Raw genomic sequence first — 57,671 nt, 5'->3', positions numbered from 1 at the left:
TTTTCATAATTTTAAATAATTGCTTTACTTCATTTTCATCTAAACTTGAAGTTGGCTCATCAAGAATCAGTATTCCTTTTGACATATCTACAGCACGTGCAATAGCAACCATTTGTTGTATTGCTACAGAATAATTATTCAATGCCTTCTTAACATCTATATCTAAATTCAATCTCTCTTTCAAAAGTTTTTCTGAATCTTCATTCATCTTTTTCCAATCTATAAAACCACCTTTAACAGGCTCCCTGCCAATAAAAATATTTTCAGCAACTGTCAAATTAGGACATAAATTAACTTCTTGATATACAGTACTTATTCCGTGTCTCTGTGCTTCTTGAGTTGACGATATTTTTATTTCTTTTCCTCTTAAAAATATCTGTCCTCCATCTATTTCATAAACGCCTGTTAATACCTTAATAAGTGTAGACTTTCCTGCCCCATTTTCTCCCATTAACGTATGTATCTCACCACTCATTAATGTAAAATCTACATTTGATAAAGCTTTAACACCTGGAAAAATTTTAGTAATACCTTTCATTTCTAAAACTACTTTAGAATCATTCATATATATCTCCCTCCTACAACTTGTACGTACTACTATTTTTTATATAGGGGCTGGATGTAAATCCAGCCCCTATGCATTTATATTAATATTTTCTATTAGGTAATTCTTTTTCAGCATCAGCTTGTAAGAATGTACCTTCATTAGATTTTATAACTCTATCAGGTTCTTCACCATTTAATATTTTTTCTGAAACTTCTAATAATTGTGGTCCTAACAACGGATTACATTCTATTATAGCATTTGATTTGCCTTCTGCCATTAATTCGAACATATCTTTAATACCGTCACATGAAATAATGTAAATATCTTTTCCTGGTTCTAATCCATATTCTTCAATAGCTTGAATTGCTCCTATTGCCATGTCATCATTGTGAGACCATAAGACATCTATGTTATCACCATCAGATTTCAAGAAAGCTTCCATAACTTCTTTACCTTTAGCTCTTGTAAAATCACCTGTTTGTGATTTTATTATTTTATAATTAGGAGCTTTTTCTTCAATAACTGCATTAAAGCCTTTTTGTCTTCCAACCATAGCTGTTGAGCCAACTGTTCCTTGAAGTTCTGCAATATTTAATTGTGCATCTGCCCCAAACTGATCAATTACAATTTGAGCTGCTTTCTTTCCTTCCTCTTCCATATCTGAACCTAAGAAACATCTATAAAGTGAATCATCAGAAACTTGTACATTTCTATCGACTATTACTACTGGAATATTAGCATCTTTTGCTTCTTGTAATACTGTGTCCCATCCTGTTTCAACAACTGGATCTAATGCAATTAAATCTACCTTTTGTGCAATAAAGCTTCTAATAGCTTTTATTTGATTTTCTTGTTTTTGTTGACCATCAGAGAATTTTACTTCATAGTTTGAGTTTAATGTAGGTATTGATTTAATAGATTCTGATTCTGCAGTTCTCCATCCACTTTCTGCACCAACCTGTGCAAATCCGATTATTCTTTTTTCAGATCCACCAGAACTTGCTGAACTATCTCCTGATGCACCACTATTTGATGCTCCTCCACAACCTGCAAGCATTCCTACACATAATACTACCCCCGCTATTAATGATATCACCCTTTTTAATTTCATAACTTAACTCCTCCTAGTATTTGTATTTGTTTTCGTTTTCATGAGTTAATTATATAATTTTTTTTAGGTAATGTATTTATACAATTTGGATATTTTGTGCACTTTTGGGGTATTAATTTATTTTTAAATTCTAATTGTAGAATTACTCTTTTGTTATGATCTTCCATTTTAATATAACTTTTTTAGGAACCTCTTCTTTATTCAATATTTTTATAGCGTAGTCTATAGCTTCTTTTCCCCCAGTTGGACATGTAAAAGTTCCATACAAAATCCCTCTATTTACCAATTCAATTCCTCCATTATATCCAGGAAGACCATCAACTCCTATTATCTTCACATTATCTATTCCCAGTTTTTCTAGAGCATTATATGCACCCAATGCCATATAATCACTATGGGCAAAGATTACATCAATATCACGTTCCTCCTTTATGATATTTTCTATCTTATCTTGTGCAACATCTTTTTGCCATTCAGCTACAACAGTTCTTTCAATGTTTATATTTTTCTCATTCTCTATTACTTCCTTAAAGCCCTTACTGCGTTCTTCATCCGGATTAGAGTTTAGAAAGCCTTGTATTTCAACAACATTAGTTTTTTTACCTTTACATGCTTCCACTACTAATTCTCCTGCTTTTCTCCCTATAGCCTCATTATCAGATCCGATATATAATGTATAGTCATACCCTTCAACCGCTCTATCTAGCATGATAACTGGTACAGATTCATATGCTTTTTTAACAACAGATTCTAACTTTTCAGAATCATTTATGGATACAATTAATAAATCAGCACCAAAATCAATAAGATCCTCTATATCTTTTTTTTGCTTGTCCGTATCTCCACCAGCATCTTTGTATATAACTTTTATATTATCATACTTTTTTGCTGCTTCTTTTATCTCATTATACATGGATATTCTCCAAGGCTCATATAAATTTGCTTGAGACATTCCAATTACAAATACCTTATTAGAATCATTATCTTCTATAATATTTATTATGAATTTACTTGAAAAAATTATGATACATATTAAAAGTAAAATTGAAATTATCACTTTTTTTTTATTCATACACATCTAACTCCTCCTATATTCTGTTGGAGATATTCCTTTTATCTTTTTAAACGCTCTACAAAAATAATGTTGATTGCTATATCCAACTAACTCTGCAACATCATAAATTTTTATTGTGGTATCCATCATAAGAATTATAGATTTTTTTATTCTTATATCAGTTAAATATTCAACAAAGGATAATCCCGTTTCTTTTTTTAATAACTTACTTAAATATGATGGGGTAACTTCTAGGTTTTTAGCAATATCATTTATATTGATATCACTAAGATAATAATTCGTCTCTAAGTAATTGATTACATGCAAGACTAATTTGCTATATTTCTTTTTATTCTTTATACACTCTAAAATTTCATTATAGATAACTTTTGTTGACAATATTCCTTCATCTGTATTTTTTTGTTCAAGTATAACATCAAATTTTAAATATAAATTTATCTTCTTTTTTAATTCTCTTTTATAGGCGATCCATTCTGATACATCAGTTATTTCTAATATAATAATTATATTATCATTATCATCAATAGATATTATCTTATTAGAAATGTCTTTAAAATCTTCATTTACAATATTTTCAATTGCAAACTCTATCAATCTATCATTCCATTTTTTATTATATCTAGATTCTGAATTTTTGTTCATTGTACTTATTAAGATCATTCCAATATTATTATCAAATCGTTTTCCTAAAAAATTTAAATCCTCTAGCATTTCTTTGTCCGATAATTTATTTGATAACCATTTACTAAAAATAGTATTTTTAAAGTATTCTAAATTTGTATCTAGTTGCTTATTAGCCCATTCTAAATAATTTTTATCTTTCTGATCTTTTTCAATCTTATCTAACGCTTTTCTTATAACATTCTCAAGTTCATTCTTATTTACTGGCTTTAAGATATACTCCAAAACATTGTATTTTAATGCCTTTTGTGCATAAGAAAATTCATCATACCCACTTATAATTATAATACTTATTCTAGAGTCTATTTGTTGTATCTTCTCTAACAATTGAATTCCATTTAAAAAAGGCATATTAATATCTAATAGCATAATGTTAATATTATTATTTTGTATTATTTCTAATGCTTGTTCACCATCTTCTGCTTCTACTATGTCACATATTCCGTATTGTTCCCAATTAATAATTCTTCTTATTCCTTTTCGTATTTTAGGTTCATCATCAGCAATAAGTAACTTCCACATAAGTTTCCTCCTAAACTGTATCTTAAGTATAATAATATCATTCTTATAGTTTTTATGTAAATATTTTATAAATATTATATTTATTTCTTCAATAGTCAAATATAATATCAGCTCTATATGAAATATACACTTAAACTTACTTATATATAAAAATATTTTATATATAATAAAAAAGAGAACTGGTTATTTCATGAAGTTGCTGATAATCTCTTAAGCCAAGATTTCTCTTTAATTAATATTAATTACAATAATTTAATAAATTAAATTCTTTTTTATGACTTGGCTATATCATTAAATACATTTTTTCATTTAATTTACACATAAATTTAGAATTTGGCTTTATTGACGCTACATAATTATCGTGCTATAATCAAATAGTTATGAATTCGTGAAAGAGGTGAAAAATATGAGAGAAGGCATACATCCAGAATACCATCACGATGCAGTGGTTAAGTGCGCATGTGGAAACACTTTTACAACTGGTTCTGTTAAAGAAGAACTTAAAGTTGAAATATGCTCTAAATGCCACCCATTCTTCACTGGTAAGCAAAAAATCGTTGATGTTGGCGGTAGAGTTGACAAATTCAATAAGAGATTTGGTCTTAAATAAGACTTTTTTATTGAAAATAAAAAAGATTAATGATATAAAATCATTAATCTTTTTTGCTTTATCTCTTATTTTTATTTTTTAATAATGCTGATGTATCAAGTATTTCAGTTTTGTCTTTCTTATTTTTTTCAGCTCTCTTCTGATGTTTAACTTGAGTATTTTCTTTATTATCTGTTTTTATAGAATCTTGTTTCTCATTTATCTTAACATCTCTTTCTATTACAGCCCTTTTTACTTTCTTATTTGTATGATTCTTATTAATTTTGAGATTTATCTTATTAATATATGTCCATAAATCTAAATTTAATCTTCTATAAACTATATCCAATAAAAATAAAAATATTGCTAAAATTACTAACGGTATTGTTAAGTTAACTGGCTTAATTGATGATTTCATTTCTCCTAAAAACACTTCTTTAGGCTTATTAATAAATCTTCCATCAAGTTCATTTACCAATGTATTTAGTTTTTCTTTGTTATTATTAAATTTAAATTCATTAGAATATTGAAGTGAGAGAGCGCCATTATAATTATTTATCACTTGTCCATCACTTTCTTCTCTTACATTAAAGTTATAAAATCCAAGGTCTTTTAATTCAACTCTTCCAACATACTTTCCTGGTTCTTTTTGTATTAATTCAAACTTTCCACTTTGATTATTTTCACCATTATAAACCGCATTTACTTTGGATCCATTTTTAGCAGAATCGGTATAGAATTCTACAACTGCCTCATTTCCATCCTGAGTAATTGAAAGCTTTCCTTCATTGCTAAGATCTTCTATTGTCCAGTAAATTATATTCTTTATTAATTGAGCACCCTTATCCCATGTTAAAAAGTTTCCACTCCACTGACCATTAATATCAGAAGTCCAGCTTGCACTCTTGCCTATTCCATATTGCCACACTGCAAGTATAGGCTCATCATGACTTGAACATAGAACTTCTATGGCCTTATCTTTTTTAGATGTTCCTACATATCCAAGTAATGATGGAATATAATTTTCATCTAAAACTCCATTCATCACTTCATTGTTACTAACAAGCTTAGGCGTAAATTCTTCATTAATAATATAAGTTCCTGTAGATAATAGTACCTCTTTTGCAAATATTCTAGGTATATCAGTAAATCTATCTGTATGATAAGTTCTTCCATTTCCTTCAGCTGCTAACTCATCAAGAAGATTTGAATCTGCATCTTCTCCAACAGAAACTGTTGATAGTGTTATTCCAGCATTATTTATGTTATTGAGTAAATCTTCATAATTGCTTAATCCAAATCCATCTTGGCCATCAGTTAAAAGGATGATGTGTTTTATTTTAGCATTACTTTCAGATTGAATTGCATAAGCTTCATTTAAAGCTGGATATATAGATGTTCCCCCACCTTCACCAATTCCTGAGATAAGTTCTTTAATTCCTTCTTTATCATTAACATTTTGTCTATCAACAACTCTTTGATATTTATCATCAAATGCCACAACACTTATTTCATCAGTTGACCTTAAATTATCCAATGATTTCATTGCTGCTTCTTTAGCTAAAGTTAGTTTACTTACACTTCCATCACCAGAACTCATACTTCCTGATTTATCTATTACAAGGCTTATACTTATTTTAGGTATTTCATTTTTTCCCTTCTTATACATGTTTACAGGTAATACTTTTTCCAAATTTGTATCTTTATATCCACCCAATGCATAAGAATTTTCTCCACCAAATGTAACTAATCCTCCGCCATATTCTTTAACGTAATTTTCTATGTTATCTACAAAACCAATTCCTAAATCATCAATATGAACATCACAAAGAACAATGGTTTTATATTGGAGCATTTCATTTAAGGTCTTTGGTGTAGCCTCTCCAGATATTACTGTAAATTCACTATTGGCTGCTTTTAACGCTTCTACTACACCTAAAGCACTATTTTTAGTTCCTTCTATTACTAAAATATTCGGCTTTGAAATTACATTTGTAAAGCAGCTATATTCATTATTTCTGCTATTATTATCTTTTTCAGGTTCTATCAAAACCCTATATGATTTAAATCCACCTGAAGTCTGAACATCTTTAAAGACAAATGTGTTTTCACCTTTTTGTACTTCTACCTCTTGTTCACCTTTTTTATCTCTTCCTGAAAATAGTGTAAGCTTAACTTTTGTCTGAATATTGGATTGTATCTTAGTAATAACTGAAAATTCTTCACCTATTGAAATATTATCAGGTACACTTACGTTATCAATATAAACTTCATCACCTTTAAAATTATCAACATTGTATACCTTCAAATCTACATTTTCTTTCTTAAGTAAATTGACTGTCTTTAGCATATCACCTTTATTTTCTTCACCATCAGTTATAAGAATAAGTCTTTTTGATGATCTTTTATCAAACAAAGAAAAAGATGAGTTTATCGCTTCTTCAATATTAGTTGCTATAGTAATCGGTGATGATTTAAATTCTTCATAATTTTTAGAAGCGTCCATGTATTTATCCACAGATGCATTGTCTCCAAACAAAATTACTCCACATTTATTGTGATTAGGCTGCTCTTTTAGTGAATTATCTATAAATTTCAACCCTTCATCTTTAAATTCACTCATACTTTCTGAGACATCTAATAAAAATATAGTTTCAATATTCTTTCCTTTTAAATTTATGGTTATATCAGAAACTCCTAATATAATAAGAATTAAAATTAATATTCTGCTTATTAATACAAGTTTATCTTTTCTAACTACTCCATTCAATTTCTTCGAAATCAAATAAAAAATTAATAACATCACCGGTATTAATACTAATGCATATGCTCTTGTTATTTCTATTCCCATAAGCGACACCTAATTTCCTTTTAAGTACAATATATATTCAGTGATTAATCCTATTAAAGCGAATAATAAAAGTAGTGGCATCAAATTTAACCCTTTTCGTAAAGTTTTGCTCTCATTTTCTAAATTGCTTGTTTGGCTTACAGCCTCACTACTAACATTACTTTCACTTTCTGATGGAAAATTAATAGAAAATGCTTCTTTTAATTTTTCTTCGCCACTTTGCTTTTCTATTACTCTATATACTCCAATCTCATTTACGTTATTATAATTTGAGCCTGGCATTATTTCTTTTACTTTTTTACTTGGCGATGTTATCTCTAAACTTTCTGCTTGTGAAGTTCCTTTTACTATAATATCTTCTCCACATTTATAGTTGTGTTTATATAAAAGTCCGCCTTCAATCAATTGCTCTCCTAATTCATAAATAAAAATAGGAAATTCCTTTTTAAGTGCAACATCACTATTATGAATATCAAATCCTAATGCTGCTATTTTTCTTCCATTGTTTTCTCCTAAAAATCCAATAACATCATCATTGACATTTAATAAAGCCTTACCATAGTATGGTACTTTGATATTTTTATAACTTGAGACTGTAAATTTCATATTTGAAACATATTTAGATAATGTATCTTTTTGTCCAACTGCTTCTCCCACTTTATTTTTATCTTCAACGCTAAAAAATTCATTAGAATCAGGATTTACAAATAGCACATTTCCACTAGAAGGTATACTTTCTGGAGTAACATTATCAAATATATATAAATCATACTTTTCATCTGTTATATTTGAGATATCGTTTGTTTTATATAATTCAATATTTTCTATGGTATTTAATGCTTTTTCCAAAAATACATTCTTTTCTGTTACTAATAAAACTTTTTTACTTTTTTCATTTTCTATAACATCATAATAAACATTATCATCAATTATTAAGTCCTTTTTAGATAATTCACCCTTAATATAATCTCCATCATAATTATCCAAAGTATAATTTAAAGTTATACTTTCTCCTTTTGGCAGATCTAAAGAAGTTACTTCTAGTAGTTGTGAACCATTATATAGCGAAAAATCTCCATTATAATGCTCTTCACCAGTATTAGTTATAGTAGCTATAACTTGAATTTCTTTATCTACAACTTTATGAGATATATTGCTTATAGCAGCATTTTCTCCACTGTTAGCTAAAGAAATAGTTCTTCCGTTTATATCTCCCAAATTAATATTTTTATCACTTATAATTAAAACTTCGTATCCACCAAGACCTTCCCCCATTGAACGTATGTAAGGCAATATTTCATTAATATCACCAGTACCATATCCTTGTTGTATGTCATTAAGACTACTTACAGATTCATATTTAGAGTTTCCATCATACTTAATTATGAAGTTATTGGTATCATAATTTATTGATTTAATATATTCTCTTGAAAGTTCTTTAGCTTCGTTTAATCTGCTTTTATCATCTTCATATAAAGTACTCATGCTTGCCGTATTATCTATAACAACAATTAAATTTTTATATTCTTTTCCACCAAACTTTAAAAAGGGCTTCATCACTGAGAAAATTAATATTAAAAATATTGCTATTTGAATAATCATCATAATATTCACTTTTAATTTTTCCCAAGGAGTATTAGCTTGTGTATTTTTATATGCTTCCTTCCAAAGCAAAGAAGATGATATTTCCTTTTCCTTATATTTTCTTTTTAATATATAAAGTAAAATTACTACTGGAATTATACTAAGTAATCCTAAGGGCCACAGATTTGTAATCCCCAAACTTCATCCAATCCTTTCGCTCATTAATATATAATTTTTTTCTTTCCAAAATCATTTAATATTATTTCTTCTATACTTTTATTTGTGTTTACAGTAACTAAAATCCCACCATATTTCATTACTAATTTTTCTAATCGCTCATTATATTTTTTTAATTCATCCTTATAAGCTTGTATCATTTTATAATTAAGATTTAATTTAATCTTTTCTTTAGTTTCAGAATCAATTAATGTCACTTCTTCTTCTAATGAAGGATTTTCCTCCTCTTCACATAAAACTTGAATTAAGACTATCTGCTGTTTTTTATAAGCTAAATATTTTATACCTTCCTCTAACGATTCAACGCCTTCATTGTTAAAAAAATCTGAAACTACAATCGATACACCCTTATTGTTAATTTTTCTTTTACAAATCGCCTTTGAAAGTTCTGTTTTTCCGCTAAACTCAATTTTTTCGAGTTCTTTTAAAAGCATCTGAAATCCTTTTTTCCCATTTGAGCTTGGCAGTAATGATAAATTTTCTTCACTGGCTATATTAATATAAACTCTATCTAGATTATTCATTGCTATATAAGATAAAGCACCTAATACTTGAAGCGCAGTTTTCTTCTTACTTTTCTTTCCAAAATCCATAGATTTGCTTTTATCTAAAAATAAATTAAATATTCCTTCTCTTTCTTCCATGAATATTTTTATAAACAGCTTATCAAATCTTCCATAAGCATTCCAATCTATTCGCCTAAAATCATCTCCATATGTATACTCCCTAAAATCTGAGAACTCAACTGATGCTCCCTTTGCTTTAGATTTTCTTCCACCTTGCATTCCATTTGACAATCTTAGATTTATATTTAAATTTATTTTATTTAGCCTTGCAAAAAAATCTTCATCAAAAATTCTTTCTTCCATAATTGTTGAACCTAATTAGTCCTTTCCAATATTAATGTGACTTGCTTATAGAACTACTATCTATTCACATTTTTATTTTTTTACTTTATGAGCAGTAATAATTGTGTAACTATAAGCATTAACTGTTATTATGCAACTATCAATAACAGCATACCAATTCTTTCCCTTTCGCGATACAGAACAATTAGAATCCTTAATTTTAGTTTTACACCATTCAACAACATCATCTATATCTAAATTAAGATTCTCTTTTATTCTATCAATACCCATTTTAGTAGTATGCACTTTATGTAAATTTGAAAGTAATATTTCACTATTCTCCATAATTAAAACTCCTCTGAATATAATGCTTGGTGAGGTATGAGCCTAGCAGTATAGCCCATCTTCATCTACCGATGAAGATGTTTCCTTAAGCAGAGAGCCCAAATCTTGCATTTGGTGCGAATCGCTTACACCTACGAATGTATATGAGTAGGTGTTTCCTTTATAATAATTCCTTCTAATCCCCATAAAATAAGCAAATTCTTAAGAATATAAATTCTTAAATTCTTAAATTCTTAAATTCTTAAATTCTTAAATTCTTAAATTCTGGACATTTTACTTTATTCCAAAATATTATGCAATATTTTTAAGCATTATTTTTATTTCAATTTGCATCTATTATTTAAACTACAACTTTTTTAAATTTCACTTCTATATTTGTAAATCTTCTAAAATTTTATCAATTATAAATTCTTCATTTATTCCTTCAGTAATAGCTTCAAAATTTAATATTATCCTATGTCTTAATATTGGATAAGCAATTTCCTTAATATCATCAAAAGATACATTAAGTCTTCCCTTCATTATTGCTCTTACTTTTGCACCACTAAATAATCCTTGAGCTGCTCTTGGACTCACACCTGCTTCAACATATTTTTTTACAATTGGATGTCCTTCATCGACTTCTGGATGAGTTGCAAGTATTAATTTCAGAGCATATTCCTTTACTGGTTCTGCCATTGGAACTTGTGATATTATTTCTCTTATTTTTATGATTTCATCATCACTTAAAATTGAATTTATCTCTATAGATTCATTAGATAATGTTAAATCCATTATTTTTTTAAGCTCATCTAATTTAGGAAATTCTACTTTAACTTTAAATTGAAATCTATCAAGTTGTGCTTCTGGAAGTGGATATGTGCCTTCTTGTTCAATTGGATTTTGTGTTGCTAGAACCATAAACGGTTTTGGTAGCTCATATGTTTCTTTTCCAACTGTAACACATTTTTCTCCCATAGCCTCTAATAAAGCTGATTGAGTCTTTGGTGTTGCCCTGTTTATTTCATCTGCTAAGAGTAAATTAGTGAATACAGGACCCTTTTCAAATTTAAACTTAGTCATATCATTTTCTTTAACAATTAGATTTGTTCCAACAACATCCGCTGGCATTAAGTCAGGTGTAAATTGTATTCTTGAAAATTTTAAATTTAATACTTTTCCAATTGTTTTAACAAGCTGAGTTTTTCCAAGTCCAGGCATACCTTCTAATAAAACATTTCCGCCTGAAAAAATAGCAATTAATACTGTATTTACTATCTCTTCTTGTCCAATTATGCCTTTTGCAATTTCATTTCTGCATAGTTCAAGCTTTGAAGCCACTTCCTTAATCATTTCTTCATTTATGCTCATTATTTATTCTCCTTATCCTTACTCTAATTCACTAAAATAGTTCTTAACTACATCCTGTAAACTTGGTGGAATAGTTGATTTATCCATTGATTCTATTTCCTGCTTACTATAGTCTCCGATTATGCTATCATACTGAACCTTTTGCCCATCTAAGTTTAATCCACTTTGGGTTTCGATACTTTGTGTAGATCCGCCTTTATTTTTATCTCCAGTTAAATTTTCATCATTTCCATCTTTTCTTCCTGGAATAAAAACTTCTTCTCCACTATTAGGTACTTCCATATTCTCTACTCCATTTTTGCTTCCAGTATTCCATCCACCTCCATTACCAGATCCTGCACCAATTCCAGTCCCATTGCCATTACCAGATCCGCTACCTGCTCCTGAACCGCTTCCGCTACCTTTTCCATTACCTTGCCCTGATTCAGAGCCACTTCCATTATTGGAATTATTTGATGAACTACCATTAGCACTCACACTAGAAGAAGGATCTACTCCAGTTGCACTTTGTGATAGTTCTGCTAATGCACTAGCTAATTCTTCTGATGAATCTAATTGCCCATCTAAAATATTTTCTGCTGCTTGTTCAAGTAAGTTCTTTAAATCTTCATCTGTTAAATTTGATGCAGCTTCTAAAAGTGCGTTTGAAAGCTTACTTTTTTCAGAATCACTCAAGCTATTTAAAGAATCATTTAATTCCTTCAATTTTGTTTCCAATGCATTTTTATTTCCCGATTCCATTGCTTCTAATATTTCTTTTCCTTTGTCACTATTTTTTAAGCTTTTATTAATTTCATTTAGATTTTTTAGCGCCTCATTAGTTACTTTAGTTTTTTGCTCATTAATGATATTTTTCTTTATATCTTCTATTAATTTTTTCCCTTTTTCCGACTTTGCCGCATCTTTTAATCCCTCAATTTTTTTGTCCAACCTATTCATCAGTTTACTAAGGCTATCGCTCTTATTTAAATCTTTAATTTCTTTTTTGGTATCTTCTAACATCTTCTTTAATTTCTTTTTTTCTTCTTCAGTTAAATCATTAACCTTTAATGCTTTTTCCTCTTCCTTTTCTATTTTCTCTATTGTTTCATTTTTTATTTTTCTAAAGTTTCTTAACTTTGATGCTTCCTTTTTTGCATTTGTAGGAATCGCTATAACTATTAAGCATGCTATAATAAGACCTATAAACCTAAGCATCTCTTGCTTCCTAATTCTTATAGGCAGCTTTTCTTTTATATTAAAGTCTCTAATTTTATCTAAGGTATCTTTTTTCTGTGCTATCGCAATTTCACTCTCATCATTAATAAATTCTAGAGATGTTGTAACTCTTTCATCTAATCCTTTTGAATCAACTATTAATGATATCTGATTTTTATTGGGTCCTTTCATTATTCCGACAACTATGCTTATAGCAATTATTAATATTAGTGCTATAAATGATAACTCATAAGAATATTCAAAAGTTATTATTGATGATGCTATTAAAATGATTAAAATTAAAGCTAATGAGGCATTAAGCCCCATTAGTAATCTATCTAATAAAAAATTTAATTTTATCCTTCTAGAAACCTTATTTACAAAGTTTAAAATTTTATTATCTAAACTCTTCATAAAATACACCCTTATTTCTTTCTTTTATATCTTCCTTTATGAAGTGGATTTAATTTATAAGCTGAAATTAACACTAACAATACACTAATAACTATTTGTATTCCCATTGAGATTAAATACCCATATTCAAAACTTGATAGATTAGCATTATCAAGATAATAAATAGAATTCACTATCCCCTCAAATCCAAGCTGCTTTCCTAACAAACTTATAAATCCAAACGTCGGACTTATGTATGCCCAAATGGGAAAATTTATATTAGCAGAATAATTCGTTTTTTCTGAACTGTATATTATATATATAAATGTTCCTACAGTTATTCCAATAAATATTAATAAAACCGCTCCATATGATATTGCAGTGGCAGCTCTTGAAGTTTTTACAACTGTAGAAATAAATACTCCTACAGCACCAACAAATATTGTAACAACTATAAAAAACAAGCTTAATTCAACTACATTACCCAAGTTTATTCCACCAATTAAAAACGTAATTGAGTAAATTGGAATAGTACAGATTACCAACAATACTACTCTGCTTATTGATGAAAGTAACTTTCCAACTACTATTGATAAAGCACTCATCTTAGTTGACAGTAATACTTCCAAGGTCTGCTTCTCACGTTCTGCACATATTGCTGTTGATGTTAATGAAGGTACTATAAACATTAATAATATAGCTTGTATAATGGCCATTCCGATATAGAAATATACTATAGATTCAAGATACAATCCTTCAAAGTAATTATTTTTAATACAATTATAGAAAATCAATACTCCTGCTGCTGATAAAATTCCAACATAAAATAATATAACCAAAGTGAATTTAAAACTTCTGGCTGATAACTTAATTTCATTTTTTAAAACCGGATTAATCCTCATTACGACTCCTCCTTTAGCTCTTCTTTTTCAGTAATCTTAATAAATATATCTTCAAGACTACTTGCTTCTCTGTTAAAAGATACTATAGGTATGTTTTGAATAACTAACTTCTTTAGAAGCTCCGAACATTCATTATCATCACCATTAAATGCAGCTGTTATTTTATTTTCGTTTATATCTATCTTCCCCACATTAGTATTTTCTTTTAATATTTTTATAGCATCTTCTTGCTTATTTAATACAGTAATTGCAATTGGATGAGTTCCAGATATCCTATCCATTATTTCATCTACCGTACCTTGGCAAATCATTTGTCCATTTTCTACGATTCCTAAATTAGTACATATTTCACCAAGCTCAGATAATATATGAGAACTTACTAATATTGTTTTTCCCATATCCTTAAGATTCTTTAGAATATTTTTCATTTCAAATCTTGCTCTTGGGTCCATTCCAGAAGCTGGCTCATCTAAAATCAAGAGCTTTGGATTATGAATTAAACATCTAGCTAAGCATAATCTTTGTTTCATCCCTCTTGATAATCCATCTACATATGAATCATATTTATTTTCCAAATTAACTAACTCTAATAAATCCATTGATAATTTTTTAATATCTTTTCCGCTTATTCCATATATAGAAGCATAAAATTCTAAATATTCATATGATTTCAAGTTATCATAAACACCAAAAAAATCTGGCATATAGCCTATCTTTTCTTTTAGTTTTTTATTATTTTTTATAGCATCTATTTCATCAACATATACTTCACCACTATCAGGTAATAATAATCCTGATACTATTTTCATTGTAGTACTCTTTCCAGCTCCATTTGGTCCTATAAATCCAAATATCTCACCTTCATTTATTTCTAAATTTAAATTGTTAAGGGCTTTAAACTTTCCATATTTTTTTTCTAGCTCTTTAATTATCAACATTATTTAGCCCTCCCTTTTACAGATATTTGTGGTATTTGAGTATATCCATCTTCTTCAAGGGTTACTTGAACTTTTACAATTCCATCCTTAATGTAAGCTTTTGGATTAGTTAGGTCATTACCTTTAGCCTTAACATCTATAGTCTCATATTTTTCACTTTCATTGTTATAAATGAATATTTTTTGATTTCCACTAGATTGATATTGTTTATTTAAATTGCCAATTGTAATATTTAATATATCTAAATCGCTTCCGACCTCATACTTAAATGTTACATCTCCTTGCCCGTTTATTTCATTGTAATAATCATCTGCATATATATAAGCTGAGGAACTTAATACTACTGGTTTAAAATATCCCATAGGATAATTCAAAATTCCATCTTTATCTGTAAAATCAATATTCACTTTTTGAGTCATTACTGTAGTATCATATTTTGACACAGATCTATTATCAAAATTAAATCCATAATCTACAGGCATATTTGTTATAGCAATTATATATGTTGTCCCAAGACCATTACTCTCTATTTGTGCTAAAGATGATATTGCATTTTGTATTCTTATAATATCCTTATATTTTTCTTTATCACCTTTACTTTTATTATTCCTATATGAGTTATAATAATCATCCATTAATTTATTTGAATACTCACTAAGCCCTAAAGAACTAGTAGGTTTTATATCTATATTTTTTTCTTCACCTGCTTTAATTTTACCAATATCCCATACACTATTAGAAGATACAACTAATAATTTTTCTATATCATTTCCTAAAGTATTTTTTATGTTTCCATTTAATACATTAGACTCATATTTTAAATTAGTATCAAGACTAGGAACTATCTGTTCATGGTTAGATACAGTGAATTTTTTCATTTTTAAAGAAGATAAATTTTCAAATTCATAATATGAATTACTTTCTTTATAAACAGTTTTACTTCCTAATTTTTTGAATTCACTCTGAGAATTATTTCTGTAATAATTCTCTTCATTTAATATTTTTAAAAGCACATTATCAGGTTCTTTAACTATTAAGTTTCCCCTATTTTTTAATGCAACTCCAATATACCCTTTTACAGTACTTTCCTTAGATCCATCATTTAAAATAAAGTTTACTTGATTTAATGCTACATCTTTAATTCTAGTATTTGTTCCAATAGCAAATAACATTATTGAAAATAATATTGATATTATTGGAATTATACCCCATAGCAATTCTCTTTTTCCAAGTTTCTTCATAATAAAGTAAACTAATATTCCTGTAATTAAGCAGTAACAAACAAATATACCAACTATAGATCCTATATTGATTTCTTTATCAATTGGGATATTATTAAGTAGATTTGTAATTTCATATGGAGAATAATTAGAATTCGAATATCCATATAATCTGTCTACTTTATTAACAAAGTTCTTTCCTATATGCTCTTTCCAAAAGTATTCAATATAATCTTCATTCGATATATTTTGATTAGCTAAATCAAAAGCTGCAACATAAATATGTCCCTTTTCATTGTCTAATTCATAAATCAAATTTTCTCCATCTTTTTCTAGAGCAACAGTTGCATCCTTTATTTCCAAATTTGCTAATGTATATCCATTTAAATCTTTTGTGCCACTATATGATATACCAAGGTTATTCTCTTTTATTGTCTTTGCTGAATTTTCTCCAGTTCCGATAACTAGTATTCCTCCATTGCTTACCCATTCCATTAAATTCTTATAATGTTTATCAGTAAATTTTGAAAGATCATAATTATTAATAATAATCATATCCAAGGCAGAAATAGATTTATAGCTTTCTGAGAGCATGTCAATATTTAAACCTACATTTACACTTTTGACATCTCCTCCAAATCTTCTTCCATCTACATTAAAACTCAAAGTTCTTAAATTGATACCATTTATATCGTCTGTTAGTATTCCACTAAATAAACTATATTCATCTATTCTTCCACTACCTACAATGATGGTCTTTTCTTTAATAATATTATTCCCACTTTTTAATGCAACTGATATCTTTGAGCTGTTTTCATACAAATTTATAGGTATAGTTACCGTTTTCTTCTCATTAGAGTCAATATTAACATCACATACAAATGCATCATATGTATCATAAACATTAGTCTGAACACGCACTTCTACTTGTCCATTTATATTTTCACCTTTATTCTCTATCTCTACATTAACTGGTAATTCATAATTATTTTTATATTTTCCTTCAATTCCATATTTGACATTAATCGTTATACTATCCTTTTCATCTGCATAAACTAAAATTGAAGATAAGTTCATTATAACTACCATACAAATTATTATTACTTTTAATATTTTTAGTCTACTTTTTTTCACCCTACATCCCCCTTCTCAACGTTAAAACATGCTAAAATAAATTTATGTAAAATAGTTTTACTACATAAAATATAATAAAGGTGTACTACAGATAATAGTACACCTTTATTATATTTTATATAGCATTTTTTGTAAACATATCTTTCCTTTTAAAAATATTAAATTTATCTTAATTCTATGTAATAATATTATTTTATCTATTGAATATAAGTAAAGATTTAATTAATATAGTAAAAGTGATAAACTATATAGTATATTGTATTGGAGATGAATATATTTAGATGAAAAAAGTACTGATATTAACAACATCAACCGGGCAAGGCCATAACCAGGCGGCTTCTTCTGTTGAAGAATCTTTTAAAGCTTGTGGCTATGAAACTATGAAATATGATTTTTTAGCCAAAAATAGCACTTTACTTAATGATATTATTGTTCTAGGCTATGAGTTTTTGGCTGCCAAATTTCCAAAGCTATATGGTTTTTTTTATAAAATATCTAATCAAAAATTTACTAATAAGTTATTAAAAATTCCTTTCTACTTAAATAGTAAAAAAGTTGTTAAGGTTTTAAATGATATTCAGCCTGATTTAATAGTTGCAAGTCATGCTTTTAGTATAAACGTACTTGAAAACTGTAAAAAAAAGGGGCTAAAAGCACCTTATATCCTAATAGTTACAGATTTTAATGCTCATTATACATATGTAAGCAATTATGTAGATGCATATATTACAGGAAGTGAATTTACGAAGAAAACTTTAATTAATAAAGGAATATCTCCTGAAAGGATCTATCCTATAGGTATTCCTATAAGTCAAAAATTTTATACTGAAATAACTGAAGCTAATGAGCTTAAGGATGAATATTTTAATTTATTACTTATGAGCGGTAGCCTTGGGCTTAATTCTATTTCTATAGTTTTAAAAGAGCTTCTAAAGAATAAGAATAGACTTAGAATAACTGTAGTTTGTGGAAAAAACACAAAGCTTCGAGATAAATTACTTAATTATTGTAATGATAATAATTTTGAAAATAAAAAATTACACATTTTGGGATTTACTAAAGATGTTTCATACCTTATGGATTATTGCGATATTATAATTTCTAAGCCAGGTGGATTAACTGTAACTGAATCTATAGTTAAAAACACTCCATTAGTTATCCCTTTTGCAATACCTGGTCAAGAACAAGAAAATATAGATTTTCTTGTTAATGAAGGTTATTCAATTTTATTATCAGATATTAATGATATTAATGAAGTAGTTAATCGTCTAATAGACAATAAAGCTATTTTATTAGACATAAAATCAAAGCTCCAATCTCTGTCCTCAACATATTCTACAAAAAAGATAGTTGAAATAGGTGAAAACCTTATTAATGAATTATGATATCTTATTTATTTCAGTACATTTCATTAATAAAAATGCAGTATACTAATTTTAGAAATTCTAGTATACTGCATTTTATTAATATTTTACTTAATATTATTTTTTTGAAAAAGTATTTATAAATTCACTATTATTCTTTGTTTTAGAAAGCATGTTTATAAGATTTTCTGTTATATCATCTACGTTTCCATCATTATACATGTTTCTTCTTATAGCAAATGACACTTCTTGTTCTTCTTTAGATAATATTAAATCTTCTTTTCTTGTACCAGATTTATAAATATCAATTGCTGGGAATATTCTTCTTTCTTGAAGTCTTCTATCTAAATGAACTTCCATATTACCAGTTCCTTTAAACTCTTCAAAAATCATATCATCCATTCTTGAACCTGTTTCCACAAGTGCAGTTGCAAGAATTGTTAAGCTTCCGCCTTCTTCAATGTTTCTTGCTGCACCGAAGAATTTCTTTGGCATTATTAATGCACCAGGATCTAAACCACCAGATAATGTTCTACCAGTTGGAGTTATTGTTAAATTGTAAGCTCTAGATAATCTAGTTATACTATCCATAAGTATAACTACATCTTTTCCTTGCTCAACCATTCTTTTAGCTCTTTCTAATACCATTCTAGATACTTTAGCATGATTTTGAGGTTCTTCATCAAAAGTTGAATATACCACATCTCCATTTATAGATCTCATCATATCAGTTACTTCTTCAGGCCTTTCATCAATAAGTAACACTATTAATTTTATATCTGGATAATTCTTAGATATGTTTTGAGCAATCTTTTTTAACAATGTAGTCTTTCCTGCTTTAGGTGGAGCCACTATTAAGCCTCTTTGCCCCTTACCTATTGGGCATATTATATCCATTAATCTTGAAGATAAATCATTACTATTTGAAGTTTCTAATCTTAATCTTTCTTTAGGATATATAGGTATTAAAGTTTCAAAATTCTTTCTTCCTATGGCTTTTTCTGGATTTTCTCCATTTACACTTTCTACATATAAAAGTGCCTTAAATTTTTCACCTTCCTTAGCTTCTCTAACTTTTCCTTGAACTTCATCACCAGTTCTTAAGTTAAATCTTCTTATTTGAGATGGTGAAACGTAAACATCTTCACTGCTTGTTAAATAATTCTTGCAGCGTAAAAATCCGAAATTATTATTTTCTTGTATTTCTAATATGCCGGATACAACACTAGCTTCATTAATTCTTTCCTTTACTCTCTCTTTCTTCTCTTCTTGGTCAGAATCTCTCTTTATATCTTCTCTGCTATTTTTTATATTTTCTACTATTCTTTTTTCCTTGTTGTATGAATTAGAACTATTTTTAATCTCTACATTTTCCGTACTTATCGTAGTAGGTTTAGGTGATATACTCTCTCTCAAGACAACACCTTCTTTTTCAATAGAATTAGGTGAAACTTTTAATATTTCTTCTATTAAATCGTCTTTTTTAAATTTTGATATATTTTTTATACCAATTTCCTTTGCTACTTCTTTTAACTTTGTTAAAGTCATCTTTTCATAATCTTGTTTGGTCAAAATTGCACCTCCAAATTTATAGAATTTTCTACAAAATCTATTTAGATAATATATTTATAAAAATTATAACTATATTATCTTTAATTATTATTTATTAAGTTTTTAAACTAAATCACATATTGATACTTGGAAACTAAGAGAATTAAAGAAATAATATTAGATATTAAAATGATATTTAAGATAATTATATATTTTAACCAGTAAAACATAAATGTCTTACCAGTTAAAATATAATTTTTTGTCTAATATCGATAGAATTTATTATATATTAAACTTTAAAAGAATACAATTTATTTTGACTTGTTTTCATTAACAGCTGCATTAATGAATCCAATAAATAATGGATGTGGTTTATTTGGTCTTGATTTTAATTCTGGATGGAATTGAGCAGCTACATACCATGGATGTTCTGGTACTTCAACAATTTCTACTAATCTGTTATCTGGACTAGTTCCAACGATTCTCATTCCTGCTTCTTCAATTTGTTTTCTATATTCATTATTAAATTCGTATCTATGTCTATGTCTTTCATTTATTTCGTCTTTTTTATAAACTTCATAAGAGTTACTATTTTCTACTAATTTACATGGATATTGACCTAATCTCATTGTTCCACCTAAATTTTCGATGTCTTTTTGGTCGTTCATAATATCAATTACAGGATATTTTGTATTTGGATTTATTTCTGAACTATTTGCATCTTCAAATCTTAATACATTTCTAGAATATTCTATGACTGCACACTGCATTCCTAAACATATTCCTAGAAATGGAATTTTATTTTCTCTTGCATATTTTATAGCTGAAATTTTTCCTTCTATTCCTCTGTCTCCGAATCCACCTGGAACTAAAATTCCGTCTACACCTTTAAGTAGTTCATTAACATCACCAGTTTCTACTTCTTCAGCATTAACCCATCTAATTTTAACTTTTGCATTATTAGCATATCCACCATGACTTAACGCTTCCACTACAGATAAATATGCATCATGTAACTCAACATATTTTCCTACTAAAGCTATTTCAACTTCATCTTTTAGATTCTTTATTTTATGTACCATTTTAACCCATTCTGAATTATCTATATCCTTACATCCTAAATGTAATTTTTCACATACTAGATTATCTAAGCCTTCATCATGTAACATTAATGGTACTTCATAAAGATGATCTGCATCAAGATTTTGAATTACTGATCTTCCTTCTATGTTACAGAATAAACCGATCTTGGCTTTAATATCATCGGATAATTCCTTTTCTGTTCTACATACAATTATATCTGGTTGAATACCGATTGTTCTTAATTCTTTTACTGAGTGTTGAGTTGGTTTAGTTTTTATTTCTCCACCTTTTCTAAGATAAGGAACTAAAGTAACATGAATATAACAAACATTTTCAGCTCCAACTTCACTCTTAATTTGTCTTATAGCTTCTAAGAATGGCTGTGATTCGATATCACCAACTGTTCCTCCTATTTCAGTGATAACTACATCAACGTCTATTTCTTTTGCTACTTGATATACTTTATCTTTTATTTCATTAGTTATATGAGGGATTACTTGTACTGTCCCTCCAAGGTATTCTCCTCTTCTTTCTTTTTCTATAACTGCACTATATATTCTACCTGTTGTAACATTTGAATTTCTGCTTAAGTTCTCATCAACAAATCTTTCATAATGTCCTAAGTCCAAATCAGTTTCTGCTCCATCATCAGTTACAAAAACTTCTCCATGTTGGTATGGACTCATTGTGCCTGGATCTACATTTAAATATGGATCAAATTTTTGAATTGAAATTTTCAAGCCTCTATTTTTCAATAATCTTCCAAGAGATGCTGCTGTTATTCCTTTACCTAGCCCCGATACAACGCCACCTGTAACAAAAACGTACTTCGTATTACTCATTTTGTCCTCCCATATTATATATTTTTTTATTTTAATCTTTACTTTCATAACTTTTAATGGTATAATACAAATTACCCCATAATATCTATGGGTTATTTGTGCTGTTTTATAACATAGGTAATATCTTATCACATTCTTGTCTTAATATCTAGTCTTTTTTATAAATTAATCATTTCATCATTATTTATATGATTTTCAAGAGCAAAATACTTTTCTCTAAAATTTCTATTAATTAATAATTTTTCCTCAGCTTGTTTTAAATTATTATTTACTGTTCGCGATGTTTTTAAATTAAAAAGTTCCTTTATTGTATTAATATCAAAACAATTATTATTTTTTAGCAGCAATAGTAAAAGATATTTATTTTCTTTACCCTTTAATAGATCTAGAAATTCTTTCTCTTCAATATCATAATACTTACATATCATTTGCAAAATTCTTAAATATCTCATATCTCTCATTATCCGATCAACTCCTACTTGGAATTGTGTCCATTAATCTCATTTTTAATCATATGATTCTTATATAAAAATTCGTTAATGCTACTTTATTACTACATATTCATAAAACATATATTCATCTACAATAAAATAAATTTTATAAAAAGTTTCCACATAGCCGTCTATTTTTCTCATCTGCCTTTTAGAGATTACATGAAAAAAACTTTGGCAGGCAAATAATTTTCTAAATAATAAAAAATAAAACTATAGAATATTATTAAAGTAACATCCTAATAGTTTTATTCCTAAAGTATGTACATTTTAATTGTTCTCAGCAACAATATTAACAAATAAATTTGTTTTTACGACTTGTTCTTCTTCTAGTATTAGTGTATAAGCAAGCTCTACAGTCCCACCGCATTCATTTACATCTATATATAATCCCTTAGTATATGTCTTAATATTCATAATACCATATGGAGTCTTATATAATACTATATTTTCTTTATTTTTCTTAAATTCCATTTTTGTTTCTGTAGTTCCTTCTCTTATCAAATCAAAGGAATCTTCCTTTATGATCATAGTTGTTTCTGTGCCATCCATTCCAGAAATTTCCGTTTCATCATATTTAACAACAAATCCATCATCAATTTTTTCAAACTCTCCAACACTTACAACTTCTACCAAATCATCATCATTTTCTAAAGTATTACTTTTTATCGTAATAACCGCCTTTTTCTTCATTTATTTCCTCCGTTTTATTATATCAATGTATACTACAAATTATTTGTATCTAGTTAATATTATATTTATCAAGTTCTTCTTGAGTTATGCAGTCTACTAATCTTTTATCAGAAAAGTTAGTAGATACTCGTCCAAATTTTACCTCTACGCTTTCCTCATCTTTTCCTTTACTATATCTAACTGCCATTCTACAAGCTATTATAATATCATTTTCTGTAGGATTATTCCCTTCTGGAATTATTACCATTGCTCCATTATATTTGCTAGTTAAAAACATAAGATCATTCTTATTTAATAAAACTTTTATGCTTTCACCTTCTTCAGCAGTTCTAGTAACTATTATTTTGGTTTTATCATCTGTTATGAAATGTCTTCCGTATTTCAATAAATGTATATCTTTTTCTGTAACATTTTCTTTTCTTTCCACTAATTCCTTTAATCGTATAGAGTAATTTGGATCCGTAAGTTTGCATCCACCAGCTGGTGAAGGATAATCTTTTATTCCCCACTTATCTGCTAGTTCCATTTGTACTTTTCTGCTTCTCCCTGAAATATCTAATAACATTTCTCTATCTACAAGTCCATTCACTTCCATAGGTGTTGGATCTAAATTCTTAGCACAAAGTGGTCTTAAAATCTTTTCACTAAATCCTGATTGTTTCTTTACAATATTTAATGCTGATTTATTTTGTGACATTGGTCTTTGATTCAATACTTCACCAGTAATTATAAAATCTGCATTAAATTTTTCTAATAATTCACCTGAATATCTCATCATCATAGAATGGCAATCTATGCATGGGTTCATATTTTTTCCCCATCCATGACTAGGATTCTTAACCATTTCAAAGTGTTCTTTTGAAAAGTCAACTACTTCCAACCTTATTCCAATTTGTTTTGTCATTCTTTTTGCATTTTCTTCATTAAAAAAGTATGATCTAAAACAAATACCTATTACTTCAATTCCTTGCTCTTTTATTAACCTTGCTGCTAATATACTATCCAGACCTCCAGATATCATAGCTAGTGCTCTTACCATACTAATCCCCCTATTATATTTTTATTATAAATATTCAAATATTATTTTGTTAAGCAGAGAGCCCAAATTTTATATTTGGTGCGAATCGCTTACACCTCCGAATAAATATGAGTAGGTGTTTCCTTGGCATATAATGCTTGGTGAGGTACGAGCCTAGCATTATAGCCCATCTTAATCTACTGATAAAGATGTTTCCTTAAATAATTCCATCTAGCTCCTATAAAACAAGTAAATTTGTAAGAATTTACATTCTAATATTTATAAATTTATGCTTTATTTTTAATTGTCAAAATATACTTTTCAATATTTCAACAATCTTAAACTTATATTTTATTTCTTGTTTGTCAGTCTCTATTTTATTATTCTCACTATCGCTCTTATCCTTTTTTTCAACTTTAGCTAAACTTTCTTCTGTTTTATCATACTGTACCTCCGCCTTAGATTCATCTACAAAGCATAATGGCGGAAACATAACACACCACCAATTTCTTCCTTGTCCACTTCCAATGATTATTCTAAAAGCCTCATAGTTTCCTTGCGGTAGTACTATATTACCATATGATTTTTCAGGAAAGTTTTCATGTGACAATTCTAATTTTACACCATAACTATAGTTGTTGTCTTTAATAACTTTTTGAGCAATTTGTTTAACCTTATCTTCATTATCTATAATTATTTTTCTTGATTCTTCTATAGATGAAGAGTTACTAAGATATGGATATAAATATTCTATCACTTTATTTTTTACCTTTATCTTTAATGCTTGATCTTCATCAGTATCACTATTTGCAATAACATGAAATCTAATTAACGAATCCTTTACGTCATTATAATTTAATACTCTTAGTTTTGTGCTGCTTTCTTGAACCGTTAAATTATTTTTATTACTTATAAAATTTACAGTACTAGCTTTATCTAAATTTATATCACAACTCATAAGTATATTTGTAATATAGCTCAAAATTAATATTAATAATAAATATTTACATTTCAATTTTTTCATAACTAAACCCCCTTGTAGTTGAAATTATTACCACTAGGAGGTGTTTTATACATCTAAGTATTAAATTGTTCTTGTTATAAATACATCTTTATATTTATCCTTCATATAATCATAGCATAACTGAGCCTTATACATATCATCAAAGAAAGCAAAAACAGTTGGCCCACTACCGCTCATCATTGTGCCTAAACATTCTTTCATTCTAGCGCCTTCTTTTATATTAGCTATAGTTTTATGTCTTCTTAAAGTAACATTCTCTAATAAATTTTTCATATTATTTGCAACAAATTCTAAATTATCTTCTTCCATATTTTTTATTAGCTCTTTAGTCTTAGGGTGAAGTATTACCTTAGATAAGTCAAATTCTTTATAAACATTTTTAGTAGATACTCCAAAAGGAGGTTTAATTAAAACTAAAATCTTATCTTTAAAAGGTTTTAATTGTGTAATTTGTTCACCAATTCCTTCACATAATGCTGTACCTCCATTAATGCAATACGGAACATCAGCTCCTAACTTAACAGCCATTTTTCTTAGTTCTTCATCTGACGCATTGATGTTAAATATCTTATTCATAAGTTTTAAAACTGCGGCCCCATCTGTGCTTCCACCTGCCAACCCGGCAGAGACTGGAATATTCTTCTTTATATTAATATAAACACCTTCATCTATTCCAAAATGCTCTTTAAAAATCATTGCTGCCTTATAAGCTATATTTCTTTCATCTGTAGGAACATAATATTTATCACATTCTAACTGTATGCCATTTTTCACCTTTTTTACTTCTACTATGTCATATAAATCTATTGTTTGCATTATCATTTCTAATAAATGATATCCATCTTCTCTTTTTCCAACAACATCTAAAGAAATATTTATCTTGGCATAAGCCTTAATTTTCATGTTAATACCCTTTCTTTACATTTTTTATATTATTGTATCATAGGTAAAAAATCCTGTCTAATTTAGTTGTTGGAATATTATTTTTATATATCACCATATTTTAAATCTGATTCATTATTTATTTCTTTATTATTGTTTATAAAATCTAAAAGTGGCCTAAGCTTTTCGTAGAATACAATAATTATATCCCCTCTTTTACTTATGTTTAATGCTTCTTTTAATGCTTTCACTTCATCTAAACAAATTCTTGGTTTAATTTCTTTATTTCTCTTTAATATAGATTGACTTAATAAGCCGGCTATTTCTCCTTCTTTTCTTCCACGCTTATCAATATCCTCTTTTATTACTATCTTATCTAAATTTTCTGAGCATAATGCTCCTATTTGGTCTATCATTTCATCTTGTCTATCTCCTGGAACTCCAATAACTCCTATTATATTATTTTTATTTTTGATTTTATTTAAAGAATTCAATACTGCATTATATCCTTCAAAGTTATGACCGTAATCTAAGATTATCTTTCTTTCATTATAATCATATACATTAAATCTTCCAGAATTCTCAGATCCATTTAGTTCAAAATTCATAAATGCCTTACTTATAACACAATAATCTATTTTTAATCCTACTAATGCTGCACATGCAGCCATGGCATTTTCAATATTATATTCAAGCATTCCATTGTATGATATGGGTAATTTATCATTTTCTATGATCTCATATTTCTTATTTTTATTTATAGCAACTATTTTATTATCTTCTACAAATATAGCTATTTTTCCATTAACTATATTTTCTTTAACAAGCTCATTATTTTTATTTTTAGAAAAATATATTTTTTCACTTTTTATTCTCGGAATTATTTTCCTACTGTATTCATCATCTGCATTTATAACTACATACCCATCTTCTTTAACAGCTTCTCCAACTAATGATTTTACAAAGCTTAAATCTTCAATGGAATTAATTCCATTGAGTCCAAGATGATCATTTGTTATATTAGTTATAATCGCTACGTCTGCTAGATTATAAGCCAACCCCTTTTTTATTATACCACCTCTTGCTGTCTCTAATACTGCAAAATCAACATCCTTGTTTAATAGCACAGCTTTAGCACTATCAAAGCCTGAATCATCACCATGATGTATGCATTTTTTATTAATATATATTCCCTCTGTACAAGTCATTCCAACATTATATCCTATCATACTTAATGTATGATTTATCAATCTAGATGTTGTAGTCTTTCCATTAGTACCAGTTATAGATATAACAGGTATATTTTTAGGATGTCCATTATACAACATTTCAACTATTGACTTTCCAACATCACGTTTTTTTCCTTCACATGGATATTCATGCATCCTTATTCCTGGAGCAGCATTAATCTCCATTATTATCCCATCATTAAAATCTATAGGTATACCTATATCTTTTGCACATATATCTATACCACAAATATCTAACCCTAATACTTTAGCTGCACGTATACAATAATCTATATTTTCCTCACATATATCATCAGTACAATCTATTGCAATGCCTCCAGTAGATATATTAGCATTTTCTCTTAAAATTATATTTTCATCCATCCTTGGTATGTAATCTAATGATAAATTTCTTTTTTTCAACGATAATAGTAATTCAGTATCAATCTTTATTTTGGTTAATTGTTTTTCATGATCTTCTCCTCTTCGGGGATCTTCATTTAACCTTTCTATTAAAGTCTTTATATTATCTTTTCCATTACCAATAACAGATGGTGACATTCTTAAAGAAACAGCTACTACTTTATAATTTACTAAACAAATTCTATAATCCTTCCCTACAAAAAATTTTTCTATTATTATATCTTTAATTTCTTTTTTTAATACTTCATATGATTTTAATAATTGCTTTTCATTTTGTATATTAAGTAATACATTTTTCCCCTTACTTCCAAATTGTGGTTTTAACACAACTGGATATCCTATTTCATCTGCCTTTTTTAATAAATCTACAATATTAAAAACCTTATAGCCTTGTGCCACTGGTATATTTTGAATTTCTAACAATTGTTTTGTTAATAATTTATCGCATGATATATCTGCTGATAAACAACTAGTCTTTTCTCCTATTGTAGCTTCAATAAGCCTTCCCATTTTTCCATATCCGATTTGATAAATACCACTATTAGCCAATTGAATCACTGGTAAATTATATTCTTTTGCAGCATTACATATAGCTTTTGTACTAGGACCTATTTCTTCTTTCAATAAAATACTTCTTACAAAAGAGAGTCTTTCTTCAAAATTTATTGCTTCTTGTTTTATTAACGAATTCATTAAATCAATCGCTAAATTGATAATTTCTAAAGTTGTTTTTTTATATTCATATTGTACAATAATATAATAGAAATCTCCCTCTATCTCACGTGCCTTTCCATATGCAACATCAATGCCTAATCTATTTTGCAATGCAATAATAGTATGTTCACATACATGTGCTAAATAAGTTCCTTCTTCAAGTCTTTTAACGAATCCACGATCTTCATCAATACCACATCTATGTTCATTTAATTCTGGAATAATTTTTAGCAGATTAAAATTAAAATTTGGTATCTTATTACTTGGAGTTTCACAATAACCTTCTAAATCTACATCTATCCTTATACATTTTTTATGAGAATATATATTTTTCCCTTCATATATTCTCTTTTGTATTATTTTCATAGCTAGTTTTTTCCTCCTCAAAAGGCATCTTTTTTATAAGATCAAATTTATTATTTTCTGTGAGTACATGTAATATAACATTATGCATGCTTAAAATTTCATCACTTTTTAGTTCTGAAACATTTGTATATGTAATCTTACTACCATCTACAAAATAGACAGCCCCTTCTCCAATAACTTCTATCATTCCATTCTTTTCAACTATTATTGCAGTATTTTCATCAATTCCTATTCCTAATACTTCTGGATTTTGTGCAATACCTGTTAATAACCTTCCTATTCTTCCCCTTTGGGCAAAATGCTGATCTATTATAACATCTTTAATTAACCCTAACCCTGGTGCCATTTTTAAAGTGCATTTTCTTGGCGAGTCTTCATCATCACCTTGAACAATCATAGTATCACTCATAACAGATGCTCCAGCTGATGTCCCCACTATATATGCACCTAGCTCACATGCATCTTTCAACGCATCATAAACAGAAGTTCCTCCAATTAAACTAGTTATTCTTAATTGGTCTCCTCCTGTAAAGAAAATTAGTGATGCTTCTTTTATCAAATTTTTATTTTCTTCTTCAAAAGCATCTCTTCTTTCACTAATATCTAATATTTTTATATTTTTTACTTCTAATTCTTCAAAAACTTTTCTATACTTATTGGCTGCTTCTTTGGGATATTCTGTCGCTATTGTTGCTACTAATAAAATATCTTTATCCTTATCAATGCAACTACAAACTTTTTTTAGTATCTCTTTTCTTCCTTCTTTATCTTCAGCTCCACCAATAATTATTAAATTTCCACTTAATAGTTCTTTCAATATTACTCACCTCATATCATGATGCATTTCATATTGTTTCCACTAACAAGATAATTATTCAAAAAAATAGATGTATACTAAAAGTAAACTGGTAGTCCAGTTATAAATTTTATAAAAGAAGAGTTATTAAATAATCTCCAAATTATTTAATAACTCTTCTTAAAATATTTTTCTAAAATTTTGCTCTTCCTGGTATTATTAATTTACTTCCTACCTCAATATAATCGATATTTTCTATTGAATTAATCTTAACTAGCTCATCAATTGTTGTATTATACTTCTTTGCTAATTTCCAAAGAGTATCTCCTTCTCCAACAACATAAATTGTTATACTAGCTTTCTTTTCTGGTTGTTCCCCCTCTTCTTCAGTTACATCAGAAATAAACTCCTTTTGAACTTCATAAAGCACTTTTGCTGATAATGCAACTGTTGCTTTTACTGATATGCTATTACTTTCCAAAAATGATTCAATATTTTCTAAGCTGCTTCTTACTATTGACTTCATTCCAGTATCTGACCCCAATATATCTATCATGGTTGTGAATGGAATTTCAGCCTTTATATCTGATAGATACTTATCTTCTTCTGTCGTTTTATATAATATATCTACTTTAATTATACCTTCAACTTCAACTCTGTCTTTCTTAACTTCTTTATCTGTTAAAATAACAGTAGCATTTGTGGATATAATTTGTTCTGGTCTCAAATCATTTTCTTTTAATTGAATACCATCTTTTACAATTGCTTCTGTAGTATTTGCACCTTGAAGCATTCCAACTTCATATTGATCTTTTCTAAGCCCCATTAAAAATTTTGGTGAATATGCATCTTTGATAGTATCAATGCTTTCCTTAGAAAATATCTTTACATTTGCTTTAACTAGAAAATCACAATTTATTATTCTAACTTCGCCTAAATCATCTTCTTCTAGTAAAATCTCATCATCGACTATATCAAAAAATATTGATGGTATCATGTCTGATGTTATGCCATCTATACTTTCTTCTTTTGATAAATAAACATCATCTTCTAAACAAATTATGTCTTTATATTCGTCTCCCTTATACAATATGTTTATTTTACAATAACATCCAATGTATATTTTATCCTCTACGATTTTAATTTCCTTTTTATGCAATAATAATGAACATTTTAAAATTTTATTTATTTGTGGTTTATCCATTCCCACTCTAATCATTGACTTTCCATCAAGCTCTATTTCTTCACTAGCACGTATTCTATTTATTGTCTCTGTTTTTTTAAGTACTTGAACCTCATCATTCCCCTCAATATCCTTTACAAATTCAAACCCTTTGCTCTTATAAAGCTCCCATTCAATTCCTAAGATTCCTTGAATAGATATCTTTCTCTCATTCATTATCATTGCTTCAATATGTTCTACCTTAGCCTCAACCTCACAAATAACTGTATGTTCACCTTGATTCAAATCAATATTATTTGTAAATTTTTGAGTATAGCTAACAGAATTAGCAACTAACCCATCTTCTCTAGCTAAATATATAGCGGTATATTCAACCTTTCCTTCTAGTACTATTTTATCTCCTACTAATTCTTTGCTTATAATAACTGGGCGTGACTCAATGCATAATATTTCTTGAACATCAGGATGAGTATCTGGAATTAAGTATTCATCCTTTAAGACTATGTTTGAACTATTTTCTCTAATCAATTGCTCGAATTGTACATTTTCCTTTATAACATCTATATCTGACATCTTTAAATACCTCCCATAAAACTACTACTATTCATTTATACATAAACTTTAATTGTTTTATGACAAGCACTATAATAAATTTAAAAATTTTTTTTTACAAAATACTCATCTTTTGAATATAATATGATACTTTATGTCCAATATATCTAAGTTTTGATGTTCTTCTATTTTTTTTCAAAAAATATTGACATTTTTTTTATAATAATATATCATTATAAGTGGTTATTGACCATATAACCTCTCATAAATTCTCAATACCCTTTTATACCATAGTTGAAAGATGGAAACCCACCATCTTTCTTTTTTTATGTTTTATTTTCTATAAAAAAATAAAACTCCGATATATATATCGAAGTTTATACACTACTTGGAAATACTAACTGCACCGTTTTTGTTAGTACATCTGAATAGCTGTAAGTCACTTTCCTTTGGGTGTCATCTTTTAATCTAATAACAAAAATGTTGTGATATACACTATCAATTACTCCATCATTAACTAATATCTTTTTTCTTCCTCCATTAGCTTTAAGAGTAACCTTTTGCCCTAAGTGTTTACTTATATCACTTTTTATGGTTGCAATGGTATTAGTGTTTTCCATATTAAACACCCTCTTTCCAATTTATATTATATCATAATATAAATATTTGTCAAATAAAATTTTAATTTTATCACCTATTATGGCACTTGTCAATAAATATTATAAATAAAATATTAAGATATTTTTAGTATCTGTTTATTTTATTATTTTTATTCGTATATTTTCTAGAATTTATCAATAAATTCTTTATATTTAACTATTCAGTTATACTTTTCTTTTTATTCTTTTTTTATATTTGATTTAAATATAAATAACACTTATAAAAAAAAGAATCTATATGAAATTTAATTAGTAATTTTGATATAGATTCTTTTGGGTTAAAAAATAAATTAGATATATGGCGATTTAGGATATCCTTCTCTATATTTGCCACGTGTTTGTAATCCACCTACACCTTTAATTCCTGTTATTGTATTTTCAATAACATCTGTTATAGATATTACCTTATCAATTCGTGTATATGCGATTTTTTCACACACAAATACTGGATCTAAACAGTGTATAAGTACTCTGCTAGGAGATGAAGCGAAATTTGCTCCAACATCCAATATTCTTTCATAGCAACTTTGGCAGGCTCCTGCAAAAATCACCAATTCATCATAGCTTGAATTATAATTTCTTAGATTCTCAACAGATTTCAAAAAATATTTTGAATTCCTATAATTATTTAAATCCAAATAATCTTTTGGTTCTTTAATTACACTGTCATGACCAGTAAGAACTACTATATCCGGCTTTACTTCCTTAACTAAATCTACTATAACATCAGGTTGTTCATTCTCTGGTATAGCTTTTCCTATAGCATCTAATGATAGTTGCTTATATACCTTTAAGCATGTCTCCATATATTCACTGTCTCCATCAACATGTAGGATTTTCCCTGGCCTCCCAAACATCAATTCATCTTTATTTTTTATTTTGGGGGCTTTTTCAACTTTGTCTCTAAGTTCTCCTCTAAAAACCATCGCTTTATTTATTGCTTCGCTTACTCTTGTATTTAAGATTTTATCCTTAGATCCAATATCATTCTTATTATCTTCTTTAATTTCTTCTAAATCCTCAATTGCAGAATCAGCTATTATTCTTATATTAATTCCCTTTAAGATAAAATTTTTCTCTCCATTTTTATATTTAATATCTATAATTTTAAACGTTACATCCTTACCATAAGAGCGTCTTACAACAATATCTCCTATATCCATTATATTACTCCTAAATATATTATTCATTTTATAATATGGAAATTATCATCAAAGGTTTCATAGTATATGCTTATAAATAACTTTCTCTGTAAAATATTATTTAAATAAATAATAATCCTTATAACTTACAATACAGTAAGTTAATAAGGATTATATCTTTATTACTATATGTTATACTCACTTTTAAACTTTTCTAGGAATTTTAAGAATAATTCCTGTTCTTCAACTATTCCATTTAGTTTACCTGCAAAAGTATTTTGTGCCCAATTAACCTCATTATAATAGTATCTATTAGCAAGCCTCCAATATCTTTGCGGAAATTGAAGATACGCAAATAAAACTTTATATTCATCTTTTGATAGTTTTGAGACAGAATTATATTCTTCAAGAATAGCGGCTGCGAAATCAAAATTCCAGTCAACTCTTTTTAAAACCTTTATCATGAAGTTGCTGATATCAAACATTCTAACTTCTCTTTTACAATAGTCGAAATCTATAACATATACATCCTTATTAGGACTCAAAATTATATTATGATAGGTATAATCATGGTGACAAAAGCTCTTATCTACTTCTGCTATTGCACATAATTCATAATATGCTGAACTTTTTAATGTATCTAACGCCTTTTTACCAATTTCCTTATAAAAGTCCATCGATTGTATATACGCTATATCAAAATCATTCTTTATATTCTTCTTTCTAACCATATCCCTCATCTTATCAAATGATTTTATTCTTTTTTCCATTAAGTGAGGCCATCTTCCAAGATCACTTTTAAGCTTAGAATTTTCAGGTGGGTCATACCCCTTTGAAGCCTCATGGAGCTCTGCTAATGTTTTAGCAGCCATCTTTACTTCCTCTATGTTGTGAAAGTCACACTCTTTCCCATCTAGCCATTCTGATAAAGTATATAAATCCTCGTTTACTAATGCATAAGGTTCATCATCTATATTCAAATAATATTTGTCCAAATTAGTAAAACCGTTTTTAGCAAGATGTTCTTTTGCCCCATAAACAAACAATAATTTTTGTGGTCCATAATTTATTTTCTTTAAACATCTCTCACCCTTATCAGTTTTGAGATAATAAACACCTTTATTGGCCTTAAGTTTTTCTATCTTTATATCAAACTGCCTCTCAATTTCAAATTCTCTCATCATACTCTCTCACCTCCTGTATATTTATATGTGAATTATTTTTCTTTTATTAACAATTTTTCTATTCTTTTAATATAATACATTAAGATAAATACTTTGAAAGGGTTTAGTGATGAAAATAGGAATAGATGGTAGGGCTGCTAAATGGTACAGAGGTACGGGCATTGGCACATACACTCATGAATTAATAAGAAGCCTTAATAACACTGACTCCATCAACGATTATTTAGTTTTTATGCCAGAATGTGATTCATTAAATAATCTAAATGAAAATTTTAGAATCCAGTCTGTTGAATCAGTATGTTCTGAAAACTTTTGGGAAAATGTAAAAGTCCCTAACATCTTAAATAGCATTGATATAGAGCTTTATCATATCCCTCAAAACGGAGTTGGACTTTCAGAAAACATTGAATGCAAAAAAGTTATTACATTACATGATATTATTCCACTCAGAATGCCTGAAACGGTTAGTGATAGATATCTTAAAATTTTTAACGAAGAACTTCCAAAAATAATTGACCTTTGTGATGGAATAATTACAGTATCAGAGTTTTCAAAAACTGACATTGCAAAAGAATTTAACTTTCCTTTAGAAAAAATATTCGTAACACCTTTGGCTGCTGAAAAAATTTATAAACCTTTGAGTAAATGTAGGAGCAAAACCTTTATAACAAATAAATATGGAATTGAAGAAGATTTTATACTTTATGTTGGAGGATTTAGTCCTAGAAAAAATATTCTTGGATTAATAGAAGCATACTCTAGGCTCCCCTCAAAGTTAACGGATAATTTTAAATTAGTTATAACAGGTAGAAAAGGTCCTGCATATGAAATGTATAAATCTAGAACTGAAGAACTTAAAATTGCTGATAAAGTTATATTTACAGACTTCATTCCATTGCAAGATATGCCTCTATTTTATAATGCAGCAGAAGTTTTAGTATATCCTTCTTTTTATGAAGGATTTGGACTACCTCCAATAGAAGCAATGGCCTGTGGAACACCAGTTATAGCTTCTAATGTAACATCCCTTCCTGAGGTATGTTATGAGTCTGCTTTATTAATCGATCCAAATGATATAGATCTATTGTCATACGATATAGAAAGAGTTCTAAGCAACAGCTTGCTAAAACTCACAATGGTTAAAAAAAGTTTGACTCGTAGTAATGATTTTTCCTGGGATAAAACAGCTACTAAAACAATAAACGCTTATAAATCAATAATAGAAGATGCTTCACCTAATAAATAAGTGACGTAGAATCAGAGTTTAGTGGATAACAACCGAAATTCAATATATGATAGGCTCGATTGTAGGGAAATTTCAGCTAAAAATTCTAATGGCAGAGGCTGCACCCAAAAATGTTTGCTCCAAAAAGCAAGTTTTGGGACAAACAATTTTGGAACAGCCTCTGCCAAAGAATTTAAAAGCCAAAATTTCCAATACAATACTACGCCTATTCATATATTGAATTTCTTTGTTTTTTTCTAAAATAATAGAAATCTAATTTATGTTTTGAGTATTATTCAATGCCTACAAATATATATGACTAGGTATTTCATTTATTTATGATATGCCATTTTTTAAGGATAAGATATTAACTTTTTAAATCTTTAACATCTATAAATAATTATTTTTGAATCTTAAATATGATTATATTTATAGCAGCATAACACCGGTACTATAATTTAGATGAAACAAAGAAAAGAAGCTCTCTTGTTGTGCGGAGAATTGCATTCAAAAAATGAGCTTTAGAATTCTTGCATGTAGACTTGTTCCACAATTGTTTGTCCAATTTTACATTGGAGCAAACAGTTGTGGATGCAAGTCTGCATGTTTGAATTCTTAGCTTATTTTTTGTAGCAATCGAGCATAACATGAGAGCTTCTTTTCGGGTATTATCATATAAACTTACTACGTCCCTTATTTATTTTGTGAGACATCTTTATTTAGCATTTTATTATAAGTTTCTAAAAATTCATATCTAAAGCTTTCATTATCTAGTTTTCCTAATAATCTATTTAAAAACACATCATAATCCCAAGACTTTCTTTTATTATAATAATCATCTACTATTGAATAAAAATCTCTTGGAAATTCTATTAGAATCCCCAAAACTTCTTTTTCTTCTAATGATAATTTATTAATCTTTTCATATGAATTTATTTCAAGAATCATCTTATTTATATCAAAGGCCACATTTTTTATTGATTTTAATATAAAATCTGCTATATCTATAACCCTCAGATCTATAGTCATAAAGTCAAAGTCTAATATATTGACATCTCTATCATTAATAAGAAAATTATGATATGCCAAATCATTATGACATATTGAAATCTTGTCTTCCATATTTCTCAAACTGATATAGGAGCTTTTCTCTAGCTTATTATTTACATTAACTATCTCATCCAAATATTTGTCCACATTTTCCATAAATAATGTGTCAAACTGATTTTTATATTTGTATTTACTAACCATTTCCTTCAAATTGCATAAATTATCGTATGACATTGTGAATTTATCTTTTAAAGAAATATCCATCATGTTTTTAGAGTATTTTTTTTCTAAATATTCCTTAAGGCCATTTGATGCATTATGGAGCATTGCAAGATTTTCTGCACAAAGTTCAATTTCGATAGGGTTAGAAAAAGTCGCTTCTCTTCCTTGTAATAAATCCATTACAACGTATAAATTACCTTTCCATTGTATATAATTTAAACTATTTTTTAATTTATCAAAAGCAATAACATTATTATATTTCTTTTTTATATAATCTAAAGAGTCACTTATTATATTAATCCTATCTATATCATAATTTACTTTTTTTAATATTTTATTTCCTTCATCTGTATATAATAAGAAAACTTTTCTAAGTGGAACAACATCATTTATCTTAATTCCTAATTCTTTAAAAAAGTCTAAACTCAAATCATATTCACATAAAGTATTTTTATGTGCATATTTTATTTTTTTCATTTACTCACTCCTAACAAACTAAATCTCTATTTTCGAATATTCCTAAATTCATATTTCATTATTTTTTCAAATTCAATAGAATATTCTTCATATGTTTTATTGCTTTTAGCTTGCCTGTAGCGTTCCCAATTTTTTAAGAAATCTCTAGGATATATACATAATCCTTTTAAATAATTAATACTGCCATATGCTAAATGTGATGCTCTCACAAACAAATCTATTACTTCATTTTCATCTATATATAAATTTTTCTTCTGTATCTTCTTTATATACTTATACAAATCTTCTTCAATTAAGTTATATGAAATCCCCTTTAATGAACCTATTTCTAATTGTTCATTTTCTTTTCTTAGATTTCCATCATCAACTCTTCCTAAGCATATTTCTTTTCTATTCATACTTCTATTTATGATGCTTAGATAATTATCATCATAAATCTTATCTAAAGCTACACTAGCTTGATTTATCATATTCTTTCCTTCAAATATTAAAAATTTATCTATATCATTTTTATTTGTTTTCATAATCAGTTCGTTATAATCACGCTTTATTCTTTTTAATTGAACCTTATATCCTTCAACTTCTCTTCCTATCTTGCTTTCTATCCTGCTTAATCCGTCAAATTCACATTTCATCAATATTTTATGAATATCTATAATTAAGTTAATTTGTCCCTTAATATCTTTTATATTAAAATCCTTTTTATGAGAAAAATATTTATTCGTAACATTTACATTTTCTTTATTTAGATTTTCAGTTATCATTATTACATCTATTTTAATCTCCTCCTTTAAAGTAAGTATCAATAAACTCTTCCCTGTCTTTAATATCATCTAAATATTTCTCAAGCTTATTAATAAAAAACTCCTCACCCCAAGGTTGCTGTTCCCAATATACTTGTATACCTAACTGCCAGAAACATTGTGGGAATCTAATAAATTCTCTAATTAAAGGCAATTCATAATTCTGTATATCATTTGCTTCTCTATATGATTCTAGTATTAAATCTGCTTTTTCTTTTTCCCACTTTCCATCTTTCATACTTCTGATCAATAGTGAAGATAAATCATGTAAATGTGAATCCAATATACAGTAATCGAAATCTATAACATTAAAATTCCCATCATCATCAACAAGTATATTGTGATGTGCATAATCATGATGGCAAAAACCACCTTTAAATACTTCTTTCTGCATAGATTCAAAATAATTATTTCTACTAAGTCCTAATATACTTTCTTCCACTCTCTTTATTTCTAAGTTAATATTTTCTAAGTATAATAAATCAAAATCAGATTTATATGCCTTTTGATTTATTCTTTTCTTAAAATCAAGTATCTCATCTCTTCTTGTACTAAAAACCTTTTCCCATGAAAACCACCCTATTCTTGGCTTCATCTTACGGTCTAATCTAAAATTTTTACTACATTCATGAAATTCTCCTAATTTAGTAGATATCCTACTTAATTCTATAGGATTATCATAATTACTTACTCTTGATGGTATCCATTTTGTCAAATAAACATACTTTCCATCCAAGCTACCGTATTCTTTATTGTCCTTATTTAAAATAAACTGAGGTATATTTTTGAATTGATTTTTCTGTAGATGCTTCATTGCAGATAAAATAAAATAGAAGTGAGAAAATTCATAGTTAATTACTTTAAGACAATACCCCCTATCCTCAGTGATTACCCTATAGCTGTTTTTCACTTTTTCTACATCTTTTACATTTAAACTATAATTTTTTTCAATATAATCCTTAATTCTAATTGTATCTATACATTCTTTCATAAATATTCCCACTAAAAATTATTCTTTTTATTATATGTCTATAAATATTTTATTGTGATTTATAATCACCAAAATAAAACCAGATTAATATTCTATACTAATGATATTATTTATGAGGTGTTTTATGAAGATTGCTATAGATGCACGTGGTGCTACCTTATATGAGGGTACAGGAATTGGTACTTATACAAATAATCTTCTCTCTGAGCTTCTATCATTATCTTCATCTAATGAATATACTTTATTTTGCTGTGGAAAATTTAATAATAAATTTGACTCTCAAAATTCTAATATAATATATTCATCTGGTAGACATGGTGGATTTTATGAGAACTGTTATATACCTAAAAAATTGAAAGATTTGGACGTCAAATTATATCATATTCCTCAAAACGGAATTGGTTTCGACTTTGATTCTGATATACCAACCATAGTTACTATCCACGATTTGATTCCATATCTTATGCCTGAAACAGTAGGAAAAGGATATTTAGAACGTTTCCTTCGAGACATGCCTAGAATAATACGAAATGCTTCTGGTATTTTAACTGTATCAGAATATTCAAAAAAAGACATATTAAAATATTTTAGTTTTTATCCTGAAGAGAAAATATTTGTAACTCCACTTGCAGCTAATTCAAACTATAAACCATTAGATAAATTAAAATGCAAAGCATTTATCAATAAAAAATATAATTTTGATAGTTCTTATATACTATATTTAGGAGGATTTAGTGCACGAAAAAATGTCTTTGGGTTAATAAACTCATTTGGAAATATATATAAATATTTAAATAATGAATATAAATTATTAATTGGTGGCTCATTAAAGGATGAAGGTGAAAAATTATTTAAATTTGTAAAAGATAAAGGCTTGCAAGATAAAATAATATTTTGTGGATTTGTTGAAGATAATATTTTACCTATTATTTATAATGGATGTGATACTTTTGTATACCCTTCATATTATGAAGGATTTGGTCTTCCACCACTAGAAGCAATGAGTTGTGGCGTACCAGTTATAACATCTAATATATCATCTATTCCAGAGGTCACTTCTGATAATGCACTTCTTATAGATCCTTATGATGATGATGACTTATCAGATAAGCTAGCATGCCTTCTTAATGATGATAATTTAAGACTTTCTCTTTCTAAAAAAGGATATGAGAGAAGTTTAAATTTTAGTTGGAACAAAACTGCACTTAATACACTAAATGCTTATGAGAAAATTTATGATCTTCTCGGAAAGTAAAAGAAGACTTTGGATAGTATCAAAATCCAAAGTCTTCTTTTATCTCTAAATATTTATTATAATCATTAATGGTATATGCCTTTTCTTCAATATTGCTTAATACGATTAATGGATTCTGACCATTAAAGTTATCAATAGGATTTTCTATATCCTTATCTTTATAAGTATATAGATAGCTTGAGAAAAAGTCTCCTGAACTTATATAATTTACAGTTTCTTTATTATTACTTAATACAAATATAATAAATTTATCAATTAATTTACTATTATCATTTTTTGTGTTCAATACATATAATTCTGTTCCTTTAGATGAGAAAAATTTATTTTTTCCTAGTCCATTGCTTGGAGGCGTAACTATTCTCCATTTCTCATCTGAATCAAGAGTTTCCTTTAGTCCATTAATTGATGATATCTTTCCTAGATATTCTTTATTGTTACTTCTATTTAAAATATTATTGTTATCTAATGCCTCTAACTGTGAATTTACATCTTCTTTTACTTTGTCTTTTTCCTTATCTAAATTTTGCATTATCAATAGATCTAATAAATCATAATAATCCTGATTAGTTGCATTTAATATTTTTACACTTTTATTACTTTTATTGTATATATCATTTCCAATTCTAATTACATCATCCCATGTGTTAAAATCATCACTTTTATACCCATATTCCTCTAACAAATCCTCTCTTAAATATAATCCCAGAGGTCTAGATGTTAACGGCACTCCTATTATTTTATTATTATCTTTAACTTGTTTAAGCCTATATGATGAAAAATTATTTGAATACACAGATAAAATTGTTTCGTCAGGATTATAATAATTAAATTTATCTAATCCTAATTTACTAAGCTCATATTCACTTGCTTCAAATATTTTTACATCATTTGATTTATCATTTTCCAAACTACTTTTTAATGAATTATAATCATCAATCTTATTAACACTAATACTAACTTTTTCATTAGACTCCATAAAGTTATTAGCACATTCCATTAAATAATTGTATGTATTCTCACTTGCCCAGATCTGTATAGTTCCCCTTACCTTATCATTTTTATTTGGTTCATTTAAATTTATGCTTATAATTACTATTAGAAATGCAATAAAAAAAATAATTCCATACCTAATTTTATTTTTCATAATTTATTTATACCTCAACCTTTATTTTCATATTTAAGAAATATAATCGCAATAATAACGCCAATTATTCCGCATAATAGCTTAGTTATCACATATACATTAAGCATACTTGGTTCAACTCCCGCAACATAACCAAGCTGCCCTCCAAATACATATGCTCCTCCTACTGAAAAAGCTGAACATATCACCTTTCCTTTGTAATCTAATTTTTCAAAACTATCGAAAATAATTATTGCAGATGCCAAACTTCCTATTAATGCTAATATTGAGTCTTGATTTATTTTGACTCTACTTTCTATAAATTTTAGATACTTATTTAGAGCCTTTTTTATAAACTCAATCATTACATATGCTCCGCTCAAGAAGATAGCTATCTTTCCAACTGTTAATAGTACTTCCTGAATAGGCATTATATTCTTTAAAAGCTCTACCCCACATATAGATTTAACACCTTGAACTATTATTCCTATCATTCCTATGAATCTTATTATTTTTCCCAATAAATTGAATATAAAAACTGTCTGGCTTGTTTTAAATAGTATTCCCATTCCAATAAAGATTGATAATAAAATTATAGGAAGCAGATTATATATTATTTTTATAATTGATATTTTTAGCATCAAACCACCAACAAACAATCCTATTGGCATAGCAATAATACCACATAATATTCCCTTAAATAAACTATCAAGTTCTTCTTTCTTTACTAAGCCAATAGAAAGCGGAAGTGTAAAACTTATGGTACATCCTAATATGGATGATATTAATATACCTGAAAATATTCTCATGCTACTATCATTCGCTAAATTTGAACATAAATTATATCCTCCCATATCTACTGCTATTATGCTACCTAAAAAAATCGATGGATCTATCAATATTTTATTAGATATGGTTATTAGTACATTACTAATCTGATCTAATAAAAATGGAGTTAGCGACAGTATACCTATCATTGATAAAGCTAATGACCCCATGGATTTTATTCCAGCTTCAAATGATGAACCTAATTTAAATCTATTATCTTCTATATAATCAATAGCACCTATTACGAAAAATATAGACACTATGTATAACAATATACTTTCCATATATCCCCCTGTTTTATTAGCAGACTATTATTTTCAATAAATTAAGTATAACATAAAAAGTTCTCTTTAAAAGAGAACTTTTTATATTATATCAACTATACTGTTCTATTTTCACCTGCAGTTATTAATTAATCGTCACAGTCCTCATTACGAGAATTACGTCTTGAATTTCTTCCTTGAACACCTATGCATTTTCCTTCATAGCAAGATGCATTAATAGGTTCATATCTGATTGTTATATTATCTTTATAAATCTTCAACATATATTTTTGATTTGGACATAAAGGTCCTAACAAAAATTGTCCAAATTGATCTGTAAAAGTGTGAGTTAAAGGAACTAATCCTTTGTTACATACTTGTAATAATTTAACTACTGCATCAGCTACTGGATCTCCATTTTCATCAAGGATAGTTCCATAGATAACGCTTCTTCTTTCTTTATTTATTCTAATAACTGCATCAATTTGCTCATTTTCCTTTGGACATATAGAACATACGCTTACTCTTCCGCTCATTATTTTTACCTCCAAGTGTTTATTTATATTCATAAAATATGAATATATAATGGATTTTGTGAATAAGATTATTATTCTTCCATTTGATATTAATATATTCACTTTAACACTTATTGTGTAAAAAAATATAAAATTTATATTTGAAGAGATTTATAAATTTTATATGACATCTTTAACTATTAGCTATATGTTTGAAAATTTCTCATAAACTTCTACTATTTCTCTTGCTATATCAATAAATAGCATGACTGTCATTAGATGATCTTCGCCATGCATTAATAATAATGATATTTCATTATTCTCTTTCTCTTTTTCCCCTTGAATGATTGAACTTTGAGAATTATGTGCGTACCCTAGTTCTTCATTAGCTTTTTGTATCAATTTTTTAGCTTTTATATAATCATTGCTCTTTGCTGATGAAATTGCTTCCGCAGCATACATTCTAGCCTCTCCCGTATGCATTATCAAATTTAAAACCGTTTCTTCCATAATCTTCTCCCCTTTATTCCATAATACTAATTTTTTCCATAAAATGCAATAGAGTATATATTTTATACTCTAAAATATATACTCTATAATTTAATATAAGATTTTATTTACCTTCTTCTAATGTAACATTCAATTTGACATTCTTTCCATTTCTAACAACTTCAAGTCCTAAAGTATCTCCAGCATTTTTTGTTTGTTTAATTTCTTTTAATTTGTCAAGTGTAGTAGCAGATTTTCCATCGCATTTTACGATTATGTCTCCAACTTTTAATCCACCTTTTTCAGCTGGTGAAAATTCATCTACTGAGACTACATAAATACCTTCTTCTAAATCATATTGTTTTGCTGTATTAGCATCAATATCTCTTACTTTAATACCCAAATTTAATATAGGTTTTGATAAATCATCTATCTTATTTTTAACTTCATTTATTGGAATTGCAAAACCAATTCCTTCCACACTTGTACTTCCTGCTTGAGTTCCTATTTTCATTGAATTAATTCCTATAACTTCACCATTTGTATTTACTAATGGGCCACCGCTATTTCCTGGATTAATAGCAGCATCAGTTTGAATTAAATTAACACTCTCACCATTTTCAGTAGTTACTGTTCTATTACTTCCACTAATAACTCCTTTTGTAAGAGTCTGTGCGAAGTTTTTAGAAAGTGGAGTTCCTATTGCTATAACCTCAGCACCTGGATAAATTGCATCTGAATCACCTAGCTCTGCTACTGCAGGTACTTTAGTTCCTTCTTTAAGTTTTAACATTGCGATATCCTTTGTTTCTTCATAATTAACAACTGTTGCTGGGACTTCATCTCCTGTACTAAGTGTTACAGTAACTTCTGTTGCACCCTTTATTACATGATAATTGGTCAATATATATCCTTCTTCGTTGATTATAAATCCTGATCCTATTCCCTCTACTTCTTGTTCTTGACTAAAGAAGCCATAATTTACATCTTGAAATCCTTTAGTAGAAACAATAACTACTGCTGGTGCAACTTTATTAAAAGCATCTGCTGCTGACATAGCATTATTGGTACTTGATACAAATGATTGAGGTACATAATTTGTTGTTTTTGAATTAAAACTTGATCTATTACTTCCAATCATAGAATAAGTTATTGCACTTCCAATAATTCCACCTATAAGAGATATTAAAATGCCTCCTGCAATGGTTCCAAATATTCTAGCACCTCTTCTTTTTTTCTTCTTCTTAGGCTCTTTTTCATCAAAGCAACTTCTCCACGCTACTTGCTCTCCGTCTAATACTGGAGAAGATTCAACATCTATAAAATTATTATCCTCTCTATTATTCATGCTAAAATCCTCCTATCTCAATAAATTCATCTTTTATTAAATTACAAGTTTTTTATAAAAATATAAATTTGAAAAACTTATGTTTATAATTACTTTATAATGTAAGTATAGAGTTATTATGTGTCAAACCAATGACAATATTTCATTGAAATAAAATAATTTTTAAATAATAAACTCCCTCTAATTGAGGGAGCCTATCATTCTTTATGGTTCATCTTTTGAATTTTCTTAGTATCTTTCAATACACTGCTTATACCATTTACTACTGTTTCAGGATCGGCCATAGAAAATGGAGTTTGTGTATCTTTATGTTTATATACGGTCGTAAACTTTTCATCACCCATCTTTTCAAGAATATTTTCTTTATCTTGACTTATTATATATAAAGGTTTATTAGACAAAAGTCCATCAGACTGACTATTTGAATTTATATTGTATAAATTCCCCAACTCATTTGAAACAGCCTGCCTATAATTTTTCTTATTTTTAAGTGCTGAAAATTCTTCTAATTTACTTTCTAATATATTTTCTTCAAAATATTTATTTTCTAATGTTAAACCAACCTTATCTAATATTGATGTTAATAAAAAATTCGAACCAACACTCTCTATCTTACTTCTATAATATTTAAATCTAATACTCTTTTTAAATTCATCACTAGCTGCTTTTTCTTCACTAATTGGATCTATTAAAACAACTGCTGCAACTGAGTCTGGATACTCAGCAGCAAAATTAGTCATAACTAAACTTCCATACTCTTCTCCAACAAGTATATAAGGGGCAGATGCACCTGATTTCTTTAAAAGGTTTTTCAAATCTTCTGCTTGCTCCTTAGGAGTTCTGGCATTGCCGCCATCATTGAAACCATATCCTCTACGATTATATACAAATATTTGAACATCCTCTTTTTCTTCTAGTACATCACAAACCTTATCCCATTCAAACATAGTATTTCCTATGCCACCATCAAAGACAACAGTATATTCTCCACCGCCTTTTAATTTATATTCCATTCTCTTTCCATCTACACGAACATACTTAAATTTTGATTTTAATCTAGTATTATCAATTAGATTTATACATTGTTGAATTACTAATCCTGCAAGCAATAAAGATAATATACCAATAACAATTCTTTTTACTATTATGACCAAACCAACTTTTTCCTTTTTCATTTTATATAATCCATTAGAATGTGGTAGTAAATTCATATGCCTCACCTAGCCTTCAACTAATTTTAAATTTGGTTTAGCGTTGATATCTAAATTACCTTCTAATTTTTTATCATAATTAAAATATGCTGCACTCGCTATCATAGCAGCATTATCAGTACATAATATAGGTGATGGAAATAGTATCTTTATTCCCCTTTTCTCACCTTCTGTTATTAATCTTTCTCTTAAACAACTATTTGACGCAACTCCTCCTGCTATAGCAATTTTATTAACCTTTTCCATTTTACAAGTTAAAAAAACATTATCAGATAATACATCTACTATTGCTTTTTGAAAAGATGCCGCAACATCAGCTTTATTTACTTCTATATTCTGCATCTTAGCTTTATTTAAATAATTAAGAACAGCTGATTTAACTCCACTAAAAGAAAAATCTAATGTTTGTTCGTGGAACTTTGCCTTAGGAAATTCTATTGCATTCTCATTTCCTTCTTTAGCTAGTTTATCAATTTTAGGTCCTCCTGGATATCCAAGACCTAATGCTCTTGCCACTTTATCATATGCTTCCCCTGCTGCATCATCTCTTGTCTGACCTATAACTTCAAATTTATCATAATCTTTAACATATACTATAAAAGTATGCCCTCCAGAAACCACTAAAGAAACAAATGGTGGTTCTAAATCTTTATGTTCAATAAAGTTAGCGCATATGTGCCCTTGTATATGATTAACAGGTATAAGTGGTTTTTTAGATCCTAGTGAAAGACCTTTAGCATACTGCAATCCTACTAAAAGCGCACCTACAAGGCCTGGTCCATATGTAACTCCTATTGCATCTACATCTTCTAATGTCAAATCCGCTTCTTTTAATGCTGCTTTTACTACACCATCAACAGCCTCAATATGCATTCTTGATGCAACTTCTGGTACTACACCGCCAAATTTTTTATGAGTATCAATTTGAGATGCTATGACATTAGAAAGAACATTTCTTCCATCAACAACTATTGCTGCTGCTGTCTCATCACAGCTAGATTCAATTCCTAAAATTATTTTTTTCTCCATTAATTTATACCTCTTTTATTAATCTATATTAATAACTATAAAATTTCATTTTTAAATTATCTAAATAAAATATACTCTATTACGAAATAATATTAAATATTTTATTTTCTAACACTAAAATATTATACTTTATATATATATCATTATCAAATTCTTATTATTGTATAAATTAAATATATATTGTATATTTTACTTAGAAAATGAACTTAAGGAGTATTTTAATGACTAATTACGCTAAAGTTATTGTTAAAGGGTCACCAATAACTAAATCAAATTTTAAATTACATAACACCAACGGACGTGCTATACTGCCTGATAATTCTGGTAGTTATCATGATAGATATGCAATATATGAACAAGAAATAGCACTGATTGCAAGGAGTCAAAATCCTGATATTGTTTTTACAGAAAGTTTAATTGCCGTTTTAAAAGTTTATTATAAAAGTGAAAAACGTCATCCTGATACTATAAATATTACTAAGAGTATATTTGATGGAATAGAAAAAAGCGGACTTATAGTTAATGATGCTCAAATTACAAAAATTATTACTGAAGAGTATTATGATAAAGAAAATCCTAGATTTGAATTGGAGCTATTTTCCGAAAGCCAATATGATTTAAATTTTCATATCAATAAAAAAATTAATCCTAGTAAACCAAAACTTTATACTTCACTAAAGAAAACTATTAATAAATTAAAAAAGAAAAATGATAATATTGAAGAAAATTTATCTTCTGAAAATAAATGTAGCATTTGTAATAAAATCATTATCACAAATGACTATATTACAGCAGATAATAAAAAGACTATAATATGTAAAAATTGTTTTAAAAAATTATTTTAAAAAGGATATGATTACTATGAATACTTCAACTGATATTGTCTTCTTTGGTGATAGCTTAACTTTTGGATATGGTGTTAAAAAACAAGATTGCTGGGTCAATAAAATTATTATGACATGTAATCTCAAAGGAATCAACAGTGGGTGTAATGGAGATACTACGGCATCAATGCTTTCAAGATATGATAAAGATGTCTTGTCGTATAATCCATCTAAAATTTTTATAATGGCTGGAACAAATGATCTTATGATGGGGAGAAGTGTAAAATCAATTATAGCAAATATTGAATTGATGATTAAAGATGCCCTCTCATTAAATCATAAAGTAGTAGTTGGTATTCCCCCAGTGATCTTAGGAGACATGGCATATTTATTGTTTTCTCAGTGCTCAATTTATGATTATGTTGAAAAGGAACTCCCTAATTTAAGAAGTTCCCTAATTGAATTATGTTCTAAACATAATATTTCATATATAGACTTTTACAATCTTACTTTAAATAAGCCAGATTTATATCTAGATGGTATTCATTTAAATTCTAAAGGTAATCTTTCTATGTATGAAGCTTCCATTGACTACTTTATTTAATATCAAAAGGTGCAGCTAATTAGTGTAATTTGATTTTATATAGTTAGCTGCCTGTTCACCACATTCTATACCATTATTATCTTTAAGGGCAAATGCCTTTTCTCCATACACTACATTTCCACATGCAAATACCCCATTTTGAGATGTACTATAATCTTTACTTATAGTAATTAAATTCTCATCTGGCATTAATATTTTTGCTTTTTTTGCTAAAGCATCGTCTGGTTCAAAGTTAACTGTTAATAATAATGCATCGCATTCAATCTCAGATACTGAATTATCTTTCAAATTCTTAATCTTCACTTTTTGTATTCTATCTTTTCCACTTACTTCAATAATTTTTGAAGAATCGACTATAGGTATATTAAAACCTTCAATAATATCTTTTATTTCTTCATTTATTATTTCATCACAACTTTTTTCAAGGACAACACATTTAACATTTCCACCTTCTATTAATAATCTTCTAGCTAAAATAAATCCCCATTTATTCTTGGCTAATATAATGCTATTTCTTCCTGGAAGATATCCTTCAAAATTTATAATTCTATGAGCTTCTCCAACTGTTTGTATTCCTACAAGCTTCTTAGTCACAAGCATTATATCTCCAAAATATCTTTCTTTAGCACCCATTGCAAATATTACTGCTGTTCCCTTCACATCAGTTACTCCGTCTTCCGAATTTACATATGTGATTATGTTATCCTCTGTTATATTTAATGCTGTTGTATTTAAAAGAACATCTATACTACTTTTATCTATACTTTCATCTATATATTCTATATATTCAGGACCAGTAACTTCTTTTCCTAATATCTTCTTTCCAAATCCATTATGTATAAATTGGTTTATAAGTCCACCTACAAACTCCTCTCTTTCAATTAATAATATATTTTTTATTCCTTTATTAGCTGCTCCAATAGCCGCTGTCATTCCTGCTATACCGGCTCCAATTACTATAAGATCATAGCTCTTCATTTCCTATCCTCCAAAACTTTTTCTAATTTTCTCTATATTTCTTTATATTTATATAAGATTTTATTAATAAACAATTAATTTACTTTGAAGTATTTATAAATTACATATATAATTATATTATAACTATTTTTTTAATAAATTTATTGAATGGTGGTAAATATGGGTATTAATTTTAACATGCATTTATTTTCATTAATTCTTTATGGTTCTGGTATTCTAGGAATTCTTATATCATTTTTATTTATAATTCTAGCAATAAAAAAGAACACAAAAACATCTTCAGTATTAGTAGTAATAATGTTTGTTCTTTCAATAACATTATTGACAAGTGGGACATGCTTTAAATTAGTCGATAGAAAAAAATCATCTTCTAATGATATTGTTATAGAAAATTTAAATTCAGAAAATAATCTCGAAAGTATTGAATCTAAAAAACCTTCATATGATGATTTAAAACTTAATTATAAATTGGGTTCATCATATAATGATTCACAAAAGTCCGCTAATATTACTATTAAGAATTCATCTGATTCTACATTTTCTGGTGAAATAAATCTTGATTTTATAAGTCTAAATGACCAGAACCTAGATTCATTAACTCTAAAAGTTAAAAATCTTTTACCTAAGAAATCACATACTTCAGATGCAATTGTTAATAATCAAGTTTCAAAAATAAAATATTCATTCTCCGGTGAATTTAATAATAGCGAAAATATACAATCACCTTATTCTATAAGTAAAATTTCTACTGGCAATAATTTCGTAAGAATTAATGTTTTAGTTAATGATACTTCTAAAGATCATTTAGAACAAATTTGTAATGTTATTGCCTCAGAATATATGAATACAAATTTTAAAGGCATCTTAATTTATTTCTATTCTGAAAATGCCTCTAAAGATCTTAATTTTGAAAACGTAGTTGCTGATTACTATTTAAATATCAGTACTAAAACTTCAAAGTTTACTTATTATTAAAATTAAATTTTCCACTTTAGATTATTTCAAAACAATCTAAAGTGGATTTTTTTCTATCTATATAATTAACTTTTTATTTTCCAGCAATTGATAATTCTTTTACTATAATTGAAGGAGAGCCTATGCTGCTCATAGGGAATTTCAAATCGCATCCTACTTCTTCTATATCTTTTAATAATATAAAGAAATTTCCCGCTATTGTTATTTGCTCAACTGGGAATGTCTTTTTACCATTCTCTATCATAAACCCCTTAGCTGCTAGTGAAAAATCTCCTGTTACAGAACTTGCTCCTGAATGGAGTCCAGCAAATTCTGTTATAATAACTCCATCTTTCACAATTTCACATAATTCATCAAATGTTTTTTCACCTGGCTTAATATAAAAGTTTGTTTCACTTACACCAACTGTAGATGCATATGAACTCTTAAATCCATTTCCTGTAGACTTAACTCCTGCCTTATTAGCAGTTTTTAAATTATATAGTAATGTATTTAACTTACCATTTGTAACAATTTCTTTAGTATATGTTGCAACTCCCTCATCATCAAATGAACAAGTTCCAAGACCATCCTTTAAATGTGGATCATCAATTAAAGTTACAATATCAGATGCTATTATTTCGCCTTCTTTACCTTGTAATAAAGATAATCCCTTTTGTGCCTGTTCTGAATTAAATATTGAAGAAAATGTTCCAAGTAATGAAACCATAGCTTCATTATTTATTATTATTTTATAATTTCCTGAAGGTATACTCTTACCTCCAATTCTTGAAGTAGCTTCTTCAATTGCCTGCTTAGCTAATTCATCTGGTTTTATATCATCTAATTTTTGTGCCAATACATATCCCATACCATCATATTTTTCTCCATCTGCCTCAATGATAGGAATTACATATGCACTTAAACTATTTCTTTCATTTTTCAAATTAAGTCCTTTAGAATTTATTATTCCATATGTTGATTTTCCATAACCTATTGCACAACTACTAAAATTTATTACTTTATCACATTGTTTTTTACATTCTTTTTCCATTTGAAGAGCTAATTCTATATATTTATCTGGATTAATACCTTCGAGTTCTTTCTTAAAACAATCAATTTCTTTATATTCCTTATCTCCCTCATATATAAATTTAACATCATCATTCTCTATAGTAAGCGCAGCACTTTTTGCATTTTCTATAAGTGTCTTTATAGCTTCTTCATCTAAAATTTCACTATAAGAATATCCCATTTTACCATTTATTTTTCCTCTAAATGAAAGGCCAAAAGCAGTATTTAATTTATATTTTTCAACTTCGCCTTCATAAATATTTATGCTTAAGCTTTCTCCATCAGCATAATATATTTCATATTCTTCAAATCCAGCCTTATTAGCTTCTTCAAATAGTTTCTCTTTAAATAAATTAAACTCCATTTTTATCTACCTCCCACTGTCATTTTTTTAACTCTAATCATAGGCTGACCTACATTAGTTGGGATACTTCCTGATGAGGAACCACACATACCTTGAGCTAATTCTAAATTATTTCCAACCATATCTATATCCATAAGGACTTCACTGCCTTTTCCAATTAGGCTGGCTCCTCTAACTGGCTCTTGTATAACTCCATTTTTAACTAAGTATCCTTCTTGAACAGCAAAGTTAAATTCACCAGTAACAGGGTTTACAGAGCCTCCCCCTAGTTTCTTAGCATATAAACCATCATCTATAGACTTGATTATATCATCTGGATTATCAGTTCCAGCTGCAATATAGGTATTAGTCATTCTTGATGTAGGCTGATATTTATAACTTTGTCTTCTTGAGCTGCCTGTTGCTTCCATCTTCATACGTCTAGCATTCAATTTGTCTATCATATATCCTTTTAATATTCCATTTTCAATTAGCACATTCTTTTGAGTTTTATTTCCTTCATCATCTATATTTAATGATCCCCATGCATTTGGAATAGTTCCATCATCAATTGCAGTTACTTTGGTTGATGCAATCTGCTCACCTAATTTATTTGCAAAAACTGAATTTCCTTTAGCTACTGCTGTAGCTTCTAAAGCATGACCACATGCTTCATGGAATATAACTCCTCCAAAGCCATTATCAATTGCAACAGTCATATTTCCAGCAGGACAATTCTTTGCATGAAGCATAGTATGAGCAATTCGTGCAGCTTCTTTTCCATGATATGCTGGATCTATTTTATCGAACATTTCTATTCCCATACATCTTCCTGGACCTTCAAATCCTGTTTGGTTTTCATCTCCTTTTGAAGCTATAGCACTAACACCTAATCTAGTTCTAACCCTTTTATCTTCTATATATAATCCTTCACTATTTGCTATTAATATATTTTGTTCTTTATCTGCATAGCTTGCAACTACTTGGGATATTTCATTACTGAAACTTTTTGCCGCATTATATGCTTCTCTAGCTATCTTTATTTTTCTTTCGTAAGATGTATCTTTAGGATAATATATTATTGGATGTATACTATTTATTTTTCTTTCATTTAATACTATACTTATGTCTTCTTTTACTTCTCCTAAAGCTAATGCAGCCTTATAAGCTGTTTCTAATAGACTTTCTAAACTATTATTATTTGTATAAGCATAAACACTCTTAAACCCTTTGAATATTCTTATTCCTATACCATAAGTTCTACCACCTATAGCATCATCAACCTTTCCATCAACTAATGATATGGAATTGCTGATTGAATCATCTTCAAATATTTCTGCAAAGTCTCCATCTGTTACTAAACACTTGGCGAGAACTTTTGATGCAACATCTTTTGATAACATAAACTCCCATTATAAGCATAATCGTATATATTGCTTATAATGGTCTTCACCTCCTCATTTTTAATTAATATATTGGGATATCGCACAAACTAGAATTTGTAATGTAAATATAAAGCATTACGAATTATTAAGTGCAACAGCCCCATTACTTATATTTCTTTATTATTAATAATATATAAATAGATTTATAAAATATCTATATTAATGTATATTTTACCTTATCAATTTTATATACTAATATTTTATCATTTGTTAATGCTATATTCTATTATTTAATATATTTTAGTTTCGTATAAATATGTGGCTCTATCTAGCACACATTTATATTATTAGTATATCTTACTTATCGTATAGTTCTAAATTCATATCCATTATCTTTCAAATATTTTATTACCATTGGAAGTGCTTTTACAGTTTCTTCTTTACTATATGTATCATGCATTAAAATAATTGCTTTTTCTTTATCTCCTAATGTTTTAATAACATTATCTAAAAGCTCATCAGCATTTTTCTTTTTTCCCTCCGCATCTTTTGAAAGTGAATTCCAATCAACCTGATAATATTGATTACTCTTTAAAACTTTATCTAAGCATTTCATATTTTTCCACGACATATGTCCGCCAGGACATCTTATTACTCTTGTTGAAAACTTATCGCCTAAGACTCCCTTTAATATAGAATTTGTTTTTTCAATATCACTAATAAAATTATATACATTTACGCTGCTATTAGGATATAAATAATCATAATTATGTGAATATGTATGATTTCCTATAGAATGTCCTTCTCGAGCCATACGCTTTATTATTTGCTGATTTTTTTCACTTCCTTCAACAGATCTTCCTATAACAAAAAATGTGGCCTTTATATTTTCTTCTTTCAATATATCTAATATTCTACATGTAATTATTTCTGATGGTCCATCATCAAAAGTTAGATATGCCACTTTTCTTCCATCTGCGCCTTTAGGCATTTCTCCTATACTCTGTTCATATAGATATTGTGATAACAATGATATATCATCTGCAAACGGATCTCCTTCATACGAAAAATAGTTTTTAATATTTTCAGACTTATCTTGCTTTACTTTAGAGTTGTTTTCACTTAATGAATTATTTTCTGTCATTTCAGTTGTAACTTCATTCCCTGCATATACTTTTATAATGAAATAATTATTATAACAAAGAAAACTTATTAAATTTATGCAGATAATTATTGTGATTTTCATTTGATTTAAACTTATTTTTCTTTTCATTTCACTTACCCCATATAAAATAGATTTTTTATAATATATTTTAATAATAGTTTCTACATATTCTTAATAGATATGTGGATAAGTTTAATTTTCTTAAATATTTTTTCAGCGCATTCTGGATTTTCTGAGCAAGCCTTTGAAAAGTACAGACGCATATAATTTATTTTTTATTCTTTAGGCATTATGATTACTCTATTACAATATTCTCAAAAATAACTTACTCATAGATTCTCCATCAATATAATTTTCTAAAGAATAAAAAATACAAGTCATTAATTTAATAACTTGTACATCTAATATCACTTTATAGTTCTAAATTCATATCCTTGCTCTTTTAAATAATCTATTATTTCTGGTAAAGCCTTTGCCGTTTCTTCCTTTCCATAATTATCATGCATTAATATAACTGCCTTTTCTCTTCCAGATACACTTGATTTTACTTCTTCTAATAATTGCTCTGATGATTTATATCCACCTTCGGCATCTTTAGACAGTGAATTCCAATCAATATGATAATATCCTTTTTCTTTTAATATATCATTTATTCCATCTTTATCTTTCCAAGACATATATCCGCCTGGAAACCTAATAGCTCTAACAACAAAGTCTTCACCCAATACAGCTTTTATTGATTTATTTGCTTTTTCTATATCGTCCATAAAATTTTCTACATTTATTATTCTATTTGGATATAGATAACTATAATTATGTGAATATGTATGATTTCCTATAGAATGTCCTTCTGAAACTTCTCTTTTTAATATGTTTTTTGATTCTTCGCTAGAATCTATTGAATTACCTAAGACAAAAAAAGTAGCTTTTACATTTTCTGCTTTTAATATATCTAATATTTTAGGAGTCACAGTTTCTGATGGTCCATCATCAAAGGTTAAATACACAACCTTCTTTCCATCTGCTCCATCTGGCATTAATCCCATTTGTTGTTGATAAAGATACTTTTCTAAAAATGCAACATCATCTGCATGTGAATCTTTACTTATATCTTCATCTGATGATTTACTCTCTCCACCAAAACTTGTTTCTGCATTTGCAGTGGCTAAATTCCTGAATAATTTTAATGCTATATTAGCACTAACTCCCATCACAATAATTCCCAAAAGCATGAACAATATAATAAAATTAAACATATATCTATTCTTTTTCCGAATCATTTTATTTCTATTAGATCTTGTTCCCATTTTTAGAAACCCCCATAATGTTATGAAATAAATAATTCATAAATTTTTGTATATAAATATCTATAAAACAAAAAAAGCCGATACAATCGACTATGAATATAAAAAAAATGGCTCCGCGAAGAGGACTCGAACCTCCAACCTATCGGTTAACAGCCGAGTGCTCCACCATTGAGCTATCGCGGAACATTGTTTTGAAAGAATTTTATTCCTTCAAAATTGCATATAATCATGTATTACAACTTAATATTGGTCAAGCCCTCGACCTATTAGTATCAGTCAGCTAAATACGTTACCGCACTTACACCTCTGACCTATCAACCTTGTAGTCTTCAAGGGGTCTTACTAGCTTATGCTATGGGAAATCTCATCTTGAGGTGGGCTTCACACTTAGATGCTTTCAGCGTTTATCCCTTCCCGACTTAGCTACCCAGCAATGCTTCTGGCGAAACAACTGGTACACCATAGGTCAGTCCATCCCGGTCCTCTCGTACTAAGGACAGCTCCTCTCAAATTTCCTACGCCCGCGACGGATAGGGACCGAACTGTCTCACGACGTTCTGAACCCAGCTCGCGTGCCGCTTTAATGGGCGAACAGCCCAACCCTTGGGACCTACTTCAGCCCCAGGATGCGACGAGCCGACATCGAGGTGCCAAACCTCCCCGTCGATGTGAACTCTTGGGGGAGATCAGCCTGTTATCCCCGAGGTAGCTTTTATCCGTTGAGCGATGGCCCTCCCACGAGGTACCACCGGATCACTAAGCCCGACTTTCGTCCCTGCTCGACTTGTAGGTCTCGCAGTCAGGCTCCCTTCTGCCTTTACACTCTTCGAACGATTTCCGACCGTTCTGAGGGAACCTTTGGGCGCCTCCGTTACATTTTAGGAGGCGACCGCCCCAGTCAAACTGCCCACCTAACAATGTCCTGTCACCAGTTTCATGGCATCCAGTTAGAATTTCAATACTATCAGGGTGGTATCCCAACAACGACTCCATCAAGGCTGACGCCCTGATTTCCCAGTCTCCCACCTATCCTGTACAGACAATACCGAAATTCAATGCTAAGCTACAGTAAAGCTCTACGGGGTCTTTCCGTCCAATCGCGGGTAGCGAGCATCTTCACTCGCACTACAACTTCGCCGGATTTGCAGTTGAGACAGTGCACAAGTCATTACGCCATTCGTGCGGGTCAGAACTTACCTGACAAGGAATTTCGCTACCTTAGGACCGTTATAGTTACGGCCGCCGTTTACTGGGGCTTAAGTTCACACCTTCGCTTGCGCTAAGTGTTCCCCTTAACCTTCCAGCACCGGGCAGGCGTCAGCCCCTATACATCAGCTTACGCTTTAGCAGAGACCTGTGTTTTTGTTAAACAGTTGCTTGTGCCTATTCTCTGCGGCCTACTTTCGTAGGCACCCCTTCTCCCGAAGTTACGGGGTCAATTTGCCTAGTTCCTTAACTGCAATTCTTCCGTCGGCCTTAGGATTCTCT

At 28.4% G+C, this 57,671-nt stretch carries 48 protein-coding genes, 1 tRNA gene and 1 rRNA gene (2 of these 50 running past the window's edge); 7 read left to right on the top strand and 43 right to left on the bottom strand.

The genetic code is table 11. The features are described from left to right. The 4 genes from CNEONATNEC86_RS02620 to CNEONATNEC86_RS02605 form a co-directional block, all read right to left on the bottom strand. Window positions 1–565 carry the start of a sugar ABC transporter ATP-binding protein gene (locus CNEONATNEC86_RS02620; protein ID WP_058293692.1) on the bottom strand. It extends 953 nt beyond the left edge of the window, so 565 of the gene's 1,518 nt are visible here — the first part of the coding sequence; its start codon is at window positions 563–565; its stop codon lies off the left edge, out of view. Between the two features lie 82 nt (window positions 566–647). Then, window positions 648–1,658 (bottom strand): ABC transporter substrate-binding protein, encoded by a 1,011-nt coding sequence (locus tag CNEONATNEC86_RS02615; protein WP_058293691.1) that lies wholly within the window; start codon window positions 1,656–1,658, stop codon window positions 648–650. Between the two features lie 142 nt (window positions 1,659–1,800). Further along, entirely contained in the window at window positions 1,801–2,730 is a 930-nt protein-coding gene (locus CNEONATNEC86_RS02610; RefSeq protein ID WP_058294302.1) for a substrate-binding domain-containing protein, read from the bottom strand. 6 nt (window positions 2,731–2,736) lie between these two features. Then, window positions 2,737–3,936, bottom strand: a complete 1,200-nt coding sequence (locus CNEONATNEC86_RS02605; RefSeq protein WP_058293690.1) for a response regulator transcription factor — start codon at window positions 3,934–3,936, stop codon at window positions 2,737–2,739. Between the two features lie 406 nt (window positions 3,937–4,342). On the opposite strand from CNEONATNEC86_RS02605, the gene rpmE reads away from it, so the two are divergent. Further along, window positions 4,343–4,546, top strand: a complete 204-nt coding sequence (gene rpmE / locus CNEONATNEC86_RS02600) for a 50S ribosomal protein L31 (protein ID WP_058293689.1) — start codon at window positions 4,343–4,345, stop codon at window positions 4,544–4,546. A gap of 58 nt (window positions 4,547–4,604) precedes the next feature. Here the strand turns inward: rpmE and CNEONATNEC86_RS02595 are convergent, their stop codons facing one another. The 9 genes from CNEONATNEC86_RS02595 to CNEONATNEC86_RS02555 all read right to left on the bottom strand — a co-directional run bounded on the left by CNEONATNEC86_RS02595 (window position 4,605) and on the right by CNEONATNEC86_RS02555 (window position 17,524). Then, entirely contained in the window at window positions 4,605–7,376 is a 2,772-nt protein-coding gene (locus CNEONATNEC86_RS02595; RefSeq protein WP_058293688.1) for a VWA domain-containing protein, read from the bottom strand. Between the two features lie 9 nt (window positions 7,377–7,385). Then, complete coding sequence (locus CNEONATNEC86_RS02590) at window positions 7,386–9,158, bottom strand: BatA domain-containing protein (RefSeq protein ID WP_058293687.1); 1,773 nt, start codon at window positions 9,156–9,158, stop codon at window positions 7,386–7,388. A 23-nt stretch (window positions 9,159–9,181) separates the two neighbouring features. Continuing rightward, window positions 9,182–10,066 carry a DUF58 domain-containing protein gene (locus CNEONATNEC86_RS02585; protein WP_058293686.1) on the bottom strand — a complete coding sequence of 295 codons (885 nt, stop codon included), beginning with the start codon at window positions 10,064–10,066 and terminating at the stop codon, window positions 9,182–9,184. A gap of 72 nt (window positions 10,067–10,138) precedes the next feature. After that, on the bottom strand, window positions 10,139–10,390 hold the full coding sequence (locus CNEONATNEC86_RS02580) for a DUF3781 domain-containing protein (protein WP_058293685.1): 252 nt from the start codon (window positions 10,388–10,390) through the stop codon (window positions 10,139–10,141). A 369-nt stretch (window positions 10,391–10,759) separates the two neighbouring features. Further along, window positions 10,760–11,740: an AAA family ATPase gene (locus CNEONATNEC86_RS02575; RefSeq protein ID WP_058293684.1), complete on the bottom strand. Its 981-nt coding sequence runs from the start codon at window positions 11,738–11,740 to the stop codon at window positions 10,760–10,762. 18 nt (window positions 11,741–11,758) lie between these two features. Further along, window positions 11,759–13,351, bottom strand: coding sequence for a pectinesterase (locus tag CNEONATNEC86_RS02570; protein ID WP_141443110.1), 1,593 nt, complete (start codon window positions 13,349–13,351; stop codon window positions 11,759–11,761). A gap of 11 nt (window positions 13,352–13,362) precedes the next feature. Beyond that, window positions 13,363–14,232: an ABC transporter permease gene (locus CNEONATNEC86_RS02565; RefSeq protein WP_058293682.1), complete on the bottom strand. Its 870-nt coding sequence runs from the start codon at window positions 14,230–14,232 to the stop codon at window positions 13,363–13,365. Next, window positions 14,232–15,170: an ABC transporter ATP-binding protein gene (locus CNEONATNEC86_RS02560; protein ID WP_159135474.1), complete on the bottom strand. Its 939-nt coding sequence runs from the start codon at window positions 15,168–15,170 to the stop codon at window positions 14,232–14,234. Before CNEONATNEC86_RS02560 ends, CNEONATNEC86_RS02565 begins: the two co-directional genes overlap by 1 nt. Beyond that, window positions 15,170–17,524 (bottom strand): hypothetical protein, encoded by a 2,355-nt coding sequence (locus CNEONATNEC86_RS02555; protein ID WP_159135473.1) that lies wholly within the window; start codon window positions 17,522–17,524, stop codon window positions 15,170–15,172. The genes CNEONATNEC86_RS02560 and CNEONATNEC86_RS02555 overlap by 1 nt, the downstream gene beginning before the upstream one ends. Before the next feature lie 281 nt (window positions 17,525–17,805). On the opposite strand from CNEONATNEC86_RS02555, the gene CNEONATNEC86_RS02550 reads away from it, so the two are divergent. Continuing rightward, on the top strand, window positions 17,806–18,909 hold the full coding sequence (locus CNEONATNEC86_RS02550) for an MGDG synthase family glycosyltransferase (RefSeq protein ID WP_125147983.1): 1,104 nt from the start codon (window positions 17,806–17,808) through the stop codon (window positions 18,907–18,909). Window positions 18,910–19,005: 96 nt separating this feature from the next. Here CNEONATNEC86_RS02550 and rho read toward each other — a convergent pair whose 3' ends face one another. From rho to CNEONATNEC86_RS02485, 13 genes are all read right to left on the bottom strand, one after another. Further along, window positions 19,006–20,460 (bottom strand): transcription termination factor Rho, encoded by a 1,455-nt coding sequence (gene rho / locus CNEONATNEC86_RS02545; protein WP_058293678.1) that lies wholly within the window; start codon window positions 20,458–20,460, stop codon window positions 19,006–19,008. A 290-nt stretch (window positions 20,461–20,750) separates the two neighbouring features. Beyond that, a complete protein-coding gene (locus CNEONATNEC86_RS02540; RefSeq protein WP_159135472.1) occupies window positions 20,751–22,364 on the bottom strand; it encodes a CTP synthase in 1,614 nt (537 codons plus the stop codon). A 158-nt stretch (window positions 22,365–22,522) separates the two neighbouring features. Then, window positions 22,523–22,825: a hypothetical protein gene (locus CNEONATNEC86_RS02535; RefSeq protein ID WP_058293676.1), complete on the bottom strand. Its 303-nt coding sequence runs from the start codon at window positions 22,823–22,825 to the stop codon at window positions 22,523–22,525. Window positions 22,826–23,125: 300 nt separating this feature from the next. After that, complete coding sequence (locus CNEONATNEC86_RS02530) at window positions 23,126–23,548, bottom strand: YwiB family protein (RefSeq protein ID WP_058293674.1); 423 nt, start codon at window positions 23,546–23,548, stop codon at window positions 23,126–23,128. A 49-nt stretch (window positions 23,549–23,597) separates the two neighbouring features. Further along, window positions 23,598–24,587: a DUF814 domain-containing protein gene (locus CNEONATNEC86_RS02525; RefSeq protein WP_058293673.1), complete on the bottom strand. Its 990-nt coding sequence runs from the start codon at window positions 24,585–24,587 to the stop codon at window positions 23,598–23,600. Window positions 24,588–24,873: 286 nt separating this feature from the next. Continuing rightward, entirely contained in the window at window positions 24,874–25,590 is a 717-nt protein-coding gene (gene spoIIR, locus CNEONATNEC86_RS02520) for a stage II sporulation protein R (protein ID WP_058293672.1), read from the bottom strand. A 60-nt stretch (window positions 25,591–25,650) separates the two neighbouring features. Next, entirely contained in the window at window positions 25,651–26,493 is an 843-nt protein-coding gene (gene ispE / locus CNEONATNEC86_RS02515) for a 4-(cytidine 5'-diphospho)-2-C-methyl-D-erythritol kinase (RefSeq protein WP_058293671.1), read from the bottom strand. Between the two features lie 83 nt (window positions 26,494–26,576). Beyond that, entirely contained in the window at window positions 26,577–29,204 is a 2,628-nt protein-coding gene (gene cphA / locus CNEONATNEC86_RS02510; protein WP_159135471.1) for a cyanophycin synthetase, read from the bottom strand. Then, window positions 29,176–30,021, bottom strand: coding sequence for a cyanophycinase (locus CNEONATNEC86_RS02505; protein WP_058293669.1), 846 nt, complete (start codon window positions 30,019–30,021; stop codon window positions 29,176–29,178). The genes cphA and CNEONATNEC86_RS02505 overlap by 29 nt, the downstream gene beginning before the upstream one ends. A 172-nt stretch (window positions 30,022–30,193) precedes the next feature. Then, window positions 30,194–31,756, bottom strand: a complete 1,563-nt coding sequence (locus tag CNEONATNEC86_RS02500) for a DUF3794 and LysM peptidoglycan-binding domain-containing protein (protein ID WP_159115535.1) — start codon at window positions 31,754–31,756, stop codon at window positions 30,194–30,196. Window positions 31,757–32,112: 356 nt separating this feature from the next. After that, window positions 32,113–32,355 carry a Veg family protein gene (locus CNEONATNEC86_RS02495; RefSeq protein ID WP_058293667.1) on the bottom strand — a complete coding sequence of 81 codons (243 nt, stop codon included), beginning with the start codon at window positions 32,353–32,355 and terminating at the stop codon, window positions 32,113–32,115. A 329-nt stretch (window positions 32,356–32,684) separates the two neighbouring features. After that, on the bottom strand, window positions 32,685–33,557 hold the full coding sequence (gene yabG, locus CNEONATNEC86_RS02490; RefSeq protein ID WP_159115534.1) for a sporulation peptidase YabG: 873 nt from the start codon (window positions 33,555–33,557) through the stop codon (window positions 32,685–32,687). Window positions 33,558–33,721: 164 nt separating this feature from the next. Next, complete coding sequence (locus CNEONATNEC86_RS02485; RefSeq protein WP_058293665.1) at window positions 33,722–34,720, bottom strand: CotS family spore coat protein; 999 nt, start codon at window positions 34,718–34,720, stop codon at window positions 33,722–33,724. A 109-nt stretch (window positions 34,721–34,829) separates the two neighbouring features. On the opposite strand from CNEONATNEC86_RS02485, the gene CNEONATNEC86_RS02480 reads away from it, so the two are divergent. After that, complete coding sequence (locus CNEONATNEC86_RS02480; RefSeq protein WP_058293664.1) at window positions 34,830–35,966, top strand: glycosyltransferase family 4 protein; 1,137 nt, start codon at window positions 34,830–34,832, stop codon at window positions 35,964–35,966. 672 nt (window positions 35,967–36,638) lie between these two features. Here CNEONATNEC86_RS02480 and CNEONATNEC86_RS02475 read toward each other — a convergent pair. Genes CNEONATNEC86_RS02475 through CNEONATNEC86_RS02465 form a run of 3 tightly spaced genes read right to left on the bottom strand, consistent with a single transcriptional unit; the run spans window position 36,639 to window position 39,488 of the window. Next, a complete protein-coding gene (locus CNEONATNEC86_RS02475; protein WP_058293663.1) occupies window positions 36,639–37,694 on the bottom strand; it encodes a CotS family spore coat protein in 1,056 nt (351 codons plus the stop codon). 26 nt (window positions 37,695–37,720) lie between these two features. Further along, complete coding sequence (locus CNEONATNEC86_RS02470) at window positions 37,721–38,500, bottom strand: spore coat protein (protein WP_159135470.1); 780 nt, start codon at window positions 38,498–38,500, stop codon at window positions 37,721–37,723. Further along, window positions 38,472–39,488: a CotS family spore coat protein gene (locus tag CNEONATNEC86_RS02465; protein WP_159135469.1), complete on the bottom strand. Its 1,017-nt coding sequence runs from the start codon at window positions 39,486–39,488 to the stop codon at window positions 38,472–38,474. The genes CNEONATNEC86_RS02470 and CNEONATNEC86_RS02465 overlap by 29 nt, the downstream gene beginning before the upstream one ends. 124 nt (window positions 39,489–39,612) lie before the next feature. Here CNEONATNEC86_RS02465 and CNEONATNEC86_RS02460 point away from each other — a divergent pair, with 124 nt between their 5' ends. Next, window positions 39,613–40,743 carry a glycosyltransferase family 4 protein gene (locus CNEONATNEC86_RS02460; RefSeq protein ID WP_058293660.1) on the top strand — a complete coding sequence of 377 codons (1,131 nt, stop codon included), beginning with the start codon at window positions 39,613–39,615 and terminating at the stop codon, window positions 40,741–40,743. A 19-nt stretch (window positions 40,744–40,762) separates the two neighbouring features. On the opposite strand, the gene CNEONATNEC86_RS02455 is transcribed toward CNEONATNEC86_RS02460, so the two are convergent. The 7 genes from CNEONATNEC86_RS02455 to tsaD form a co-directional block, all read right to left on the bottom strand. After that, window positions 40,763–41,887: an ABC transporter substrate-binding protein gene (locus tag CNEONATNEC86_RS02455; protein WP_125147978.1), complete on the bottom strand. Its 1,125-nt coding sequence runs from the start codon at window positions 41,885–41,887 to the stop codon at window positions 40,763–40,765. A gap of 14 nt (window positions 41,888–41,901) precedes the next feature. After that, window positions 41,902–42,978 carry an ethanolamine utilization protein EutH gene (eutH, locus tag CNEONATNEC86_RS02450; protein WP_058293658.1) on the bottom strand — a complete coding sequence of 359 codons (1,077 nt, stop codon included), beginning with the start codon at window positions 42,976–42,978 and terminating at the stop codon, window positions 41,902–41,904. A gap of 128 nt (window positions 42,979–43,106) precedes the next feature. Continuing rightward, window positions 43,107–43,493, bottom strand: coding sequence for a carboxypeptidase-like regulatory domain-containing protein (locus tag CNEONATNEC86_RS02445; protein WP_058293657.1), 387 nt, complete (start codon window positions 43,491–43,493; stop codon window positions 43,107–43,109). Between the two features lie 183 nt (window positions 43,494–43,676). Further along, window positions 43,677–43,982 carry a PTS sugar transporter subunit IIA gene (locus CNEONATNEC86_RS02440; RefSeq protein ID WP_058293656.1) on the bottom strand — a complete coding sequence of 102 codons (306 nt, stop codon included), beginning with the start codon at window positions 43,980–43,982 and terminating at the stop codon, window positions 43,677–43,679. A 103-nt stretch (window positions 43,983–44,085) separates the two neighbouring features. Continuing rightward, complete coding sequence (locus CNEONATNEC86_RS02435) at window positions 44,086–45,309, bottom strand: S1C family serine protease (RefSeq protein WP_159135468.1); 1,224 nt, start codon at window positions 45,307–45,309, stop codon at window positions 44,086–44,088. Between the two features lie 197 nt (window positions 45,310–45,506). Continuing rightward, window positions 45,507–46,520, bottom strand: coding sequence for an alpha/beta hydrolase (locus CNEONATNEC86_RS02430; protein ID WP_159135467.1), 1,014 nt, complete (start codon window positions 46,518–46,520; stop codon window positions 45,507–45,509). A 9-nt stretch (window positions 46,521–46,529) separates the two neighbouring features. Beyond that, a complete protein-coding gene (gene tsaD, locus CNEONATNEC86_RS02425; RefSeq protein ID WP_058293653.1) occupies window positions 46,530–47,549 on the bottom strand; it encodes a tRNA (adenosine(37)-N6)-threonylcarbamoyltransferase complex transferase subunit TsaD in 1,020 nt (339 codons plus the stop codon). 221 nt (window positions 47,550–47,770) lie between these two features. Between tsaD and CNEONATNEC86_RS02420 the strand changes: the two genes are divergently transcribed. Then, a complete protein-coding gene (locus CNEONATNEC86_RS02420) occupies window positions 47,771–48,394 on the top strand; it encodes a RusA family crossover junction endodeoxyribonuclease (protein WP_058293652.1) in 624 nt (207 codons plus the stop codon). A gap of 16 nt (window positions 48,395–48,410) precedes the next feature. After that, window positions 48,411–48,977 carry a GDSL-type esterase/lipase family protein gene (locus CNEONATNEC86_RS02415; protein ID WP_058293651.1) on the top strand — a complete coding sequence of 189 codons (567 nt, stop codon included), beginning with the start codon at window positions 48,411–48,413 and terminating at the stop codon, window positions 48,975–48,977. 15 nt (window positions 48,978–48,992) lie between these two features. Here the strand turns inward: CNEONATNEC86_RS02415 and CNEONATNEC86_RS02410 are convergent, their stop codons facing one another. Continuing rightward, the gene (locus CNEONATNEC86_RS02410) at window positions 48,993–49,955 is read right to left on the bottom strand and encodes an NAD(P)/FAD-dependent oxidoreductase (protein WP_058293650.1); all 963 of its coding nucleotides are present in this window, start codon (window positions 49,953–49,955) and stop codon (window positions 48,993–48,995) included. 159 nt (window positions 49,956–50,114) lie between these two features. On the opposite strand from CNEONATNEC86_RS02410, the gene CNEONATNEC86_RS02405 reads away from it, so the two are divergent. Continuing rightward, complete coding sequence (locus CNEONATNEC86_RS02405; RefSeq protein ID WP_159135466.1) at window positions 50,115–50,930, top strand: hypothetical protein; 816 nt, start codon at window positions 50,115–50,117, stop codon at window positions 50,928–50,930. Window positions 50,931–51,003: 73 nt separating this feature from the next. Here CNEONATNEC86_RS02405 and CNEONATNEC86_RS02400 read toward each other — a convergent pair whose 3' ends face one another. The 6 genes from CNEONATNEC86_RS02400 to CNEONATNEC86_RS02375 all read right to left on the bottom strand — a co-directional run. Then, window positions 51,004–52,347, bottom strand: a complete 1,344-nt coding sequence (locus CNEONATNEC86_RS02400) for a TldD/PmbA family protein (protein ID WP_159135465.1) — start codon at window positions 52,345–52,347, stop codon at window positions 51,004–51,006. A 2-nt stretch (window positions 52,348–52,349) separates the two neighbouring features. Further along, the gene (locus CNEONATNEC86_RS02395; RefSeq protein WP_058293647.1) at window positions 52,350–53,729 is read right to left on the bottom strand and encodes a TldD/PmbA family protein; all 1,380 of its coding nucleotides are present in this window, start codon (window positions 53,727–53,729) and stop codon (window positions 52,350–52,352) included. 343 nt (window positions 53,730–54,072) lie between these two features. Continuing rightward, complete coding sequence (locus tag CNEONATNEC86_RS02390) at window positions 54,073–54,984, bottom strand: polysaccharide deacetylase family protein (protein ID WP_159135464.1); 912 nt, start codon at window positions 54,982–54,984, stop codon at window positions 54,073–54,075. Window positions 54,985–55,283: 299 nt separating this feature from the next. After that, window positions 55,284–56,183, bottom strand: a complete 900-nt coding sequence (locus tag CNEONATNEC86_RS02385; RefSeq protein ID WP_058293645.1) for a polysaccharide deacetylase family protein — start codon at window positions 56,181–56,183, stop codon at window positions 55,284–55,286. A 108-nt stretch (window positions 56,184–56,291) separates the two neighbouring features. Further along, window positions 56,292–56,366 (bottom strand) — tRNA-Asn (locus tag CNEONATNEC86_RS02380). Window positions 56,367–56,429: 63 nt separating this feature from the next. Further along, window positions 56,430–57,671 (bottom strand): 23S ribosomal RNA (locus CNEONATNEC86_RS02375) (it continues 1,665 nt past the right edge of the window).

Source organism: Clostridium neonatale (assembly GCF_900465025.1).
Lineage (GTDB): Bacteria > Bacillota > Clostridia > Clostridiales > Clostridiaceae > Clostridium > Clostridium neonatale.
Note: the sequence above shows the minus strand (reverse complement) of the source record. Positions and strands in the feature narration are given on the sequence as shown.

What these genes read in the sequence shown, in the direction of transcription:
- CNEONATNEC86_RS02615 (WP_058293691.1), bottom strand. Translation starts at nt 1,658, where the DNA reads ATGAAATTAAAAAGGGTGATATCATTAATAGCGGGGGTAGTATTATGT.
- CNEONATNEC86_RS02610 (WP_058294302.1), bottom strand. Translation starts at nt 2,730, where the DNA reads ATGAATAAAAAAAAAGTGATAATTTCAATTTTACTTTTAATATGTATC.
- CNEONATNEC86_RS02605 (WP_058293690.1), bottom strand. Translation starts at nt 3,936, where the DNA reads ATGTGGAAGTTACTTATTGCTGATGATGAACCTAAAATACGAAAAGGA.
- rpmE (WP_058293689.1), top strand. Translation starts at nt 4,343, where the DNA reads ATGAGAGAAGGCATACATCCAGAATACCATCACGATGCAGTGGTTAAG.
- CNEONATNEC86_RS02595 (WP_058293688.1), bottom strand. Translation starts at nt 7,376, where the DNA reads ATGGGAATAGAAATAACAAGAGCATATGCATTAGTATTAATACCGGTG.
- CNEONATNEC86_RS02585 (WP_058293686.1), bottom strand. Translation starts at nt 10,066, where the DNA reads ATGGAAGAAAGAATTTTTGATGAAGATTTTTTTGCAAGGCTAAATAAA.
- CNEONATNEC86_RS02580 (WP_058293685.1), bottom strand. Translation starts at nt 10,390, where the DNA reads ATGGAGAATAGTGAAATATTACTTTCAAATTTACATAAAGTGCATACT.
- CNEONATNEC86_RS02575 (WP_058293684.1), bottom strand. Translation starts at nt 11,740, where the DNA reads ATGAGCATAAATGAAGAAATGATTAAGGAAGTGGCTTCAAAGCTTGAA.
- CNEONATNEC86_RS02570 (WP_141443110.1), bottom strand. Translation starts at nt 13,351, where the DNA reads ATGAAGAGTTTAGATAATAAAATTTTAAACTTTGTAAATAAGGTTTCT.
- CNEONATNEC86_RS02565 (WP_058293682.1), bottom strand. Translation starts at nt 14,232, where the DNA reads ATGAGGATTAATCCGGTTTTAAAAAATGAAATTAAGTTATCAGCCAGA.
- CNEONATNEC86_RS02560 (WP_159135474.1), bottom strand. Translation starts at nt 15,170, where the DNA reads ATGTTGATAATTAAAGAGCTAGAAAAAAAATATGGAAAGTTTAAAGCC.
- CNEONATNEC86_RS02550 (WP_125147983.1), top strand. Translation starts at nt 17,806, where the DNA reads ATGAAAAAAGTACTGATATTAACAACATCAACCGGGCAAGGCCATAAC.
- CNEONATNEC86_RS02540 (WP_159135472.1), bottom strand. Translation starts at nt 22,364, where the DNA reads ATGAGTAATACGAAGTACGTTTTTGTTACAGGTGGCGTTGTATCGGGG.
- CNEONATNEC86_RS02535 (WP_058293676.1), bottom strand. Translation starts at nt 22,825, where the DNA reads ATGAGAGATATGAGATATTTAAGAATTTTGCAAATGATATGTAAGTAT.
- CNEONATNEC86_RS02530 (WP_058293674.1), bottom strand. Translation starts at nt 23,548, where the DNA reads ATGAAGAAAAAGGCGGTTATTACGATAAAAAGTAATACTTTAGAAAAT.
- CNEONATNEC86_RS02525 (WP_058293673.1), bottom strand. Translation starts at nt 24,587, where the DNA reads ATGGTAAGAGCACTAGCTATGATATCTGGAGGTCTGGATAGTATATTA.
- spoIIR (WP_058293672.1), bottom strand. Translation starts at nt 25,590, where the DNA reads ATGAAAAAATTGAAATGTAAATATTTATTATTAATATTAATTTTGAGC.
- ispE (WP_058293671.1), bottom strand. Translation starts at nt 26,493, where the DNA reads ATGAAAATTAAGGCTTATGCCAAGATAAATATTTCTTTAGATGTTGTT.
- cphA (WP_159135471.1), bottom strand. Translation starts at nt 29,204, where the DNA reads ATGAAAATAATACAAAAGAGAATATATGAAGGGAAAAATATATATTCT.
- CNEONATNEC86_RS02500 (WP_159115535.1), bottom strand. Translation starts at nt 31,756, where the DNA reads ATGTCAGATATAGATGTTATAAAGGAAAATGTACAATTCGAGCAATTG.
- CNEONATNEC86_RS02495 (WP_058293667.1), bottom strand. Translation starts at nt 32,355, where the DNA reads ATGGAAAACACTAATACCATTGCAACCATAAAAAGTGATATAAGTAAA.
- yabG (WP_159115534.1), bottom strand. Translation starts at nt 33,557, where the DNA reads ATGGATATAGGAGATATTGTTGTAAGACGCTCTTATGGTAAGGATGTA.
- CNEONATNEC86_RS02485 (WP_058293665.1), bottom strand. Translation starts at nt 34,720, where the DNA reads ATGATGAGAGAATTTGAAATTGAGAGGCAGTTTGATATAAAGATAGAA.
- CNEONATNEC86_RS02480 (WP_058293664.1), top strand. Translation starts at nt 34,830, where the DNA reads ATGAAAATAGGAATAGATGGTAGGGCTGCTAAATGGTACAGAGGTACG.
- CNEONATNEC86_RS02475 (WP_058293663.1), bottom strand. Translation starts at nt 37,694, where the DNA reads ATGAAAAAAATAAAATATGCACATAAAAATACTTTATGTGAATATGAT.
- CNEONATNEC86_RS02465 (WP_159135469.1), bottom strand. Translation starts at nt 39,488, where the DNA reads ATGAAAGAATGTATAGATACAATTAGAATTAAGGATTATATTGAAAAA.
- CNEONATNEC86_RS02460 (WP_058293660.1), top strand. Translation starts at nt 39,613, where the DNA reads ATGAAGATTGCTATAGATGCACGTGGTGCTACCTTATATGAGGGTACA.
- CNEONATNEC86_RS02455 (WP_125147978.1), bottom strand. Translation starts at nt 41,887, where the DNA reads ATGAAAAATAAAATTAGGTATGGAATTATTTTTTTTATTGCATTTCTA.
- eutH (WP_058293658.1), bottom strand. Translation starts at nt 42,978, where the DNA reads ATGGAAAGTATATTGTTATACATAGTGTCTATATTTTTCGTAATAGGT.
- CNEONATNEC86_RS02445 (WP_058293657.1), bottom strand. Translation starts at nt 43,493, where the DNA reads ATGAGCGGAAGAGTAAGCGTATGTTCTATATGTCCAAAGGAAAATGAG.
- CNEONATNEC86_RS02440 (WP_058293656.1), bottom strand. Translation starts at nt 43,982, where the DNA reads ATGGAAGAAACGGTTTTAAATTTGATAATGCATACGGGAGAGGCTAGA.
- CNEONATNEC86_RS02435 (WP_159135468.1), bottom strand. Translation starts at nt 45,309, where the DNA reads ATGAATAATAGAGAGGATAATAATTTTATAGATGTTGAATCTTCTCCA.
- CNEONATNEC86_RS02430 (WP_159135467.1), bottom strand. Translation starts at nt 46,520, where the DNA reads ATGAATTTACTACCACATTCTAATGGATTATATAAAATGAAAAAGGAA.
- tsaD (WP_058293653.1), bottom strand. Translation starts at nt 47,549, where the DNA reads ATGGAGAAAAAAATAATTTTAGGAATTGAATCTAGCTGTGATGAGACA.
- CNEONATNEC86_RS02420 (WP_058293652.1), top strand. Translation starts at nt 47,771, where the DNA reads ATGACTAATTACGCTAAAGTTATTGTTAAAGGGTCACCAATAACTAAA.
- CNEONATNEC86_RS02415 (WP_058293651.1), top strand. Translation starts at nt 48,411, where the DNA reads ATGAATACTTCAACTGATATTGTCTTCTTTGGTGATAGCTTAACTTTT.
- CNEONATNEC86_RS02410 (WP_058293650.1), bottom strand. Translation starts at nt 49,955, where the DNA reads ATGAAGAGCTATGATCTTATAGTAATTGGAGCCGGTATAGCAGGAATG.
- CNEONATNEC86_RS02405 (WP_159135466.1), top strand. Translation starts at nt 50,115, where the DNA reads ATGGGTATTAATTTTAACATGCATTTATTTTCATTAATTCTTTATGGT.
- CNEONATNEC86_RS02400 (WP_159135465.1), bottom strand. Translation starts at nt 52,347, where the DNA reads ATGGAGTTTAATTTATTTAAAGAGAAACTATTTGAAGAAGCTAATAAG.
- CNEONATNEC86_RS02395 (WP_058293647.1), bottom strand. Translation starts at nt 53,729, where the DNA reads ATGTTATCAAAAGATGTTGCATCAAAAGTTCTCGCCAAGTGTTTAGTA.
- CNEONATNEC86_RS02390 (WP_159135464.1), bottom strand. Translation starts at nt 54,984, where the DNA reads ATGAAAAGAAAAATAAGTTTAAATCAAATGAAAATCACAATAATTATC.
- CNEONATNEC86_RS02385 (WP_058293645.1), bottom strand. Translation starts at nt 56,183, where the DNA reads ATGGGAACAAGATCTAATAGAAATAAAATGATTCGGAAAAAGAATAGA.